The sequence below is a fragment of the Streptomyces sp. NPDC002619 genome (assembly GCF_042889305.1).
In the GTDB taxonomy this organism is placed as follows: Bacteria; Actinomycetota; Actinomycetes; order Streptomycetales; family Streptomycetaceae; genus Streptomyces.
On the sequence record NZ_JBIAQV010000050.1, the window covers coordinates 1 to 46,593 of the forward strand.

The 46,593-nt window shown below is 72.0% G+C and carries 14 protein-coding genes; 13 read left to right on the forward strand and 1 reads right to left on the reverse strand.

All coding sequences use genetic code 11. The annotated features are described in order from the left end of the window. The first annotated feature begins 129 nt into the window (after positions 1-129). The 5 genes from ACFYXB_RS38980 (at position 130) to ACFYXB_RS39000 (ending at position 6,091) form a co-directional block, all read left to right on the forward strand. Complete coding sequence (locus ACFYXB_RS38980; protein ID WP_389589720.1) at positions 130-882, forward strand: thioesterase II family protein; 753 nt, start codon at positions 130-132, stop codon at positions 880-882. A gap of 116 nt (positions 883-998) precedes the next feature. Then, on the forward strand, positions 999-3,134 hold the full coding sequence (locus ACFYXB_RS38985; RefSeq protein ID WP_389589721.1) for an MMPL family transporter: 2,136 nt from the start codon (positions 999-1,001) through the stop codon (positions 3,132-3,134). 196 nt (positions 3,135-3,330) lie between these two features. Further along, the gene (locus ACFYXB_RS38990) at positions 3,331-4,458 is read left to right on the forward strand and encodes an NADH:flavin oxidoreductase (protein ID WP_389589732.1); all 1,128 of its coding nucleotides are present in this window, start codon (positions 3,331-3,333) and stop codon (positions 4,456-4,458) included. Between the two features lie 163 nt (positions 4,459-4,621). Next, positions 4,622-5,887, forward strand: a complete 1,266-nt coding sequence (locus tag ACFYXB_RS38995; protein ID WP_389589722.1) for a cytochrome P450 — start codon at positions 4,622-4,624, stop codon at positions 5,885-5,887. Between the two features lie 12 nt (positions 5,888-5,899). Next, positions 5,900-6,091 (forward strand): ferredoxin, encoded by a 192-nt coding sequence (locus ACFYXB_RS39000; RefSeq protein WP_389589723.1) that lies wholly within the window; start codon positions 5,900-5,902, stop codon positions 6,089-6,091. Between the two features lie 241 nt (positions 6,092-6,332). On the opposite strand, the gene ACFYXB_RS39005 is transcribed toward ACFYXB_RS39000, so the two are convergent. Then, on the reverse strand, positions 6,333-6,791 hold the full coding sequence (locus tag ACFYXB_RS39005; RefSeq protein WP_389589724.1) for an SRPBCC family protein: 459 nt from the start codon (positions 6,789-6,791) through the stop codon (positions 6,333-6,335). Positions 6,792-7,044: 253 nt separating this feature from the next. On the opposite strand from ACFYXB_RS39005, the gene ACFYXB_RS39010 reads away from it, so the two are divergent. From ACFYXB_RS39010 to ACFYXB_RS39045, 8 genes are all read left to right on the forward strand, one after another. After that, entirely contained in the window at positions 7,045-8,235 is a 1,191-nt protein-coding gene (locus ACFYXB_RS39010; protein ID WP_389589725.1) for a DUF993 family protein, read from the forward strand. 69 nt (positions 8,236-8,304) lie between these two features. After that, positions 8,305-9,720: an FAD-dependent oxidoreductase gene (locus ACFYXB_RS39015; protein WP_389589726.1), complete on the forward strand. Its 1,416-nt coding sequence runs from the start codon at positions 8,305-8,307 to the stop codon at positions 9,718-9,720. A gap of 159 nt (positions 9,721-9,879) precedes the next feature. Continuing rightward, positions 9,880-16,986, forward strand: coding sequence for an SDR family NAD(P)-dependent oxidoreductase (locus ACFYXB_RS39020; protein ID WP_389589727.1), 7,107 nt, complete (start codon positions 9,880-9,882; stop codon positions 16,984-16,986). Positions 16,987-16,989: 3 nt separating this feature from the next. Continuing rightward, positions 16,990-21,828 (forward strand): type I polyketide synthase, encoded by a 4,839-nt coding sequence (locus ACFYXB_RS39025; protein ID WP_389589728.1) that lies wholly within the window; start codon positions 16,990-16,992, stop codon positions 21,826-21,828. Positions 21,829-21,910: 82 nt separating this feature from the next. Continuing rightward, a complete protein-coding gene (locus ACFYXB_RS39030) occupies positions 21,911-37,318 on the forward strand; it encodes an SDR family NAD(P)-dependent oxidoreductase (protein ID WP_389589729.1) in 15,408 nt (5,135 codons plus the stop codon). A gap of 47 nt (positions 37,319-37,365) precedes the next feature. Beyond that, complete coding sequence (locus tag ACFYXB_RS39035; protein WP_389589733.1) at positions 37,366-43,314, forward strand: type I polyketide synthase; 5,949 nt, start codon at positions 37,366-37,368, stop codon at positions 43,312-43,314. Positions 43,315-43,328: 14 nt separating this feature from the next. Next, the gene (locus tag ACFYXB_RS39040) at positions 43,329-44,225 is read left to right on the forward strand and encodes a proline iminopeptidase-family hydrolase (RefSeq protein WP_389589730.1); all 897 of its coding nucleotides are present in this window, start codon (positions 43,329-43,331) and stop codon (positions 44,223-44,225) included. Between the two features lie 632 nt (positions 44,226-44,857). Further along, entirely contained in the window at positions 44,858-46,501 is a 1,644-nt protein-coding gene (locus ACFYXB_RS39045) for an MFS transporter (RefSeq protein ID WP_389589731.1), read from the forward strand. Positions 46,502-46,593 lie beyond the last annotated feature (92 nt).

Consider the following 46,593-nt stretch of genomic DNA (forward strand, 5'->3'; position numbering starts at 1 on the left):
TGACTGCCTGACGGGTCGTCGGGAGCGGACGCCGGATCGCCCTGGCGGCGATCCGTCTTTCCCTGCCCTGCCCCGCAGGAGTCCGATTCCTCCCCCGCCCGAAGGCGGGGGTTTCCTCGGAGGTTCCCGATGACGGCGGACACCACCGTGGGGAGCGGTGCCTGGATCCGGCGCTTCCACCCCGGCCCCGACGGCGCGCCCCGCCTGGTGTGCCTGCCGCACGCCGGCGGCTCGGCGTCGTACTTCTTCCCGGTGTCGCGGCAACTGGCCTCCGTGGCCGACGTCCTGGCGGTCCAGTACCCGGGCCGCCAGGACCGCCGGCACGAGCCGTGCGTCGACAGCATCCCCGCCCTGGCGGACGTGCTCGCCGCGGAGCTGCGGCCGTACGGCGACCGGCCGCTGACCCTGTTCGGCCACAGCATGGGCGCCTCCCTCGGCTTCGAGGTGGCACTGCGCCTGGAGGCCACCGGGGTGACAGTGCGTCATCTGTTCGCCTCCGGGCGGCGGGCCCCGTCCACGCCCCGGGACGAGCGGGTGCACCTGCGGGACGACGACGGCCTCATCGCCGACATCAAGCGGCTCAGCGGTACGGACTCACAGGTGCTCGGCGACGACGAGATCATGCGCATGATCCTCCCGGCGATCCGGGCCGACTACCGGGCGGCGGAAACCTACCGCTACACGCCCGGCCCGCCGCTCACCTGCCCGGTCACCGTCCTGACCGGGGACGCCGACCCGCACGTCACCGACGAGGAAGCGCGGGCCTGGGAGCGGCACACCACCGGCCCCTTCGACCTGAAGGTCTTCACCGGCGGCCACTTCTACCTCAACTCCCAGGCCGCTGCGGTCATCTCGGTCATCGAGAAGGCGCTGAGGGGATGAGGCGGGGTCCGCTACAGGGGTGGCGCTCCTGCAGATAGGGGTTGTTGAGCCCATGGGAAAGCCTTGACCTTGTCTTTGACATCGCTTTTCTGAACGCAACCCCCCAGGAGACCCGTATGACCGACGGGAACAGGCGGTTCACCATGGCCCTGTGCGGAAAACGGGCCAAGTGGCTGGTGGTGATCGGCTGGCTCATCGTGGCCGCTGCCCTCGGGCCACTGGCCGGAAAACTCGACGACGTCAAGGACGAGGGCAGCACGGCGGTACTGCCCCGCAACGCGGAGTCGGTGCAGGTCCTGCACGAACTGGAGAAGTTCCGTACCGACCACGACGTGATCGCCGCGGTGACGGTGTACAGCCGCACCGCCGGCATCACGCACGGCGACCGGGCCAAGGCCGACAAGGACCGGGCCGCCTTCCGCGAACACCTCGCCGAGGGCGAGAAGATGCCCGCCACCATGGCCTCGAAGGACGGCAAGGCCCTCATGGTCGTCGTCCCGCTGAACCGGGTGGACGGTGCCGCCACGGCCGACGAGGTCAAGGAGATGCGCACCACCGCACGGTCCGGCGCGCCCGCCGGACTCGACGTGGAGATCGGCGGCCCGGCGGGCCAGCAGAGCGACTACGTGGGGGCGTTCGAGAACCTGGATGCCGCGTTGATGGGCATCACGAGCACCGTCGTGATTGTCCTGCTGCTGCTCATCTACCGCAGCCCGTTCCTGTGGCTGTTCCCCATCCTGTCCGTCGGCTTCTCCCTGGTGGCCACGCAGGGCACCACCTACCTGCTCGCCAAACATGCCGACCTGCCCGTCGACCCGGGCAGCGCCAGCATTCTGATGGTCCTCGCCTTCGGCGTCGGCACCGACTACGCCCTGCTCCTGATCGCCCGTTACCGCGAGGAGCTGCACCAGTACGAGGACCGGCACGTCGCCATGGCCGTGGCCCTGCGCAAGGCCGGGCCCGCCATCATCGCCTCCGGCGCCACCGTGGTCGCCGGGCTGCTCTGCCTCGCCTTCGCCGACGTCAACTCCTCGCGCAGCCTGGGCCTGGTCGGCGCGGTCGGCGTGCTGTGGTCCTTCGTGGCGATGCTGACCGCGCTGCCCGCGCTCCTGGTGATCGCCGGACGCTGGGTCTTCCTGCCGTTCCGGCCCAAGTACGGCACCCCGCCCCGCTCCCACCGCAGCATCTGGGGCAAGGTCGGTGCCGCCGTGGCCCGGCGTCCGCGGCCCGCATGGGTGCTCTCCCTCGGCCTGATCGCCGCCGCCGCGGCAACCGTCCTCGGCATGAACGTGGGCATCGGGCAGGCCGAGGTCTTCCAGGACAAGCCCGAGTCCGTGGTCGCCCAGGAGAAGATCGCCCAGCACTACCCGGCGGGCGCCTCCGGACCGGCCCTGATCGTGGCCCGGGCCGGCAGCGCCGACGCGGTGACCGCGGCGGCCCGCAAGACCGACGGAGTGGCCTCGGTCCTCACCCCCACCCGCTCGCCCGACGGCTCGCTCGTCTCGATCGAAGCCGTCCTCAAGGACGCGCCCGACAGCGACGGCGCCGCCCGGACCGTCGACGCGCTGCGCGACTCCGTGCACGCGGTCGCCGGAGCACACGCGGTCGTCGGCGGTACGGCGGCCGAACGCTCCGACACCGAGCGGGCGTCCGACCAGGACCTGCGGACCGTCATCCCGCTCGTGCTCGGCGTCATCCTGGTCGTCCTCGTCCTCCTGCTGCGGTCCCTCGTGGCCCCGCTGCTGCTCCTGCTGACCGTGGTGGTCTCGTACCTCGCGGCCCTCGGCGCGAGCAACATCGTCTTCGAGCAGGTCCTCGGGCAGAGCGGCGTCGACTGGACGATCCCGCTGGTGGCCTTCGTGTTCCTGGCCGCCCTCGGCATCGACTACAACATCTTCCTGATGACCCGGGTCCGTGAGGAGACGGTGCTGCACGGCCACGACCACGGCGTGGTGCGCGCGCTCGGCGGCACCGGCGGAGTCATCTCCTCCGCCGGCGTCGTCCTCGCCGCCACCTTCGCGGTGTTCGCCGCGATGCCGGTCACCAACATGATCCAGATGGGCATCGTGGTCGCCCTCGGCATCCTCGTGGACACCTTCCTGGTCCGTACGGTCCTGGTGCCCGCCCTCGTCCTCGACGCGGGCCGCGCCACCTGGTGGCCCGGCAGGCTCTTCCGCGACCTGGGCCGCCGGCCGCGCACCGTCCCGGTGGCGGGCAACCAGCCGGGCTCCCGGATCGGCGCGCCGCTCTGAGCGGACCGGGGCCCGGCCCGCGCCGCCGCCCCCTTTTTCTTTAGGGGGGCGGCAGCGCTGTTTAGGGGGTCGAACGCGTGGCTCGAGCGGCCCCCACTTGGTTTCAATCGGTACGTGGCCGAATCGGTGCGGACCAGGACACCGACCCATTCCACGGCCGGCCGATCCAGCTGAAGGGAATGTCTTCCTCATGTCCATCGCGTCCACTGCGCCTGCCTCGACCCGACCGGTCGGCCCTCTGTTCTCACCGGTGACGCTGGGCGGCGTACCGCTCAAGAACCGTTTCGTCATGGCACCGATGACCCGCAGCATGTCTCCGGGGGGAGTACCGGGAGCGGACGTCGCGGCGTACTACGCGCGGCGCGCGCAGCACGGCGTGGGCCTGATTGTCACCGAAGGCACCGTGGTCGACCACCCGGGCTCCTCCTACAACCCGGCCGTGCCCCACTTCTACGGCGAGGAGGCGCTGGCCGGCTGGGCCGAGGTGGTGCGTCAGGTGCACGCCGCCGACGGCAAGATATTCGCCCAGCTGTGGCACGTCGGCCTCGACCCGCTGGCCGGCGAGGCGCTCGGCGAGGGCACGAAGCTGGTCGGCCCCTCCGGGCTCGTCGCCCCCGGCCAGCAGGTGACCGAGCCGATGACCCAGGAGCAGATCGACGCCGTGGTCGAGGCGTTCGCGCAGGCCGCCGCCGACGCCGAGCGGCTCGGCTTCGACGGCGTCGAACTGCACGGCGGGCACGGCTACCTGATCGACCAGTTCTTCTGGGCGGGCACCAACCAGCGCACCGATGGCTACGGCGGCGACATCGTGGCCCGGACCCGGTTCGCCGTGGAGATCATCGACGCCGTACGGTCCCGGGTGAGCCCCGACTACCCGGTGGTGCTGCGCTTCTCGCAGTGGAAGACCGCCGACTTCACCGTCCGCCTCGTCGAGAACCCGCAGGAGCTGGAGGAGTTCCTCACGCCCTTCGCGGAGGCCGGCGTCACCGCCTTCCACTGCTCGACCCGGCGCTTTTGGACACCCGAGTTCGAGGGCTCGGACCTGAACCTGGCGGGCTGGACCAAGAAGCTCACCGGCAAGCCGGTCATCACCGTCGGCTCGGTCGGCCTCGACGGCGACTTCGTCACGATGTTCGCCGAGGGCACCGGGGCGGCCACCGAGGGCATCGGCGGCGTCCTGGACCGGCTCGAACGCGAGGAGTTCGACCTCGTCGCGGTGGGCCGGGCCCTGCTCGGCGACGCGGAGTGGGTCGCCAAGATCCGTGACGGCCGCGCCGACGAGCTGAACTCCTTCAGCCCGGCGGCGCTGGCCACGCTCGACTGACCGTCGGTAGAGCGCGGCCGTGCGGGACTCGCCGGCCGCGTTGGCGGTAACGGCGCCGTGCGCTGGTGCGACTGCCCGCAGCTACGCGGGGCTGCGCAGCCCGTGCGGCCCCCACCCCGTAGCGCTCACGCTCCCAACCCTGCCCGAGAGGACACCGAACGTCATGTCCGACGTCGCCCAGGCCGAGACCAGTCAGTGCCCGGCCCATGCCACCCCTTCCGCCGGCGACGACAGCGCCGCGCTTCCCTTCCCGTTCATCCGCAAGTGCCCCCTGAGCACGCCCGACGAGTACGCCGAACTGCGCTCGCAGAGCCCGGCGACCAAGGTGCAGCTGCGGCTGTCGGGCGCGCCGGCCTGGCTGCTCACCCGGTACGAGGACGTCAAGAAGGTCCTCGGCGACCCGGCGATGAGCTCCAACGCCAAGCTGCCCGGCTACCCGTTGCAGTTTTCGGTGCCGGAAGAGGTCCTGCAGTTCATCAAGTTCCCGTTCTCGGCGCTCGACGCCCCCGAGCACACGACCCAGCGCCGCCTGGTGATCCCCGAGTTCACCGCGCGCCGTATCCAGTCGCTCAAGCCGCGCATCCAGCAGATCGTCGACGAGCGGATCGACGCGATGCTCGCCCAGGGCGGCACCGTGGACCTGGTGAAGGAGCTGGCCGCACCGGTCCCCTCCCTGCTGTTCTGCGAGATGCTGGGCGCCGACCCGGAGGACATCGACTACTTCCGGCGGTACTCCGAGGTCACCATGAACCGGAACTCCACCCAGGAGGAGATCACCGTCCTCTACACCGAGATGGACGGGTTCCTGGGCCGGCTGATCGAGAAGAAGGAGCAGGAGCCCGGGGACGACCTGCTCAGCCGACTGGTCGCCAAGAACCGCGAAGAGGCGGGCCTCGAGCTCGCCGACCTGGTGTCCATCGCCCGGCTGCTGGTCGTGGCGGGCTTCGACACCACCGCCAACATGATCGGCCTGGGCACGCTGGTGCTGATGCAGAACCCGCAGGTGGCCGACGAACTGCGCGCCGACCCGTCGCTGACCCGCAAGGCCGTCGACGAGCTGCTGCGCTTCCTGTCCATCGCGGACTCCGCGACCGTCCGTGTGGCGACGGCGGACATCGAGGTGGGTGGCATCACCATCCGCGCCGGCGAGGGCGTCATCGCCAGCAACGGCGCCGCCAACTGGGACGCGACGGTCTTCGAGAACCCGGACACCCTCGACATCCACCGCGACTCCAAGAACCACCTGGCCTTCAGCTACGGCGCCCACCAGTGCCTCGGCGCGAACCTCGCCCGGGTTCAGCTGGAGATCGTCTTCAGCGCGCTGCTGGCCCGGATCCCCACGCTGCGGCCAGCCGTTCCGGTCGAGGAGCTGTCGTTCATGCACGGCGGTCACATCTACGGTCTGCACGAGCTGCCCGTCACCTGGTGAGGAGGGGTCGACATGCGCGTCTCCGTCAACCGCGGACGCTGCGTAGGCTCCGGCTCCTGCGCGCTCGCCGTCCCGAAGGTCTTCGAGCAGAGCCCCAAGGACGGCCGCGTCGTCCTGGTCACCGAAACCCCGACCCCCGAACTCCACGAGCCCACAGAGGAAGCAGCCGACTTCTGCCCGGTCTCGGCCATCATCATCACCTGACCCCCCGGTTTTGAACCCCACACCGCCGGCCCACGCCCTCCTGCCAGAGGAGCGGCGCGGGCCGGCGGTGTGCGTTCGGCCTCCCGGGGAGCGGGATGCGGAAGTCGCTCTTCTGGAGGGGCGCTCCGGTCGGAGGGGCCGGAGGTGCCGGCCGGCGGCAGGCGCAGGTGTCCGCACATGACGCCGGTCGCCCGCCGGAGGGATGGCGGGCGACCGGAGATCAGGGGGAGGGACGGGAGGATCAGGCGGTTTCGACCACCTTGGCCAGGCGCTTGAGGCCCAGGACGAGGTTCGTGCTGAGGAACTTGCCGATCGCCTCGCCGACTTCGGCGCTCTGCGGACCGTCGAGGATGGCCGAGTGCGTGATCGTCACGCCGCCCTTGCCGTTGTCGACGGCGCGCAGGCTAGTGCGCAGGAACGTCTCGTCCTTCACGCCCGACTCCGAGGTGGGCGCCATGCACTCCAGCGTGAAGCCCTCGTTCTCGACGACGTCGACGAGGGTGAACGGCACCGGCTGCGGGTGGTGACCCTGCTCCGGGTCCTGCTCGATCACGCCCTTGACGCCGGAGACGATCGGCCCCTCGACGCGGATCGTGCTGACGTCGTTGTACCACTCGCGCCAGGACGGCAGGTCGGTGTAACGGGCCCACACCGCCGCCGGAGTGGCCTTGGCCTCCACAGTGTGTTCAAACTTCCACATAGTTACCTTCCACGTCTGACGGCCAGTGAGAACGCGGCGAACCGCAAGCCGGCCGACCGCTATTACATGAAGTCACATACGCGGCCGCGGTATCCAGTGTTCGGACCCCCTAAGCCTCTTCGGCCACACCGCTCCGCGGGAATCTAGGGGGGAGATATCAGGGACTTAGGGGGTCGGCCGTATGGAGTGGCCGAGACTCGGCTGGATTTAATGAATCGCCAGTGCATTCCCGTGAGGTCTCGGAGCTGAAGCGATGATTAAACTGCCGGAGCCGGACGGTACGCTCACCTCGTACCGGCCGAACCCGTCCCCGCGTGAATTCACCGCGGTGGCCACGCCGTTCAGCAAGCGGTCCATCCTTGCGACGGCACACGTCGTCGGTGACCCGCTGGCGCCCAACGAGCCGTTCGGCCCGCCCGTCGGCCCGCCGCCCGAACAGCGCCTGGACTGGGACGCCACCCTGGCCTTCCGCCGCCATCTGTGGTCGTACGGCTACACCGTGGCCGAGGCCCTCGACACCTCGCACCGCGGCATGGGCCTGGACTGGCCGGGCGCCGCGGAGCTGATCCGCCGCTCCGGCGCGGAGGCCCGCGCGGTCGGCGGCCGGCTGGCCGCGGCCATCACCACCGACCAGCTCGACCCGTTCGCCCCGCACTCCCTCAAGGAGGTCGCCGCGGCCTTCGAGCAGCAGCTCGAGGTCGTGGAGGAGGCGGGCGCGCAGGCCATTATCATGTGCAGCCCGCAGCTGGCCGCCGTGGCGCAGGGCCCCGACGACTACGCCGAGGTGTACGGCAACCTCCTGCGGCAGGCCTCCAAGCCGGCTGTCATCCACTGGATCCTGCCGGAGTGGATCCCCTTCCACGCGGGCTACTTCGGCCACCAGGACCTGGACGCCGCCTACGACGCCCTGATCGACCTGGTCAAGCAGCACCGGAACAAGGTCGACGGCGTCAAGCTCGCCCCGGTGACCGTGGAGCGCCAGATCGAGCTGCGCCGCCGCCTGCCCGAGGGCGTGCGCTTCTACACCAGCGACACCGACGCGTACCCCGAGCTGATCCTCGGCGACGGGCAGGGCTTCAGCGACGGCCTGTCCCCGGTGTTCGACCCGGTCGCGCCGCTGGCCGCACAGGCACTGCGGGCCCTGGACGACGGCGACGCCGCCACCGCCCGCACGCTGTTCGACGAGACGCTCGAGCTGAACCGGCACGTCTTCGTCGGCCCGCTGCGCAGCACCCTCTTCTTCAAGACGGGCCTGGTCTTCCTCGGCTGGCTGGCCGGCCACGCGAGCCACTTCCGGATGGTGTGGGGCGAGCAGTCGGCCCGCTCCGTACCGCACCTGGCGACCGCCTACCGGCTCGCGGACTTGCTCGGCCTGTTCCCGGACCCGGCCCTGGCCGAGCGGCGCATGAAGACCTACCTCGCCACGTGCGGGATCGAGAACTGACAGCACGGACCAGCACAGACAGCACTCACAGCACCGAGGACCACCGGCAGTGCAGGAAGGAAGCGCGCAATGACCAGGGCAGTAGTGCTCGGTGGCGGAATGGCGGGGGTGCTCGCCGCGGTTGCGCTGAGCCGATACGCCGACGCCGTCACCATCGTCGAGAGCGACCGTTACCCGGACACCCCGGCCCCCCGCCGCGGGCTGCCGCAGGGGCATCACAACCACATGTTCATGCGCGGTGGTGTCGAGGCGCTGGAGTCCCTGCTGCCGGGCATCACCGAGGAGCTGCACGCGGCCGGCGCCAAGCGTCGCGCGCTGCCCTCGGGCAACCTGACCCGGTCCGGCGAGGGCTGGTTCCGCCGCCAGCCCAGCTCCGCGTACGTGGTGCTGTGCAGCCGCGACCTGACCGACCACGTGGTGCGCGGCAGGGCCCTGGCAGACGAGCGGATCACCGTGCTGCAGGGCACCAGGGTGACCGGCCTGACCGGTAGCGCCGAGCGGGTCACCGGGGTGCGGATCCAGCCGGAGGGCGAGGAGGAGCGGACCCTCACCGCCGATCTGGTCATCGACGCGACCGGACGCCGCTCCAAGGCCCCCGACTGGCTCGGCGCGATCGGCGCGCCCGCGGTGTACGAGGAGGTCGTGGACGGCGGATTCGCCTACGCCAGCCGCGTGTTCGAGGCACCGCCCGGACTGCGCGACGATTTCCCCGGCGTGCTCATCCAGGCGCAGGCCGGCACCGGCAAGCCCGGCCGCGGCGCGGCGCTGCTGCCCAATGAGGGCCGCCGCTGGATCGTCACCCTCTTCGGCACCCGGGGCGCCGTGCCGCCCACCGACGAAGAGGGCTTCGTGGAGTTTGCGCGCGGCACCCGGCACCCGGTCATCGCCGAGCTGATCGACAAGGCCCGGGCGGTGTCCGAGATCCGCCCCTACCGCGGCATGGCCAACCGGCGCCGCTACTACGAGAAGCTGCCGGTCCCCGAGGGCTTCGTTGCCACCGGCGACTCGCTGATGGCGCCCAACCCGAACTACGGCACCGGCATGTCCCAGGCCGCCCGCCAGGCCGTCGCCCTGCGCGAGACGCTGCGCCGCCACCGCGGCCTGCGCCCCGGCCTGGCCCGCAAGGCGCAGAAGGCGCTCGCCCGGATCGCCGTGGCGCCCTGGGTGGCCGCCACCACGCAGGACCACTTCTTCCCGGACGTGCAGTCCAACGCCAAGCGTCGGCCGAGCCCGTCCCAGCAGCGCCTCAACGAGCGGGTCACCAAGGTCGCGGCGGAGAACGGCCGGATCGCGGAGGCGGTGTTCAACGCCGCCGCCCTGTCCGGTTCGCCTTTGGCGATCTTCTCCCTCGCAAACCTGCTGGCCATTCTGCGCGGGCCGCGCTTGCCGGAATTGACCGCGGCTCAAGCAATAGCCCAGTTCCCTGAATTCGGCGACATCCTGGCACACGCCCAGGAAATCGATCACGTCGGTTCCGGAAACTGATTTTCCGTTTCCCGGGTGCCCCGCTCCGGGGTACCCGGGTATTTCGCGAAATCTGGCCCCGATTCAGTAGTAGGGGTGCCGGTGACCACCTCTGGGGTTGGCCCCCGGAGCCCGTATGAGTAGCGTCGTGGCCGTCCACTGCCACAACGGAATGCAAGCATGCGACACGCAGTCGAGGGGGTGGCCCGGGTGGGCGCTGAGGAATTCTCTGGGGTGATTCCGTGGATCGTCTCGGGGAAGAGCGCGAACGCGCTGCGGGCACAGGCCGAGAAGCTGTGGAAACACGTGACGGCCCGGCCCGGGGAACGCCCGGCCGACATCGGTCTGTCGCTCGCCACGACCCGGGCCAGGCTCGGGCACCGGGCGGTCGTGCTCGGTACGGACCGTGAAACCCTGCTCGACTCCCTGTCCGCCTTCGCCGGGAGCGGCACCGGAGCCCCGGTCGTCTCCGGCGCGGCGCCCGGCGGTGAGCCGCGCACCGTCTTCGTCTTCCCCGGCCAGGGCTCGCAGTGGGACGGCATGGCCGTCGAACTGCTCGACCAGTCAGCGGTGTTCGCCGCGCAGATGACCGCCTGCGGCCAGGCCCTGGCCGAGTTCGTCGACTGGGACCTCATCGGCGTGCTGCGCGGCCGAGAGGGCCAGCCGAACCTCGAACCGGTGGACGTCGTCCAGCCGGTGCTGTGGGCCGTCATGGTCTCGCTCGCCGCACTGTGGCGCTCCTACGGCGTCGAGCCCTGCGCGGTCGTCGGACACTCCCAGGGCGAGATCGCCGCGGCCACCGTCGCCGGGGCCCTCTCCCTTAAGGACGGCGCCCGCGTCGTCGCCCTGCGCAGCCAGGTCATCAAGCAGCGGCTGGCCGGCAAGGGCGGCATGATGTCCGTACCGCTGCCCGCGGCCGAGATGTCCACCCGCCTCGCCCGCTGGGACGGCCGGCTCCAGCTGGCCGCCGTCAACGGCACCTCCACCGCCGTCGTGTGCGGCGAGACCGACGCCCTCGACGAGCTGTTCGCCGAGCTGACCGAGGAAGACGTCCGGGTCCGCCGGATCCCGGTGGACTACGCCTCCCACTCGCACTTCGTGGAGGAGATCCAGGACCAGCTCCTCGAGGTCCTCGCACCCGTCGCCCCCCGCTCGGTCCGGCTCCCGTTCTACTCCACGGTGACCGGCGACATCCTGGACACCGCCGGGCTGAACGCCGAGTACTGGTACACCAACCTGCGCCGGACCGTCCGCTTCGACGAGGCCACCCGGGCCCTGCTGCGGGACGGTTTCACCCTGTTCGTGGAGCCGACGGCGCACCACATCCTCAAGAACGGCGTCCAAGAGTCGGTCGACGCCGCCGAGAAGTCGGCCGGTGTGGTCGGCTCGTTGCGCCGCAACGAGGGCGGCCTGCTCAGGTTCGCCACCTCGCTCGCCGAGGCCTGGGTGCGCGGCGCCCCAGTGGACTGGGCAGGCTTCTTCGACGGCACCGGCGCCCGGACGACCGACCTGCCGGGCTATGCCTTCCAGCGCAAGCGCTACTGGCGCAAGGTGCCCACCGTCGGCGGCGGGGTGCCCGACCTCGGTCAGGTCGGCGTCGAACACCCGCTGCTGGCCGCCGCGGTGGAGACCGCCGAGTCCGGCGGCCACGTGTTCACCGGCCGGCTCTCGCTGAGCACCCACCCCTGGCTCGCCGACCACGAGGCGCTCGGCACCGTACTGTTGCCGGGCACCGCCTTCGTGGAGCTGGCGATCCGGGCCGGCGACCAGGCCGGCTGCGGCACGCTGGACGAACTGACCCTGCACGCGCCGCTCGTGCTACCCGAGCGCGGGGGAGTGGCCCTGCAGGTGCTGCTCGGCACCCCCGACGACTTTGGCGCCCGCACCGTCGGCATCCACTCCCGCGCCGACGGCGAGGACCAGCCCTGGATCCGGCACGCCTCCGGCGTACTGACCCCGCAGATCTCCGACGCGGGCTTCGACTTCGCCCAGTGGCCGCCTGCCGGCGCCGAACCGATCGGCCTGGACGGCGCCTACGAGCGGCTGTTCGGCCGCGGCTACGCCTACGGCCCGGTCTTCCAGGGACTGACGGCCGCCTGGCGGCGCGGTGGCGAGCTGTTCGCCGAGGTGACCCTGCCGGAGCAGGCGCACGCCGACGCCCAGGCGTTCGGCCTGCACCCGGCGCTGCTGGACGCGGCCCTGCACGCCGAACTCGTCGGCGCAGAGGGGCAGGACGAGGGGGAAACGGTCCTGCCCTTCGCCTGGACCGGAGTCAGGCTGCACGCCGTCGGCGCGACCGCGCTGCGGGTGCGGATCGTCACCGACGAACAGGGCAACACCCTGCTGGAGGCTGCCGACACCAGCGGCAACCCCGTCGTCAGCGTCGAGTCCATCGTGGCCCGCGCGGTCTTTGCCGGACAGCTGGAGTCCGCGAGCGGCCGCCGTGAACTGCCCTACCGCCTGAACTGGACCGCCGTGCCTGTGGACGGCGCTGCCCAGGACACCGACCTCGTTCACGTCACCGACCTGGACGAGCTCGACCCCGACCAGCCCGTCCCGTCCACCGTGGTCGTCGACTTCGACGCCCCCGGCACCGAGGGCACCCTCGAGGGCGTCCGCCTCACCGCCCACCGCGCCCTGGACCTCGTACAGACCTGGCTCGGCGACGACCGGTACGGCGAGTCGCACCTGGTCGTCCTCACCCACGGCGCCGTCGCCGCCCCCGGCGACCCCGCGCCCTTGCTCACCCTCGCCCCCGCCTGGGGCCTGCTGCGGGCCGCGCAGGCCGAGAACCCCGGCCTGTTCACCCTGGCCGACCTGGACGACACCGAAGCCTCCCGCCGCGCCCTGCCCGCCGCCCTGACCACCGGCGAACCCGAACTCGCGCTGCGCGACGGCACGTTGTGCGCGCCCCGGCTGGCCCGCACCGCCGAGAACGCCGCCCCCGCCGAGCCGGCCGCGCTCGACCCCGAGGGCACCGTCCTCATCACCGGCGGCACCAGCGGCCTCGGCGCCCTCGTCGCCCGCCACCTGGTCGCCGAACACGGCGTACGACACCTGCTGCTGACCAGCCGCCGCGGCGCCGCCGCGCCCGGCGCCACCGCCCTGCGCGACGAACTCGCCGCCGCCGGCGCCACCGTCACCCTCGCCGCCTGCGACGTCTCCGACCGGGCGGCGCTCGCCGACCTGCTCGGCACCGTCCCCGACGAGCACCCCCTCACCGCCGTGATCCACGCGGCGGGCGTCCTCGACGACGGCACCGTCGCCGCCCTCACCCCCGAGCGCCTCGACACCGTCCTCGCCCCGAAGGCCGACGCCGCCTGGCACCTGCACGAACTCACCGCCGGCCACGACTTGGCGTTGTTCGCGCTGTTCTCCTCCGCCGCCGGCACCCTCGGCGCCGCCGGGCAGGCCAACTACGCCACCGCCAACGTCTTCCTCGACGCCCTCGCCGCCCACCGTCGCGCGGCCGGACTGCCGGCCACCTCCATGGCGTGGGGCCTGTGGGCCGAGGCCACCGGCATGACCGGAGACCTCGACGAGGCCGACACCGAACGCCTGCGCCGCCAGGGCTTCCCCGCCATGACCACGGCCGAGGGTCTCGCCCTGTTCGACCAGGCGCTCACCGCCGAAGAGCCGCTCCTGCTGCTGCTCCGCCTGGACCTGGCCGCCCTGCGTGCCCAGGCCGGCGCCGGCAGCCTGCACAGCGTCCTCGGCGACCTGGTGCGCGTCCCCGTCCGCAAGACGGCCCGCACCGGCGGCGCGGACGGCAGCTCGCTGGCCGACCGGCTGGCACGACTGCCGGAGCCCGAGCGCGACACCCTTCTGCTCGACCTCGTCTGCTCGCACGTCGCTGACGTCCTCGGCCACGACTCCGCCGACGCCGTCGAACCCGACCGGGCCTTCAAGGAGCTCGGCTTCGACTCGCTGACCGCAGTCGAACTGCGCAACCGGCTCGGCGCCACCACCGGTCTGCGCCTGCCCGCCACCCTCGTCTTCGACCACCCCAGCGCCCGCGCCGCGGCCCAGTATCTGAAGGAGACGGCGCTCGGCTCCGCCGCGTCCGGGGCGCCCGCGCCCGCCGTCACCGCCGCCGCGGCCGACGAGCCGATCGCGATCGTCGCCATGGCCTGCCGCTTCCCCGGCGGCGTCGAGACCCCCGAGGACCTGTGGCGGCTCGTCGCCGACGGCACCGAGACGGTCTCCGCCTTCCCCACCGACCGTGGCTGGGACATCGAGGGCGTCTATCACCCCGAGCCGGGCACCCCCGGCCGCACCTACACGCGCTCCGGCGGATTCCTGTACGACGCCGCCGAGTTCGACGCCGAGTTCTTCGGCATCTCCCCGAACGAGGCCCTCGGCATGGACCCGCAGCAGCGGCTGCTCCTCGAGACCTCCTGGGAGATCTTCGAGCGGGCCGGCCTCGACCCCGCCACCCTCCGGGGCAGCCGCACCGGCGTGTTCACCGGCGCGATGTACCACGACTACGCCAACTCCCGCGCCACCGGCTCCATCAACTCAGGGCGTCTGTCGTACACATACGGGCTCGAAGGCCCCGCCGTCACCGTGGACACGGCCTGCTCGTCCTCCCTGGTCGCCCTGCACCTGGCGATCCAGGCGCTGCGCTCGGGCGAGTGCACCCTTGCCCTGGCCGGCGGCGTGACCGTGATGGCCACCACCGAGGTCCTCGTCGAGTTCGGCCTCCAGCAGGGGCTGTCCCCCGACGGTCGATGCCGCTCCTTCGCCCAGGACGCCGACGGCACCGGCTTCTCCGAGGGCGTCGGCCTGCTCCTCGTCGAGCGCCTCTCCGACGCCCGCGCCGCCGGCCACCCCGTGCTCGCCGTGGTCAAGGGCTCCGCCGTCAACCAGGACGGCGCCAGCAACGGCATCTCCGCCCCCAACGGCCCCGCCCAGCAGCGCGTCATCCGCCAGGCCCTCGCCAACGCCGGCCTCGGCCCGGCCGACGTCGACGTGGTCGAGGCGCACGGCACGGGCACCACCCTCGGCGACCCGATCGAGGCACAGGCGCTGCTCGCCACCTACGGCCAGGACCGCCCCGAGGACCGGCCGGTCTGGCTCGGCTCCATCAAGTCGAACATCGGCCACACCCAGGCCGCGGCCGGAGTCGCCGGCCTCATCAAGGTGATCGAGGCGATCCGCCACGGCGTCCTGCCGAAGACGCTGCACGCCGACACCCCCTCGACCAAGGTGGACTGGTCGGAGGGCAACCTGCGCCTGCTGGCCGAGACCCAGGAGTGGCCCGCCACCGACGGACCCCGCCGCGCCGCGGTCTCCTCCTTCGGCATCAGCGGCACCAACGCCCACGTCATCGTGGAACAGGCCCCCGAGCAGCCCGACCGGTCCGAGCAGTCCGCCGATGCCGGCGCAGCACCTTCGGGCGTACTGCCCTGGCTCCTGTCCGGCCGCACCCCGCAGGCCCTGCGCGCCCAGGCCGCCAAGCTCGCCGCCTGGCTCGGCACCGGCCCGCAGGCCGACGCGCCGGACATCGCCCAGTCGCTCGCCGTCGAACGCACCGCCTTCGAACACCGCGCCGCGGTGCTCGCCGAGGACCACGACCAGGCCCTGCGCACCCTCATCGCCCTCGCCGAGGGCGACCTCCCCGCCACGGCGGTGAGCGACCGGGCCCGCACCTCCGGCCGCAAGCTCGCCTTCCTCTTCACGGGGCAGGGGGCACAACGGCTAGGCATGGGACGGGAGTTGTACGACACCTTCCCCGAGTTCGCCGAGGCCTTCGACGCCGTCCTCGCCGAGCTGGACCTCCCGCTCAGGGACGTGGTCTGGGGTGAGGACGCCGAACAGCTCAGCCGTACCGAGTTCACGCAGCCCGCGCTGTTCGCGATCGAGGTCGCGCTGTACCGGCTGGTGGAGTCGTGGGGCATCAAGCCCGACTACCTGGCCGGCCACTCCATCGGCGAGTTCGCCGCCGCGCACGTCTCCGGCGTTCTGTCACTCGCCGACGCGGCCCGACTCGTCGCCGCACGCGGCCGGTTGATGCAGGCCCTGCCCGAGGGCGGCGCCATGGCCGCCCTACAGGCCACCGAGGACGAGGTACGTCCGCTGCTCGCCGACGGTGTCGGCATCGCCGCCGTCAACGGCCCCACCGCGGTCGTGGTCTCCGGCGTCGAGGCCGAAGTACTGCGCGTCAAGGCGCACTTCGAGGCCGAGGGCCGTAAGACCGCCCGGCTCAAGGTCTCGCACGCCTTCCACTCGCCGCTGATGGAGCCCATGCTCGACGAATTCCGTTCCGTCGCACAGCAGCTGACGTACGGCGAGCCGTCCATACCCATCGTCTCCACCGTCACCGGCCTCTCCATCGACGCCGACGAGATCGGCACCCCCGAATACTGGGTCCGCCACGTCGGCGCGACCGTCCGCCACGCCGACGCGGTGGCCCGGCTCGAGGCGCTGCAGGTCGGGACGTTCGTCGAGATCGGCCCGGACGCCGCACTGACCGCCACCGGCGCCGAATGCCTGACCGGCGGGGACGAGGCCGACGCCGTGTTCGTGGCCGCGCTGCGCCGGGGCCGCGAGGAGCGGCGGGAGCTGGCGGCGGCTGTCGCGCTGGCCCACTGCCGGGGTGTCGCCGTCGACTGGCGGGCGTACTTCGCCGGACACCCGGGCCACCGGGTCGAGCTGCCGACGTACGCGTTCCAGCGCCGCCCCTACTGGCTCGCCGAGACCGGCGGCGACGGGGTCGTCGTCATCGGCTCTGGGGCCGGTGCCCCAGAGCAGGACGACGTCGACACCGGGCGTTGGCGGGAGATCCTCGCCCTGCCCGACGGCGAACGGGAGCGGGCCGTACTGACCCTGGTCCGCGGCCAGGTCGCCGCGGTGCTCGGCCACGAGTCGGCCGACGCGATCGAGCCCGACCGGGCCTTCACCGAGCTCGGCTTCGACTCGGTGGCGGCGGGCGAACTGCGCAAGCGGCTCACGCGTCTCACCGGGCACGGCCTGCCGGCGACCCTCGCCTTCGACCACCCCAACTCCCAGGCGGTGGCGGCCCTGCTGCTCCAGGAGGACTCGTCAGCCGAGGCCGGAGCGGCCCAGCCGCTCCTCGCGGAACTCGACCGCGTCGAAGCGGTCCTGTCCGCCGCCCCCGAGCTGAACGGCGACACCGACCGGATCACCACCCGGCTCGAGGCCCTGCTGCGCGCCTGGCGCGACGCCCGGGAGAGGGCGGCCGAAGAGCAGACCGACGACGACTTCGCCACGGCCAGCGACGACGAGCTCTTCCAGGCACTGGACAACCTCGAGATTGGTTCATGAGCGATGGGGACTGACGACAAACTTCGTGACTACCTCAGGCGCGCGACGGCCGATCTCCAGCAGACCAGGCGCTGGCTGCGCGAGGCCGAGGCCAAGGACCGCGAGCCGATCGCCATCGTCGCCATGAGCTGCCGGTACCCGGGCGACGTCACCTCGCCCGAGGACCTGTGGGATCTCGTGGACTCCGGCCGGGACGCCATCTCGTACTTCCCGGACAACCGCGGCTGGGACACCGAGGCGCTCTACGACCCCGAGCCCGCCAAGCCCGGCAAGACGTACAGCCGCGAGGGCGGATTCCTGCACGACGCCGGGTACTTCGACGCCGACTTCTTCAAGATGAGCCCCAAGGAGGCCAAGGAGACCGACCCGCAGCAGCGGCTGCTCCTGGAAACCGCCTGGGAGGCCCTGGAGCGGGCGGGCATCGACCCGGTCACCGTCAAGGAGACCAGGACCGGCGTCTTCGCCGGCGTCGTCTACCACGACTACCTCGTCGGCGGCGGCACCGGCAGCCTGGCCAGCGTCGCCTCCGGCCGCATCGCCTACACCCTCGGCCTCGAGGGCCCCGCGGTCACGGTCGACACGGCCTGCTCGTCCTCCCTGGTCGCCCTGCACCTGGCGGTCCAGGCACTGCGCTCGGGCGAGTGCACCCTCGCCTTCGCGGGCGGCGCGACCGTCATGGCCCACCCGCACTCCTTCGTCGGCTTCAGCCAGGACCGCGGACTGTCCCCCGACGGCCGCTGCAAGTCGTTCGCGGACGCCGCCGACGGCACCGGCTGGGGCGAGGGCGTGGGCATGCTCCTCGTCGAGCGTCTCTCGGACGCCCGCGCCAACGGCCACCCCGTGCTCGCGGTCGTCCGCGGCTCCGCCGTCAACCAGGACGGCGCCAGCAACGGCATCTCCGCCCCCAACGGCCCCTCCCAGCGCCGGGTCATCCAGCAGGCCCTGGCCTCGGCGCAGTTGACCGCCGACCAGGTCGACGCGGTGGAGGCACACGGCACGGGCACAGTCCTCGGCGATCCGATCGAGGCACAGGCCCTGCTCGCCACGTACGGACAGGGGCGGCCCGCGGACCGGCCCCTGTGGCTGGGCTCCCTCAAGTCGAACATCGGGCACGCCCAGGCCGCCGCCGGCGTCGGCGGCATCATCAAGGTCGTCGAAGCACTGCGGCACGGCGTACTCCCGCGAACGCTGCACGTGGACGAACCCAGCGCCAAGGTCGACTGGTCCGACGGCGCGGTCCGGCTGCTCACCGAGCCCCGGGAGTGGCCCGCCACCCCGGGCCGCCCGCGCCGCGCCGGCATCTCCTCCTTCGGCTTCAGCGGCACCAACGGCCACGTGATCATCGAGGAGGCGCCGCCGGCCGAGGACACCGAGCCCGGCGGGACGACCTCCGGCGCGGCCACAGTCGTGCCCGTCGTCCTCTCAGGCAAGAGCCCCGACGCCCTGCGCGAACAGGCACGGCGCCTGCTCGCCCGCGCCGAGGCCGACGACGAGCCCACCCTCCTCGACCTCGGCCACTCCCTCGCCACGACCCGCACGGCCCTCCAGGACCGGGCGGCCCTCATCGCCACCGACCGCGCCGAACTGCTCCGCAGGCTCACCACCCTGGCCGAGGACCGCCCGTCACCCGGCGTCGTACAGAGCGGCGCCTCGCGGGACGACGGACTGACGGCGTTCCTGTTCACGGGGCAGGGGGCGCAGCGGCTGGGGATGGGGCGGGAGTTGTATGCCGCGTTCCCGGTGTTCGCGGAGGCCTTCGATGCCGTCCTGGCCGAGCTGGATCTGCCGCTGCGGGATGTGGTCTGGGGTGAGGACGCCGGGCGGCTGGGTCGTACGGAGTTCACGCAGCCTGCGCTGTTTGCGATCGAGGTGGCGCTGTTCAGGCTGGTGGAGTCGTGGGGTATCAAGCCTGACTACCTGGCCGGGCACTCGATCGGTGAGTTCGCCGCCGCGCACGTCTCGGGCATCCTGTCACTCGCGGATGCGGCCAGGCTGGTGGCTGCTCGTGGCCGGTTGATGCAAGCCCTGCCGGACGGCGGCGCGATGGTCGCCGTCCAGGCCTCGGAGGACGAGGTTCGTCCGCTGCTGGCCGACGGCATCGATATAGCCGCCGTCAACGGCCCCACCGCGGTCGTGGTCTCCGGCGTCGAGGCGGAAGCCCTCCGTATCAAGGCGCATTTCGAGGCCGAGGGTCGCAAGACGACCCGCCTGAAGGTCTCGCACGCTTTCCACTCGCCGCTGATGGAGCCGATGCTCGACGAATTCCGTACCGTCGCCCAGGAGTTGTCGTACGGCACCCCGTCCATTCCGCTCGTTTCCACCCTCACCGGCACTGCGGTGAGCGGCGAGCTGTCCGACCCGGAGTACTGGGTCCGTCACGTCCGTGAGGCCGTCCGCTTCGCTGATGCCGTGCGCGTGCTGGCGGACAAGGGCGTCACCACGTACCTCGAGCTCGGCCCGGACGCGGCCCTGACCGCGATGGGCCGGCAGACCGCCGAGGAGGCGGTGTTCGTGCCGTTGCTGCGCCGCGACCGCGACGAGGAGACCGAGCTGGTCACCGGTGTCGCGCTGGCCCACTGCCGGGGCGTCGGCGTCGACTGGCGGGCCTTCTTCGCCGAGCGCGGGGCCGGGCTGGTCGACCTGCCGACGTACGCCTTCCAGCGCCGCTGGTTCTGGCGTGACCCGGAGGCCGCCGCCACCGCCGCCGCGCCCGTCAGCGCGGACGCCGTGGACACGGCCGTGTGGAACGCGCTGGAGCGGACGGACGCCCACTCGCTGGCCGACCGGATCGGCGTGCCGGCGCCCGTGCTGGACGAGGTACTGCCCGCGCTGAAGGACTGGCGCCGCCGGCAGCGCGACGAGGCCCGCACAGACTCCTGGTGCTACCGCGTCGACTGGCAGCCCGCCGCACTGCCGTCCGCCGAGCGCACCACACCGGACGGGACCTGGCTGCTCGCCGTGCCCGAAGGACGTACCGACGACCCGCGCGTGCGTGCCGTCACCGAGGGGCTCGCCGCGCAGGGCGTGTGGACCGTACGGCTCGAGGTCGGCGACCAGGACCGGGAGGCGCTCGCCGGACAGCTGAGCGCCTACACGAACCTGGCCGGAACGCTGTCGCTGCTCGCCCTCGACGACCGCCCCCACCCCCGCCACGGGTCGCTGTCGCGCGGCACCACCGCCACCGTCACCCTGGTGCAGGCCCTCGAGGACGCCGCACTCGACGCCCCGCTGTGGTGCGTCACCGCCCAGGCGGTCGCCGCCGGCCCCGACGACGGGACCGCCGACCCCGCGCAGGCGGCCGTGTGGGGACTGGGCTCCGCCCTCGCACTGGACCTTCCCGAACGCTGGGGCGGCCTGCTCGACCTGCCCGCCGCCGTCGACGCCGAGACCGTGGGCCGGCTGTGCCAGGTGCTCGCCGCGCCCGGCGACGAGGACCAACTCGCCCTGCGCGGCGACCGGGTGCTCGGCCGCCGCATGGTCCGCACCCCGCTCACCGACCGGCCCGCCGCCCGCGACTGGACGCCCCGCGGTACGACCCTGATCACCGGCGGCACCGGAGGACTCGGCGCGCACGTCGCCCGGCTGCTCGCCGACCGGGGAGCCGAACACCTGGTGCTGACCAGCCGCCGCGGACCGGACGCCGACGGAGTCGCGGACCTGGTTGCCGAACTGGCCGCACGCGGCACCCGGGTCACCGTCGAGGCGTGCGACGTCGCCGACCGCGAGGCGGTGCGCCGCCTGCTCGAGGCGATCCCCGAGGACCGGCCGCTGACCGCGGTCGTGCACGCGGCAGGCGTCATGCAGCGCATCGCCCCGCTGTCCGACCTGACCCTGGAGGAATTCGCCGCCGTCGCCGACGCCAAGGCGGGCGGCGCCCGGCACCTCGACGAACTGCTCGGCGACCGCCCGCTGGACGCCTTTGTGCTGTTCTCCTCCGGATCGGCGGTCTGGGGCAGCACCGGACAGGCCGCCTACGGCAGCGCCAACGCCTACCTCGACGCACTCGCCCGCGCCCGCCGGGCCCGCGGCGCCACCGCGACCTCCGTCGCCTGGGGCTCGTGGGACGGCGGCATGGTCGACGCCGAACTCGGCGCGGCCCTCAGCCGGATCGGCACCCCGCCGATGGACCCCGGCCTCGCCGCCGCCGCGCTGGGCCGCATCCTCGACCGCGACCTGACGCACCTCGTCGTCGCCGACATCGACTGGGTGCGCTTCGCCCCCGTCTACACCATGGCCCGCCCCCGCCCGCTGATCGACGCGGTGCCGGAGACCCGGGCCGCCCTCGACCCGGGCGCGGCGCAGGGCGGCGCCGACCAGGAGGGGCCGGGCTTCGCCGCACGGCTGAAGGAGCTGCCCGCGGCCCAGCAGGGCCGGGCGGTCCTCGACCTCGTCCGCACCCACGTGGCGGCGCTGCTCGGCTACGACGACCCCGCCGCCCTCGACCCCGCCCGGCCCTTCACCGACCTGGGCTTCGACTCGGTGGCCGCCACCGACCTCAAGCAGGCGCTGTTCGCCGCGACCGGCCTGCAACTGTCGGCCACGCTCGTCTTCGACCACGCGACCCCGGCCGCGCTCACCGCCCACCTGCGCGACGAGCTGTGCCCCGAGACGGACGGCGGCGGGATCATGGCCGTCCTCGCGGAGCTCGACCGGCTCGAGGAGACCCTGGCGGCCCTGCCGCCCGAGGACGTCGAACGGCACCGCATCCCCGGCCGGCTCCAGACCCTCACGGCCCGGCTCGCCGGGACCGGCACGGGACCGTCGCCGGACGAGCAACTCGCCGACGACGCGAGCGCCGACGACGTCCTCGCCTTCATCGACAAGGAACTCGGCCTCGCCTGAGCGGGCCCGCTGCACCGGCACCACCACAGCACCAACTGAACGTGATCACCCAGGACCACCGGAACCATGCGTATCCCAAAGGATGTTGCGAGGCGGGCAGATGGCTGACGATCAGAAACTCCTCGGGTACCTCAAGCGGGTCACGGCCGATCTGGCCCAGACCCGCCGCAGGCTCCAGGAGTACGAGGCCAGGGAGCAGGACCCGATCGCAATCGTGGCCATGAGCTGCCGCTACCCGGGCGGGGTCGCCTCCCCCGAGGAGCTGTGGCGGCTGGTGGCCGACGGCGTCGACGCGGTCGGCCCCTTCCCGGCCGACCGGGGCTGGAACCTGGACTCCGTCGACGACCTCGAATTCGCGCGGCGCGGCGGATTCATGGACCGGGCGGCCGAGTTCGACCCCGCCTTCTTCGGGATCTCGCCGCGCGAGGCCGTGGCCATGGACCCGCAGCAGCGGCTGATGCTGGAACTGTCCTGGGAGGCGCTGGAGCGGGCCGGCATCCCCGCCGACAAGGTGCGCGGCGGCCAAGTGGCCGTCTTCGCCGGATCCGGCTTCCAGGACTACGGCGACCTGCTCAACGCCGCCCCTGAGGCGGCCGGCCCCTTCATGGGCACGGCCGCCGTCGCCGCCGTCATCGCCGGCCGCGTCTCCTACACGCTGGGCCTCGAGGGCCCCTCGGTGACCGTGGACACCGCCTGCTCCTCCTCGCTGGTGGCCGTCCACCTCGCCGCCCAGGCCCTGCGCGAACGGGAGTGCACCCTCGCGCTGGCCGGCGGCGTGATGGTGATGTCCACCCCGGGCCCCTTCGTCGGCATGGCCCGGCAGGGCGGACTGGCCGCCGACGGCCGCGCCAAGGCCTTCGCGGACGCCGCCGACGGCACCGGCTGGGCCGAGGGCGCCGGCATCCTCGTACTCGAACGCCTCTCGGACGCCCGCGCCGCAGGCCACCCCGTGCTCGCCGTGGTCAAGGGCTCGGCGATCAACCAGGACGGCGCCAGCAACGGCCTCACCGCCCCCAACGGCCCCTCCCAGCAGCGCGTCATCCGCGAGGCCCTCAGCGCCGCCGGTGTCTCCGCCACCCAGCTCGACCTGGTCGAGGGCCACGGCACGGGCACCACGCTGGGCGACCCCATCGAGGCACAGGCACTGCTCGCCACCTACGGGCAGGGCCGCCCGGAGGACCGCCCCCTGTGGCTGGGCTCCCTGAAGTCGAACATCGGGCACGCCCAAGCGGCGGCCGGCGTCGGCGGCATCATCAAGATGGTCATGGCGATGCGGCACGAGACCATGCCGCGCACCCTGCACGTCGACCGGCCCTCCACCCACGTCGACTGGAGCGCAGGCAACGTCCAGCTGCTCACCGACGCCCGCCCCTGGCCCCGCGGCGAGCACCCGCGCCGGGCCGCCGTCTCGGCGTTCGGCGTCAGCGGCACCAACGCCCACCTGATCCTCGAGGAGGCACCCGCACCCGAGCCCGTCGAGGACGAGGCCGAGGCGACCGCACTGGCCCCGGCCACCTGGCCGGCCGGCGCCCCGCTGCCCTGGCTCGTCTCCGCCCGCAGCGCCGACGCCCTGCGCGCCCAGGCCGAGCGGATCGGCACCCACGTCGCAGAGCGCACCGACCTTGGCCCCCTCGACCTGAGCCACTCCCTCGCGACCACCCGTGCCACGCTGGAACACCGCGCGGTCGTCCTGGCCGACGACCGCGAGTCGGCCGTCACGGCCCTCGCTTCCCTCGCCGCCGACGAAACCCGCTCCGAGGTGCTGCGCGGCACCGTCTCCGACGGTCTGACAGCGTTCCTGTTCACGGGGCAGGGGGCGCAGCGCGTCGGTATGGGACGCGAACTCTACGACGCGTTCCCGGTGTTCGCGGAGGCCTTCGACGGCGTGCTCGCCGAGCTGGATCTGCCGCTGCGGGATGTCATCTGGGGTGAGGACGCCGGGCGGCTGGGTCGTACGGAGTTCACGCAGCCTGCGTTGTTCGCGATCGAGGTGGCGCTGTACCGGCTGGTGGAGTCGTGGGGTGTCAAGCCCGACTATCTGGCCGGCCACTCGATCGGTGAGTTCGCGGCCGCGCATGTCTCGGGTGTCCTGTCACTGACGGACGCGGCCAGGCTGGTTTCTGCGCGTGGCCGGTTGATGCAGGCCCTGCCGGAGGGCGGGGCGATGGTCGCCGTACAGGCCACGGAGGACGAGGTTCGTCCGCTGCTGGCCGACGGCATCGGTATCGCGGCCGTCAACGGGCCCACGTCCGTGGTCGTCTCGGGCGTCGAGGCGGAAGCCCTTCGTATCAAGGCGCATTTCGAAGCCGAGGGCCGTAAGACGACCCGCCTGAAGGTCTCCCATGCCTTCCACTCGCCGTTGATGGAGCCGATGCTCGACGAATTCCGTGCCATTGCCCAGGAGTTGTCGTACGGCACCCCGTCCATTCCGATCGTCTCCACCCTCACCGGCACTGCGGTGAGCGGCGAGCTGTCCGACCCGGAGTACTGGGTCCGTCACGTCCGTGAGGCCGTCCGCTTCGCGGATGCCGTCAAGGTGCTGGAGTCCGAGGGCGTCACCCACTTCCTCGAGCTGGGCCCGGACGCCGTACTCACGGCGATGGGCCAGCAGTCCGCCGAGAACGCGGCCTTCGTGCCCGCGCTGCGCCGCGACCGGCCGGAGGCCGCCGCCGTGCTCACGGCCGCCGGACAGCTGCACGTGCGCGGCGTGGCCGTGGACTGGACGGGCGTCTTCGCCGGGCGTGGCGCGGGCCGGGTCGACCTGCCGACGTATGTCTTCCAGCGCGGCCACTACTGGATCACCCCCGAGAACGGCGCCGGCGACGTCGCCTCCGCCGGTCTCGACGCCGCCGACCACCCGCTGCTCGGTGCCGCGGTGACGCTGGCCGACACGGACGGCGTGCTGCTGACCGGCCGGCTGTCGACCTCCGCGCAGCCGTGGCTGGCAGACCACGTGGTGGGCGGCACCGTCCTCTTCCCCGGCACCGGCTTCGTCGAACTGGCCGTACGCGCCGGCGACCAGGTCGGCTGCGACGTCCTGGAGGAACTGACCCTGGAGGCGCCGCTCGCCCTGCCCGAGCGCGGTGCCGTGCAGGTGCAGGTCGCCGTGGGGGCGGCCGACGGCTCCGGCACCCGCACGCTGACCGTGCACTCCCGTCCCTCCCAGGACGCCCCGTGGACCCGGCACGCGGCCGGTGTGCTGGCGCGCGGCGCGGACCAGGGACGCTTCGACCTGACCCAGTGGCCGCCGCCCGGCGCCGAACCCCTCGACGTGACCGGGCTGTACTCGGACCTCACCGGACTCGGCCTCCAGTACGGCCCGGTGTTCCAGGGGCTGAAGGCCGCCTGGCGCGACGGCGAGACGGTGTACGCGGAGGTCGCCCTCCCCGAGCAGGGGCACAAGGACGCGGAGCGGCTGGGCCTGCACCCCGCAGTCCTCGACGCGGCCCTGCACGCCGTCAGCTTCACCGGCGTGACCGGCGGGCAGGCCGCTCTTCCCTTCGCCTGGTCCGGGGTCACCCTCCACGCGGCGGGAGCCGCCGCCGTACGGGTACGGCTGACGCCGACCGGTTCGGGCGTCGCCCTCGCCCTTGCCGACGCCGGCGGGCGCCCGGTGGCCACGATCGAGTCCCTGGTGCTGCGGCCCATCTCCGAGGAGCAGCTGGCCGCCGCCCGGACCGGTTTCCACGACTCCCTCCACCACGTCGAGTGGACCCCCCTCCCGGCGGTCGCGGCCGAGGCGCAGCCGCCCGCCGCTGTCTTCACCAGCACCCGCGGCACGGATGCCGGTGAGGTGCGGTCGGCAGTGCACCGGGCGCTGGCCGAACTGCAGGGTGCCGAGGGGCAGTTGGTGTTCGTCACCCGAGGTGCGGTGGCGCTGCCGGGCGAGGATGTCACCGACCTGGCCGGGGCCGCCGTATGGGGCCTGGTGCGCTCGGCGCAGGCCGAGGACCCGGGCCGGTTCGTGCTGGTCGACGTCGACGAGGACGGTGACGCCGCCGTCTCCCTCGCCCTGGCGACCGGCGAACCACAGGTCGTCGTGCGCGGCACGACCGCCTACGGCGCCCGGCTGGCCCGTACGCCCGTGGCGGTCGACGAGGAGGCCCCGGCCTTCTCGGCCGAGGGCACGGTCCTGCTGACCGGTGCGACCGGCACTCTGGGCGCTCTGTTCGCCCGGCACCTGGTCACCGAGCACGGTGTACGGCGTCTGCTGCTGACCAGCCGCCGTGGTGAACAGGCACCTGGAGCAAGGGAGTTGACGGCGGACCTGACCGCGCTGGGCGCCGAGGTGACGGTGGCCGCCTGCGACGCCGCCGACCGCGAGGCCCTGGCCGCGCTGCTCCAGGACGTCGACCTGTCCGCAGTGGTCCACGTGGCCGGCGTCCTGGACGACGGCATCATCGCCTCCCTCACGCCCGAGCGGGTGGACAAGGTGCTGCGCCCGAAGGTGGACGCGGCCCTCAACCTGCACGAGCTCACGGCCGACAAGAGCCTGACGGCCTTCGTCCTCTTCTCCTCCGGTTCCGGCACCCTGGGCGCTCCCGGCCAGGGCAACTACGCCGCCGCCAACGCCTTCCTCGACGGCCTCGCCGCCCACCGCAAGGCCCACGGTCTGCCCGCCCAGTCTCTGGCCTGGGGCCTGTGGGCCGGAGGCATGGCCGACACCCTCGACGAGGCGGAGCGCGGCCGGATATCCCAGGGCGGCATCCACGCGCTCACCCCCGAGGAGGGGCTCGCGCTCTTCGACGCCGCACGGCGCAGCACCGAACCCACCCTCGTCCCCGTCAAGTTCGACCTTGCCGCGCTGCGTTCCCAGGGCGAGGACGCGCCCGCCCTGCTGCGCGGGCTCGTCCCGGCCGGCACCCGGCGCCGCCGCAGCGCGGGCACCGCCAGGACCGAGACCGGCACGCTGAAGAACCGGCTCGCCGCGCTGCCGGCGGAGGAACGCCGGCAGGCAGTGCTCGACCTGGTCCTCAACCGGGCGGCCGTCGTCCTCGGCTTCGCCGACGCCCGGGCGATCGAGCCCGAGCGCGCCTTCCGGGACCTCGGCGTCGACTCCCTGGCCGCCGTCGAACTCCGCAACGGCCTCAACGACGACACCGGCCTGCGACTGCCCGCCACCCTCGTCTTCGACTACCCGAGCCCGGTCGACGTGGCCCGCCACATCCTGGAGGAACTGTCCGGCCAGGACGCGCCCGCGCCCGCGACCGCACCCGCCAAGGCCACCGCCCTCGACGACGACCCGATCGCGATCGTCGGCATGAGCTGCCGCTATCCGGGTGGGGTGGAGACGCCGGAGGACCTGTGGCGGCTGGTGGCCGGCGGGGTGGACGCGGTGTCGGAGTTCCCGACGAACCGTGGCTGGAACATCGACGAGCTGTACGACCCGAACTCCGAGCGCCCGAACACCAGTTACGTCAAGCACGGTGGTTTCCTGCACGACGCCGCCGACTTCGACCCGGCCTTCTTCGGCATCTCCCCCAACGAGGCCCTGGGCATGGACCCGCAGCAGCGGCTGCTGCTGGAGACGTCGTGGGAGGCGATCGAGCGGGCCGGCATCGACCCCGCCACGCTCAAGGGCACGGCCACCGGCGTCTTCGCCGGGATGATGTACCACGACTACGCCGCGAACAGCGGCACCGGCGCCATCGCCTCCGGCCGCGTCTCGTACGTCTTCGGCCTCGAAGGCCCCGCCGTCACGATCGACACGGCCTGCTCGTCGTCGCTGGTGGCGTTGCATCTGGCGGCGCAGGCGCTGCGGTCGGGCGAGTGCTCGCTGGCGCTGGCCGGTGGTGTCGCGGTGATGGCGACGCCGGAGGCGTTCGTGGAGTTCAGCCGTCAGCGGGGTCTGGCCCCCGACGGCCGCTGCAAGTCCTTCGCCGCGACGACGGACGGTACGGCGTGGGGCGAGGGCGTGGGCATGCTCCTCGTCGAGCGCCTCTCGGACGCCCGCCGCAACGGCCACCCGGTGCTCGCCGTAGTGCGCGGATCCGCCCTCAACCAGGACGGCGCCAGCAACGGCCTGACCGCCCCCAACGGTCCCTCGCAGCGCCGGGTGATCCGGCAGGCGCTGGCCTCGGCGGGCCTGACCACGAACGACGTGGACGCGATCGAGGCGCACGGCACGGGCACCACGCTGGGTGACCCGATCGAGGCGCAGGCACTGCTGGCGACGTACGGCAAGGACCGCCCGGAGGACCAGCCCCTCTGGCTGGGCTCCATCAAGTCGAACATGGGCCACACCCAGGCCGCGGCCGGCGTCTCGGGCATCATCAAGATGGTCGAGGCGATCCGGAACGGCGTCCTGCCCCCCACCCTGCACGTCGACGAACCCACCCACCAGGTCGACTGGTCCGAGGGCAACATCCGCCTGCTGACAGAGTCCCAGCCCTGGCCGGAGACGGGCCGTCCCCGCCGGGCGGGTGTCTCCTCCTTCGGCATCAGCGGCACCAACGCCCACGTCATCATCGAACAGGCCCCCGACCTCGACACCGAGCAGCCCCCGACCGGGTCCGACCTTCCCGCCGTACCGTGGCTGCTCTCCGCGAAGACGGACGAGGCCCTGCGCGGCCAGGCCGAACGCCTGCGGGCGTACGTGGAGAGCGACCCGGCCCTGCGACCCGTGGACGTCGCCTACTCCCTGTCCACCGACCGATCCGCCATGGACCGCCGCCTCGCGGTGGTGGGTGCGGATCGGGAGGAGCTGCTTGCGGGTCTGACTGCGTACGCGGAGGGCCGGTCGGCGGCTGGTGTGGTGCAGGGGAGTGTGCGGGGGGCCGGTCGAACGGCGTTCCTGTTCACGGGGCAGGGGGCGCAGCGCGTCGGTATGGGGCGGGAGTTGTATGCCGCGTTCCCGGTGTTCGCGGAGGCCTTCGACGGCGTGCTCGCCGAGCTGGATCTGCCGCTGCGGGATGTCATCTGGGGTGAGGACGCGGAGCGGCTGAGTCGTACGGAGTTCACCCAGCCTGCGCTGTTCGCGATCGAGGTGGCGCTGTACCGGCTCGTCGAGTCGTGGGGTATCAAGCCCGACTACCTGGCCGGCCACTCGATCGGTGAGTTCGCGGCCGCGCATGTCTCGGGTGTCCTGTCGCTGACGGACGCGGCCAGGCTGGTTTCTGCGCGTGGCCGTTTGATGCAGGCTCTGCCGGAGGGCGGGGCGATGGTCGCTGTGCAGGCAACCGAGGCTGAGGTTCGTCCGCTGCTGGCCGACGGCATCGGTATCGCGGCCGTCAACGGCCCCACTGCGGTGGTCGTCTCGGGCGTCGAATCGGAAGCCCTACGCATCAAGGCGCATTTCGAGGCCGAGGACCGTAAGACGACCCGGCTGAAGGTCTCCCATGCCTTCCACTCGCCGTTGATGGAGCCGATGCTCGACGAATTCCGTGCCATCGCCCAGGAGTTGTCGTACGGCACCCCGTCCATTCCGATCGTCTCCACCCTCACCGGCACTGCGGTGAGCGACGACCTGTCCGACCCGGAGTACTGGGTCCGCCACGTCCGCGAAGCCGTCCGCTTCGCGGATGCCGTCAAGGTGCTGGAGTCCGAGGGCGTCACCCGCTTCCTCGAGCTGGGCCCGGACGCCGTACTCACGGCGATGGGCCGGCAGTCGGCCGAGAACGCGGCCTTCGTGCCCGCGTTGCGCCGCGACCGGCCGGAGGCCGCCGAGGTGGTCTCGGCGGTGGCGCGGATCGCCGTGTGGGGCGGGACGGTCGACTGGACGGCTTTCTACGCGGGCACCGGCGCCCGCCGCGTCGATCTGCCGACGTACGCCTTCCAGCGGCAGCGCTACTGGCTGGACGCGCTGGAGTACTGGGCCGACGCCTGGGCGGGCGCGGACACCGGCGGAGTCACGTCGGCCGGTCTGGACCGGGCGGCCCATCCGCTGCTCGGTGCCGTGCTTGCGTCGCCGGACAGTGACGGTGTGGTGCTGACGGGGCGGCTGTCGACGTCCTCGCAGCCGTGGCTGGCGGATCACGCCGTCGGCGGCACCGTCCTCTTCCCGGGCACGGGCCTGGTGGAGCTGGCGATCGCCGCAGGCGACCGGGTCGGTTGCGGCCGGCTGGAGGAGCTGACGCTTCAGGCGCCGCTGGTACTGCCGGAGCGGGGCGGGGTCGCCGTACAGGTGGTGGTGGGCACCGCCGCCGACGACGGCACGCGTCCGGTGCATGTGTACGCCCGCCCCGACGACGAGGAGCAGGCCTGGACGCGCCACGCGACCGGTCTGCTGTCCGCCGGAGCGCTGGCGCCCTCCTTCGACCTGGCCCAGTGGCCGCCGCGCGGTGCCGAGGCGGTCGACCTGACCGGGATGTACGACACCCTCGCGGAGGCCGGCCTGGAGTACGGGCCGGTGTTCCAGGGCCTGACGGCCGCCTGGCGCTCCGGTGAGGACGTGTACGCCGAGGTCGCCCTGCCCGAGGAGACGAGCGTCGACGGGTTCGGGGTGCACCCGGCCCTGCTGGACGCGTGCCTGCATGCGACCGGGCTGCTGGCGGGCGGCGCCGAGGCCACGCGGCTGCCCTTCGCGTGGACCGGCGTCTCCCTGCACGCCACCGGTGCCGCCCGGCTCCGGGTACGGCTCTCCCGTCAGGGCGCCGAGGGCGTCTCCCTGGAGGTCGCCGACGAGCAGGGCCGTCCGGTCGCCACGGTCGGTTCGCTGGTCCTCCGGGCGGTGTCGGCGGACCAGCAGGCGGCGGCCCGGCCGGCGTTCCACGAGTCCTTGTTCCAGCTGGACTGGGTACGGCTGCCGGAGGTGCGGGCCGATGGAACGACGCCAGGTGATGTGGTGGTGCTCCGCACTGAAGCGGGTGCGGATGCGGACGCCGTGCGGACGGCGGTGCATCGGGCGCTCGCCGAGCTGCGGTCGGCTGCCGGGCGGCTGGCGGTCGTAACGCGCCGCGCAGTGGCACTCCCGGGCGAGGACGTCAACGACCTGGCGGGTGCCGCCGTTTGGGGTCTGGTGCGCTCGGCTCAATCGGAGGACCCGGACCGCTTCGTCCTGGTCGACGTCGACGAGGACGGCGCCGCCGCCGTGTCCCTGGCGCTCGCGTCGGGGGAGTCGCAGGTCGTCGTCCGGGACGGTGCCGCGTACGGCGCCCGGCTCGTGCGCACCCCGGTGGCGCAGGACGACGAGACACGGCCCGCGTCGGTCTTCTCGGCCGAGGGCACGGTTCTGCTCACTGGTGCGACCGGCACTCTGGGGGGGCTGTTTGCCCGGCACCTGGTCGCTGAGCACGGTGTACGTCGTCTGCTGCTGACCAGCCGACGTGGTGAACAGGCCCCGGGTATGCCAGAGTTGGCGGCGGAGCTGACCGCGCTGGGTGCGGAGGTGACGGTGGCCGCCTGCGACGCGGCCGACCGTGAGGCGCTGGCGGCGCTCATCGAGGACGTCGACCTGTCCGGCGTGGTGCACGTGGCGGGTGTCCTGGACGACGGCGTGATCGCGTCGCTCACTTCGGAGCGGGTGGACAAGGTGCTGCGTCCGAAGGTGGACGCGGCCCTCAACCTGCACGACCTGACCGCCGGCAAGAACCTGACCGCCTTCGTGCTGTTCTCGTCGGCCGCCGGAACGCTGGGCAACCCGGGACAGGGCAACTACGCCGCCGCCAACACGTTCCTGGACGCCCTGGCCGCCCACCGGCAGGCGCAGGGTCTGCCCGCGCAGTCCCTGGCCTGGGGTCTGTGGGGCGGGGGCATGGCGGGTGAACTGAGCCAGGCCGACATCGACCGGATGAACAGCACCGGTGTGCACGCGCTCTCACCGGAGCAGGGCCTGGAGCTGTTCGACACGGCGGGCGCGCTCCCCGCGCCCGCCGTGGTCCCCATCCGGCTGGACGTCAAGGCACTCGGCGCGAGTGACGGCGAACTGCCCGAGCTCTTCCGCAGCCTGGTCCGCCGCCCGGCCCGCCGGGTCGTCAGCGGTACGACGGGCACCGCGACCGCGTCGGCCCTGGCCCAGCGGCTCGCCGGGATGTCCCCCGAGGCGCAGGAGGCCGAGATCCTCGGCCTCGTCCGGGCCACGGCCGCGGCGACCCTCGGGCACGCGGGACCGGAGGCCATCGACCCGGAACAGGCCTTCAGCGAGCTGGGCTTCGACTCGCTCAGCGCGGTCGAGTTCCGCAACGGCCTCGGCGAGGCCGTCGGCCGGCGCCTGCCCGCCACCCTCGTCTTCGACTACCCCAGCCCGGCCGTGCTCGCCCGGCACCTGGCCCAGGAGGTCACGGGCACCGGCGCCGACACCACGGGCGCCGCCACCACCGTGGCCGTGACCGACGGCGACCCGATCGTGATCGTCGGCATGAGCTGCCGCTATCCGGGTGGGGTGGAGACGCCGGAGGATCTGTGGCGGCTGGTGGCCGGTGGGGTGGACGCGGTGTCGGAGTTCCCGACGAACCGTGGCTGGAACATCGACGAGCTGTACGACCCGAACTCCGAGCGCCCGGACACGAGTTACGTCAAGCACGGTGGTTTCCTGCACGACGCGGGCGACTTCGACCCCGACTTCTTCGGCATCAGCCCCAACGAGGCGCTGGCCATCGACCCGCAGCAGCGACTGCTGCTGGAGACGTCGTGGGAGGCGATCGAGCGGGCGGGCATCGACCCGGCCACGCTGAAGGGTTCGGCCACCGGTGTCTTCGCCGGGATGATGTACCACGACTACCAGGACAACACGAACACCGGCTCCGTCGCGTCGGGCCGCGTGTCCTACACCTTCGGCCTCGAGGGCCCCTCGGTGACCGTGGACACGGCCTGCTCGTCGTCGCTGGTGGCGTTGCATCTGGCGGCGCAGGCGCTGCGGTCGGGTGAGTGCTCGCTGGCGCTGGCGGGTGGTGTCGCGGTGATGGCGACGCCGGAGGCGTTCGTGGAGTTCAGCCGTCAGCGGGGTCTGGCCCCCGACGGCCGCTGCAAGTCCTTCGCCGCGTCGACGGACGGTACGGCGTGGGGCGAGGGCGTGGGCATGCTCCTCGTCGAGCGCCTCTCGGACGCCCGGGCCAACGGCCACCCCGTCCTCGCGATCGTCAAGGGCTCGGCGGTGAACCAGGACGGCGCGAGCAACGGCCTGACCGCGCCGAACGGTCCCTCGCAGCGCCGGGTGATCCGGCAGGCGCTGGCCTCGGCGGGTCTGACCACGAACGACGTGGACGCGATCGAGGCGCACGGCACGGGCACCACGCTGGGTGACCCGATCGAGGCGCAGGCGCTGTTGGCGACGTACGGCAAGGACCGCCCGGAGGACCAGCCCCTCTGGCTGGGCTCCATCAAGTCGAACATGGGCCACACCCAGGCCGCGGCCGGCGTCTCGGGCATCATCAAGATGGTCGAGGCGATCCGGAACGGTGTGTTGCCGCCGACTCTGCACGTGGACGAGCCGACGCCGCAGGTGGACTGGTCGGAGGGCAATGTCCGGCTGCTGACCGAGTCCCGTGCCTGGCCGGAGACGGGTCGTCCGCGCCGGGCGGGTGTCTCCTCGTTCGGTATCAGCGGCACCAACGCCCACGTCATCATCGAACAGGCCCCGGCAGAAGACCGGGCCGAGGCCGAGGGGACGGCTCCCGACACGATCGTCTGGCCGCTGTCCGGCAAGACCCCGGAAGCCCTCCGCGCCCAGGCCGAACGCCTGCGGACCTACGTCGACGGCGACCCCGCCATGCGCCTGCAGGACGTCGCCTACTCCCTCGCCACCCGCCGCACTGCGCTGGACTTCCGGGCGGCGGTGGTGGGCGCGGACCGGGAGGAACTGCTTGCGGGTCTGACCGCGTACGTGGAGGGCCGGTCGGCGGCTGGTGTGGTGCAGGGGAGTGTGCGGGGGGCTGGTCGTACGGCGTTCCTGTTCACGGGGCAGGGGGCGCAGCGCGTCGGTATGGGACGCGAACTCTACGACGCGTTCCCGGTGTTCGCGGAGGCCTTCGACGGCGTGCTCGCCGAGCTGGATCTGCCGCTGCGGGATGTCATCTGGGGTGAGGACGCCGGGCGGCTGAGTCGTACGGAGTTCACCCAGCCTGCGCTGTTCGCGATCGAGGTCGCTCTCTACCGGCTCGTCGAGTCGTGGGGTATCAAGCCCGACTACCTGGCCGGCCACTCGATCGGTGAGTTCGCGGCCGCGCATGTCTCGGGTGTCCTGTCACTGGTGGACGCGGCCAGGCTGGTTTCTGCGCGTGGCCGGTTGATGCAGGCCCTGCCGGAGGGCGGGGCGATGGTCGCCGTGCAGGCCACCGAGGACGAGGTACGTCCGCTGCTGGCCGACGGCATCGGTATCGCGGCCGTCAACGGCCCCACTGCGGTGGTCGTCTCGGGCGTCGAGGCGGAAGCCCTTCGTATCAAGGCGCACTTCGAGGCCGAGGGCCGTAAGACGACCCGGCTGAAGGTCTCCCATGCCTTCCACTCGCCGTTGATGGAGCCGATGCTCGACGAATTCCGTGCCATTGCACAGGAGTTGTCGTACGGCACCCCGTCCATTCCGATCGTCTCCACCCTCACCGGCACTGCGGTGGGCGACGACCTGTCCGACCCGGAGTACTGGGTCCGCCACGTCCGCGAAGCCGTCCGCTTCGCCGATGCCGTCAAGGTGCTGGAGTCCGAGGGCGTCACCCGCTTCCTCGAGCTGGGCCCCGACGCCGTACTGACCGCGATGGCGCAGCAGTCGGTGGAGTCGGAGTCGGCGGTGCTGGCGGCCGCGCTCCGCCAGGGCCGGGCCGAGGTGCCCACGCTCCTGGGCACCGTCGCCCGGCTGCACGTCTCCGGGACCACCCCCGACTGGGCGGCGTTCTACGCCGGCACCGGAGCCCGAGCAGTCGACGGACTGCCGACGTACGCCTTCCAGCGCAGCACGTACTGGCTGGACAGCATCGTCGAGACGGGTACCGCCCTGTCCGAGATGGGCATCGGCTCCTCCGGACACGCGCTGCTCGGCGCGGCCGTGACGCTGGCCGACAGCGACGGTGTGGTGCTGACCGGTAGGTTGTCGACGTCCTCCCAGCCGTGGCTGGCGGATCACGCCGTCGGCGGCACCGTCCTCTTCCCGGGCACCGGCCTGGTGGAGCTGGCGATCCGCGCCGGCGACGAGGTCGGCAGCGACCAGCTGGAGGAGCTGACGCTTCAGGCGCCGCTGATACTGCCCGAGCGGGGCGGAATCCAGGTCCAGGTGTCCGTCGGGGCACCTGGGGAGAGCGGCGCCCGGCCGGTCGGCATCCACTCGCGTGCCGAAGGGGACGACGAGCCGTGGGTGCGCCACGCCGTGGGCCTGCTCACCTCAGTGGCCCGGCAGCCGTCGTTCGACCTGGTGCAGTGGCCGCCGGCGGGTGCGGAGTCGGTGGATGTGGAGGGTCTGTACGAGGGGTTGGCGGAGGCCGGTCTGGAGTACGGGCCGGTGTTCCAGGGCCTGACGGCTGCCTGGCGTTCCGGTGAGGAGATTTACGCAGAGATCGCACTGCCCGAGGACACAGCCGTCGACGGCTTCGGGGTGCACCCGGCGCTGCTGGACGCGTGCCTGCACGCGATCGGGTTGCGGGCGCGTGGCGATGACCGTTCGGCGCGGTTGCCGTTCGCGTGGACGGGTGTGTCCTTCCACGCCTCGGGTGCCGCCCGGGTACGGCTGAAGCTCACCTTCGCGGGAGAAGCGGTCTCGCTCACTGTCGCCGACGGCGCGGGCCGCCCGGTGGCGAGCGTCGAGGCTCTTGCTCTGCGGGAGATCTCCGCCGATCAGTTGGCGGCTGCGGGCTCGGCGTTCCACGAGTCGCTGTTCCAGCTGGACTGGGTGACGCTGCCCGGGACGACGCAGACCGGGCCGGTGCCGGCTGACGTGGCGGTGCTGCGCTACGCCTCCGGCACGGATGCCGAGGCGGTGCGGTCGGCGGTGCACCATGCGCTGGCCGAACTGCAGGCTGCCGAGGGGAAGTTGGTCTTCGTCACCCGGGGTGCGGTGGCGCTGCCGGGTGAGGATGTCACCGACCTGGCCGGCGCCGCCGTATGGGGCCTCGTCCGCTCGGCCCAGTCCGAGTCACCCGACCGCTTCGTGCTGGTCGACACCGACGAGGACGGCGAGGACACCGCCGTGTCCCTGGCACTCGCGTCGGGCGAACCGCAGGTCGTCGTGCGTGGCACGACCGCCTACGGTGCCCGGCTGGCCCGTACGCCCGCGGCGGTCGACGAGCAGACCCCGGCCTTCTCCTCCGAGGGCACGGTCCTGCTGACCGGTGCGACCGGCACTCTGGGTGGGCTGTTTGCCCGGCATCTGGTCGCTGAGTACGGTGTACGGCGTCTGCTGCTGACCAGCCGTCGCGGTGAACAGGCCCCGGGTATACGGGAGTTGGCGGCGGAGCTGACCGCGCTGGGTGCGGAGGTGACGGTGGCCGCCTGTGACGCGGCCGACCGTGAGGCGCTGGCGGCGCTCATCGAGGGCGTCGACCTGTCGGGCGTGGTGCACGTGGCGGGTGTCCTGGACGACGGCGTGATCGCGTCGCTCACTCCGGAGCGGGTGGACAAGGTGCTGCGTCCGAAGGTGGACGCGGCCCTCAACCTGCACGACCTGACCGCCGACAAGAACCTGACCGCCTTCGTCCTCTTCTCCTCCGCGGCCGGTGTCTTCGGCAACCCGGGCCAGGGCAACTACGCCGCCGCCAACACATTCCTGGACGCCCTGGCCGCCCACCGGCAGGCGCAGGGTCTGCCCGCCCAGTCCCTAGCCTGGGGTCTGTGGGGCGACGACGCCGAGGGCATGGCGGGTGAGCTGAGCCAGGCGGACCTGGAGCGCATGCAGCGCACCGGCGTGCACGCGATCTCGGCCCGGGAAGGCCTGGAGCTGTTCGACGCGGCGGGGACGCTGCCCGCGCCTGCCCTGGTGCCCATCCGCCTCGACCTGAAGGCGCTGCGCTCGGCGGGCGAGGACCTGCCCACCCTGTTCAAGGGCCTGGTCCGCACGCCCGCCCGGCGTACCGCGGCGGCGGGTGGTGGCGGGGCCTTTGCGACCGCGCTCAAGCAACAGCTCACCGGCCTCTCCGTGGAGGAGCAGGAAGCCCTGCTGCTGGACACCGTCCGCACGCATGCGGCGACCATCCTCGGCCACGCGGGCGCCGACGCCGTCGACCCGGACCGGGCCTTCAGCGAGCTGGGCTTCGACTCGCTCAGCGCGGTCGAGTTCCGCAACGTGCTCAACGGACTCAGCGGACTGCGGCTGCCGCCCACGCTCGTCTTCGACTACCCCAACGCCAGGGCGCTGGCCGACCACATACGAGTGGAGCTCGTCCCGGACTCGGGCGGCGACGGCAACGCTGGGGGGTCGGGCGAGGCCGAGATCCGCGAGGTCCTGCAGACCATTCCGCTCAGCAGGTTGCGGGACGCGGGTCTGCTGGACGCCCTGCTCGAACTCGGCGGCGTCAGCGACGCAGGAACCGAACCGGACGAGGCCGACGAGGCCTGGGAGGGCTCGATCGACGACATGGACGCCGAAAGCCTCATCAGCCTCGCGCTCAGCAGCGGGGAAACGGGAGATGTGTAATGGCCGGCTCTGACCAGAACAAACTCGTCGACGCGCTCCGGTCGGCGCTGAAGGAGACCGAGCGGCTGCGCGCACAGAACAAGAAGCTCACCGCCACGCTCCGCGAACCCATCGCCATCATCGGCATGAGCTGCCGTTACCCGGGTGGGGTGGAGACGCCGGAGGACCTGTGGAGGCTGGTCGCCGACGGCGTGGACGCGGTCACGGAGTTCCCGGCCGACCGCGGCTGGGACGCCGACCAGCTCTTCGACCCCGAGGCACAGCGCCCCAGCACGACGTACGTCCGTGAGGGCGGCTTCCTGCACGACGCCGCCCACTTCGACCCGTCCCTCTTCGGCATTGCGCCGAACGAGGCGCTGATCATGGACCCGCAGCAGCGGCTGCTGCTGGAGACGTCGTGGGAGGCGATCGAACGGGCCGGTATCGACCCGGCCACGCTGAAAGGCTCGGCCACCGGTGTCTTCGCCGGGATGATGTACCACGACTACGCCGCCAACGCGAACACCGGCTCCATCGCCTCCGGCCGCGTCTCCTACGCCCTCGGCCTCGAAGGCCCGTCGGTGACCATGGACACGGCCTGCTCCTCGTCCCTCGTCGCGCTCAACTCAGCTGCGCACGCGCTGCGTTCGGGCGACTGCTCGCTCGCCCTGGTCGGCGGCGTCTGTGTGATGGCGACGCCGGAGACCTTCGTGGAGTTCAGCCGGCAGCGGGGCCTGTCCCGCAGCGGCCGCTGCAAGTCCTTCGCCGCCGCGGCGGACGGTACGGCCTGGGGCGAGGGCGCAGGCATGCTCCTCGTCGAACGTCTGTCCGATGCCCGCGCCAACGGCCACCCGGTCCTCGCGATCGTCCGCGGCATCGCCGTCAACCAGGACGGCGCCAGCAACGGCCTCACCGCACCCAACGGCCCCTCCCAGGTCCGCGTCATCCGCCAGGCCCTCGCCAACGCCCAGCTCGCCCCCGACCACATCGACGCGGTTGAGGCGCACGGTACGGGTACCACGTTGGGTGACCCGATCGAGGCGCAGGCGCTGTTGGCGACGTACGGCAAGGATCGTCCGGAGGATCAGCCGTTGTGGCTGGGGTCGATCAAGTCGAACATGGGTCACACGCAGGCCGCGGCGGGTGTCTCGGGCATCATCAAGATGGTCGAGGCGATCCGGAACGGTGTGTTGCCGCCGACCCTGCACGTGGACGAGCCGACGCCGCAGGTCGACTGGTCGGAGGGCAACATCCGCCTGCTGACCGAGTCCCAGCCCTGGCCGGAGACGGGCCGTCCGCGCCGGGCGGGTGTCTCCTCGTTCGGTATCAGCGGCACCAACGCCCACGTCATCATCGAACAGGCCCCGGAACCCGACCCCGAGGAGAACACGGCCGAGCACAGCTCCCTCCCTGTCGTCCCCCTCCTCATCTCCGGCAAGACGGAACAGGCCCTACACGGCCAGGCCCAGCGCCTGAAGTCCCACCTCGAAACACACCCCGCACTGCGTCCGCTCGATGTCGCCCACTCCCTCGCCACCCGCCGCACTGCGCTGGACTTCCGGGCGGCTGTGGTGGGTGCGGACCGGGAGGAACTGCTGGCGGGTCTGGCGGCTGTGGCCGAGGGGCGGTCGGCTGCTGGTGTGGTGCAGGGGAGTGTGCGGGGGGCTGGTCGTACGGCGTTCCTGTTCACGGGGCAGGGGGCGCAGCGCGTCGGTATGGGGCGGGAGTTGTATGCCGCGTTCCCGGTGTTCGCGGAGGCCTTCGACGGCGTGCTCGCCGAGCTGGATCTGCCGCTGCGGGATGTCATCTGGGGTGAGGACGCCGGGCGGCTGGGTCGTACGGAGTTCACGCAGCCTGCGTTGTTCGCGATCGAGGTGGCGCTGTACCGGCTGGTGGAGTCGTGGGGTGTCAAGCCGGACTATCTGGCCGGCCACTCGATCGGTGAGTTCGCGGCCGCGCATGTCTCGGGTGTCCTGTCGCTGACGGACGCGGCCAGGCTGGTTTCTGCGCGTGGCCGGTTGATGCAGGCTCTGCCGGAGGGCGGGGCGATGGTCGCCGTACAGGCCACGGAGGACGAGGTTCGTCCGCTGCTGGCCGACGGCATCGGTATCGCGGCGGTCAACGGGCCCAGCTCTGTTGTGGTTTCCGGTCTCGAGGCCGAGGCTTTGCGGATCAAGGCGCATTTCGAGGCCGAGGGCCGTAAGACGACCCGCCTGAAGGTCTCGCACGCTTTCCACTCGCCGTTGATGGAGCCGATGCTCGACGAGTTCCGTTCTGTGGCACGGGAGTTGTCGTACGGTGCTCCGTCCGTCCCGATCGTCTCCACCCTCACCGGCACTGCGGTGAGCGGCGAGCTGTCCGACCCGGAGTACTGGGTCCGCCACGTCCGCGAAGCCGTCCGCTTCGCGGATGCCGTCAAGGTGCTGGCGGACAAGGGTGTCACCCGCTTCCTCGAGCTCGGTCCGGACGCGGTCCTGACCGCGATGGGTCAGCAGACCGCCGAAGGCGCCTTCGTCCCCGCGCTGCGCCGCGACCGCGACGAGAGCCGCGAGGCGGTGTCCGCAGTCGCAAGGATCGCGGTACTGGGCGGGACGGTCGACTGGACGGCGTTCTACGCGGGCACCGGTGCCCATCGTGTCGATCTGCCGACGTACGCCTTCCAGCGGCAGCGTTACTGGTTCCACACCCTGGACTACCTGGCCGAATCCTGGGTCGCCGCCGAACTGGGCGGAGTGTCCGGGGCCGGTCTGGAACCCGCTGGACACGCGCTGCTCGGTGCAGCGGTGACCCCGGCCGACAGTGACAGCGTGCTGATGACAGGCCGCTTGTCGCTGGCGGCCCAGCCGTGGCTGGCCGATCACGCCGTCGGCGGCACCGTCCTCCTGCCCGGCACGGGCCTGGTGGACCTGGCGATCGCCGCCGGCGACCGGGTCGGTCACGACCGGCTCGAAGAGCTGACGCTCCAGGCGCCGCTGGTGCTGCCGGAGAGCGGGGGCGTCGTCGTCCACGTCGTCGTGGACGAGCCGGACGACTCCGGTGCGCGCCGGCCGGTACGCCTGTACACCCGTGCGGACGACACCGACGACGTCCAGTGGACCCTGCACGCCACCGGGACCCTGTCCGCCGCCGCGCCCGAGGCCCCCTTCGACCTGGCGCAGTGGCCGCCGGTGGGTGCGGAGTCGGTGGATGTGGAGGGTCTGTACGAGGGGTTGGCGGAGGCCGGTCTGGAGTACGGGCCGGTGTTCCAGGGCCTGACGGCTGCCTGGCGCTCGGGTGAGGAGATTTACGCAGAGATCGCACTGCCCGAGGACACAGCCGTCGACGGCTTCGGGGTGCACCCGGCGCTGCTGGATGCGTGCCTGCATGCGATCGGCCTGCGTGAGGGCGGCGATGACCGTTTTGCTCGGCTGCCGTTCGCGTGGACGGGTGTGTCCTTCCATGCTTCGGGTGCCACCCGGGTACGACTGAAACTCACCTCCGCCGGTACGGACGGCGTTGCCCTGCAGGTGGCCGACGAGCAGGGCTCTTTGGTGGCGAGCGTCGACGCCCTTGTCCTGCGGGAGGTCTCCGCCGATCAGTTGGCGGCTGCGGGCTCGGCGTTCCACGAGTCGCTGTTCCAGCTGGACTGGGTGACGCTGCCCGGGACGACGCAGAACGGGCCGGTACCCGACGACGTGACCGTGCTGCACACGGCCCCTGGTACGGATGCCGGTGAGGTGCGGTCGGCAGTGCACCGGGCGCTGGCCGAACTGCAGGGTGCCGAGGGGCAGTTGGTGTTCGTCACCCGGGGTGCGGTGGCGCTGCCGGGTGAGGATGTCACGGACCTGGCCGGGGCCGCCGTATGGGGCCTGGTCCGCTCGGCCCAGTCGGAGGACCCGGGCCGCTTCTTCCTCGTCGATGTCGGCGAGGACGGCGAGGACGGCGAGGACACCGCAGTCTCCCTCGCCCTGGCAACCGGCGAACCGCAGGTCGTCGTACGCGACGAAACCGCCTACGGCGCCCGCCTCGCCCGTACGCCCGCCCCCACGGAACCCGCGACCGAGCCCCGCTTCTCGGCCGAGGGCACGGTCCTGCTGACCGGTGCGACCGGCACTCTGGGTGGGCTGTTTGCCCGGCATCTGGTCGCTGAGTACGGTGTACGGCGTCTGTTGCTGACCAGCCGCCGTGGTGAACAGGCCCCGGGTATACGGGAGTTGGCGGCGGAGCTGACCGCGCTGGGTGCGGAGGTGACGGTGGCCGCCTGTGACGCGGCCGACCGTGAGGCGCTGGCGGCGCTCATCGAGGGCGTCGACCTGTCGGGCGTGGTGCACGTGGCGGGTGTCCTGGACGACGGCGTGATCGCGTCGCTCACTCCGGAGCGGGTGGACAAGGTGCTGCGTCCGAAGGTGGACGCGGCCCTCAACCTGCACGACCTGACCGCCGGCAAGAACCTGACCGCCTTCGTCCTCTTCTCCTCCGCGGCCGGTGTCTTCGGCAACCCGGGACAGGGCAACTACGCCGCCGCCAACACATTCCTGGACGCCCTGGCCGCCCACCGGCAGGCGCAGGGTCTGCCCGCCCAGTCCCTGGCCTGGGGTCTGTGGGGCGACGACGCCGAGGGCATGGCGGGTGAGCTGAGCCAGGCCGACATCGACCGGATGAACAGCACCGGTGTGCACGCGCTCTCGCCGGAGCAGGGCCTGGAGCTGTTCGACATGGCGGGGACGCTGCCCGCGCCTGCCCTGGTGCCCATCCGCCTCGACCTGAAGGCGCTGCGCTCGGCGGGCGAGGACCTGCCCACCCTGTTCAAGGGCCTGGTCCGGGTCACCAGGCGCCGTACCGCCCGGGCCAAGACGGACCCCTCGGTCCTGCGCGGACAGCTCGCCGCCCTCGAGCCGGCCGCGCGGGAGAGCGCCCTGCTGACGTTGGTGCTGGAGCACACCGCCCGGGTGCTGGGACACAGTTCCGTGGACGCCATCGCACCCGAGCGGGACTTCCTGGAGGCGGGAGTCGACTCGCTGAGCGCCATGGAGCTGCGCGGCGCGCTCAACACCGTCCTCGGGCTCGGCCTGCCGCCCATGGCCGTCTTCGACAGCAAGACCCCCGCGGGGCTGGCACGTGAACTGGCCGAGACGCTGAACCGGTTCGACGAAACGCAGGTGGCGCCGGGCGGCCGGGCGGCGCAGGACGACGGGGACACCGTGACCGGGCTCTTCCGCCGGACCGTTCTGGCCGGTGAGACCACCAAGGCGTTCGGTCTGCTGCGCGCGGTCGCCGATCTGCGGCCGACATTCGACTCGTACGAGGGCCTGGCCGTCCCGCTGCGCCCGGTGCGGCTCGCGGACGGTCCCGCCCGGCCGCGGCTGATCTGCCTCGGCACGCCCATGGCCACCGGCGGCACGCACCAGCATGCCCGGCTGGCCTCGCACTTCCGTGACGTGCGCTATCTGGCCACCCTGCCGTCGCCCGGCTTCGAGCGCGGCGAGAACCTGCCCGGCTCCGTCGGCGCGCTCACCTCGGCGCTGGCGCACGCCGTACTGGACGCGGCGGAGGGCGAGCCGTTCGTCCTGCTCGGCTACTCCTCCGGCGGGCTCCTCGCCTACGGGACCGCGGCCTGCCTGGAGCGCGACCTGGGCACGCCCGCGGCCGGCGTGGTCCTCGTGGACACCTACGTGGTGACGCAGGAGGCGGGCGGCGGCATGCAGGCCCAGGTGTTCGAGCAGATGTCCGCCGCGCTGGTCGAACGGGACTCGCACTACGGCCTGTTCGACGCGGCGGGCCTGTCCGCCATGCGCGCCTACTTCGACCTGCTGCCGCTGTTCCCGCTCGACGGCATCGAGACCCCGGTGCTGTTCGTCGGCGCCGAACGCAGCTTCCTGACCGACGGCCCTGACGGGGACGACTCCTGGAAGGCCCGGCCGTGGCACATCGGCCACACCTACCGCTCCGTTCCCGCCGACCACTTCACCATCGTGGAGGAGGAGGCGGAGCACACCGCGAAGACGGTGGAGGAGTGGATCTCAGCCCAGAACACGTGAAAAAGGTGAGGGACATGTCGCAGGCCCCCAGCGCCAAGGGAACCGTTGCGTTCGGCGAGTACAAGACCTGGTACCGGGTCACCGGAGACCCCGACTCGGGCCTCGCGCCGGTCGTCGTGGTGCACGGTGGCCCGGGTTCCACGCACGACTACCTGCTGCCGCTCGCCCGGCTCGCGGAGGAGGGCCGGCCGGTCGTGCACTACGACCAGATCGGCAACGGCGGCTCCACCCATCTGCCCGGCCGCGGCGCGGACTTCTGGACCGTGGAGCTGTTCCTCGCCGAACTCGACAACCTCCTCACCGCCCTCGGCATCGCCGACAACTACGTGCTGTTCGGGCAGTCCTGGGGCGGCCTCCTGGCCGCCAAGCACGCCGCCGCACGCCCCGCGGGGCTGCGCGGACTCGTCATCGCCAACTCGCCCGCCTCGTACCCGCTGTGGCTGGAGGAGATGACGGTGCTGCGCGCCCAGCTGCCGCCCGGCGTCAACGAGACGCTGCTGCGCCACGAGGCCGCCGGGACGACGGACAACGAGGAGTACCACGAGGCGATGACGCCCTTCTACGAGAAGCACGTCTGCCGTCTCAAGCCGTGGCCGCGCGAGTACCGGGCCTCGTTCTACGAGGTCTACAACGACCCGACGGTGTACTACTCCATGAACGGCCCCAGCGAGTTCCACGTCATCGGCACGCTGAAGGACTGGGGCGTCGAGGACTGCCTGCCGGACATCGCCGTGCCGACGCTGGTGCTCTCCGGCCGCCACGACGAGGCCACGCCGAAGACCGTGCGGCCGTACCGGGAGCTGATCCCCGACGCGCGCTGGGTGATCTTCGAGGACTCCAGCCACCTGCCGCACCTCGAGGAGCCGGAGACCTTCCACGAGGTCATGACGGAGTACCTCAAGAGCCTGTGACGAGGCCTGCTGGATCCGTTCGCAAAGGCAGCGTAAATTCCGCTGGAGAGCCGCTCGAATTTCACTTGAGTGGAGCTCGAATTCCGCTGGATAATGCCGGTGTTCGGATATGGCGGGATGCCGACCATGATTGCTTGCGGTGTGTCCGTTCTTCCCGCGTCCGTGCGGCCGGGTGTTTCCGGCCGCACGGACGCGGTACGCCCTCACCCTCACGACCTGCTTGGACGTGCCCGTTGGCTGGGTTCACGGGCCGTCCCGAGCGGCTCGGAAAGAGCCCTTTCAAGCCATCCGGAAAGCGCTTCGATCGGAGCTCGTCTCGAGTTCCGCTTGAGCGGTGGAATTGCCCTCACCCGGCCAGTACGCGACGCCGCTATGGTTTCGGATAAGGCCCTGCGTCACACCTGGCGAAGGGTCTGCCCGGGGAAGGGCTAGCCGCGAAACCGCCGCAGAGGACGGCACGAGACTGACCACCTCTCGTCCCCTGACGGCCCATCAGAAAATGTGCGATGCCGTCAACTCCGCATCTCTCCCGATCCGATTGACCCTCCCCCCACGTTCTGCGTATGGTCTACACAGTGCCGCGTGCGCCGCACGCAGTAAAAGGCTCGATCCGATCACGGGAGGCATCGAACATGCCTGAAGTCACTCGCAAGGCCGGCCGGAAGGAGTGGACCGCACTAGGTGTGCTCATGCTGGCCCTGCTGCTCGTGTCGATGGACATGTCGGTGGTGTACTTCGCCGTTCCGAACATCACCGAACAACTCGAGCCGACCGCAACCCAGCAACTGTGGATGTTCGACGCCTACAGCTTCGTGCTGGCGAGCCTCTACATCACGATGGGCTCCATCGGTGACCGGATCGGCCGCCGCAAGCTCCTGATGCTGGGTGCGCTCGTCTTCGGTGTCGGCTCGGTCCTCGCGGCCTACAGCCAGAGCTCGGAGATGCTCATCTTCGCCCGCATCTTCCAGGCCGTCGGCGGTGCGACCCTCGAACCCACCGCCATGGCGCTGCTGCGGGTGATGTTCCACGACCCGAAGGAGCGCACCAAGGCCGTCGCCATCTTCGTCGGCACGCTCGGCACGGGTGTGACCGCCGGCCCGGTGCTCAGCGGTCTGCTCCTCGCGCACTTCTGGTGGGGCTCGATCTTCCTGATCAACGTGCCGTTCATGGTGATGCTGCTGATCACGGCCCCGATCCTGCTGCCGGAATCCAAGATCCCGCGACTCGGCAAGTTCGATGTGCTGGGATCGCTGCTCACCATCGTCGGTCTGTTCCCGCTCATCTACGGCATCAAGGAGATCGCGGCCAACGGCACCAACCCGCTGCGTCTGGCCTGTGTCGGCGTCGGCGTGGCCAGCCTGATCGCCTTCGCCATCCGGCAGCGCGCCTCCGACCACCCGATGCTGGACATGGCGCTGCTGCGCCGGCGTGCGGTCAGCGGTGCGGTGATCACCAAGCTCATCGGTTCCTTCGCCCTGATCGGCTTCACCGTCTTCACCGCGCAGTACCTGCAGTCGGTGCAGGACCGCACTCCGCTGAACGCGGCGCTGTGGAGCCTGGTGCCCTCGGTGGGTGTCGCCGTCATCCAGCCGGCCACGGTCGGGTTCCTGGAGAAGGGCGTGCGGCGCTCCTCGATCACCGCGGGCTGCTTCGCGATGGCGCTGGGCGGCTTCGCAATCATGACGCAGCTCGACGCCGGCTCGCCGCTGTGGCTGATGCTGGTGGCGATGAGCCTGCAGGCCGGTGGTCTGGTCTCGGTCCTGGGCCAGTGCACCGACATGTTGGTCGCCAACGTCAGTGAGAAGGAGGCCGGTTCGGGTACCTCGGTGCTCGAGACGGGCTCGCTGCTCGGCGGTTCGCTCGGTATGGCCCTGCTCGGCAGCGTCGGCGCCTACGTCTACGGCAACGACGTCAAGGACAAGCTGCCCAGAGGCCTGCCCAAGGAGGCCTACAGTGCGGCTCCCGACACTCTGGGCGGAGCCATCGTCGCGGCGCAGAAGCTGCCCGGCGCGACCGGTCAGACCGTCCTCAAGGTGGCCCGCGACGCCTTCACGCACGGCCTCAACCTGGCGGCCGTCGTGGCCGGTGCCGTGGTCATCCTGGGCATGCTCTTCGTGACCATCGCCCTGCGGAAGGTGCCCAACGCCCCGCAGGCCGACCGGGAGTCGGAGTCCACGGTCGTCGCCCAGCAGACGCCGGCGTCCTGGCAGCCCGAGGCCTCCAGCCCCGCGCAGGCCGCGATGCGGGAAAACCAGAGCCAGCCGCAGAGGTACTGACCGGACATCTTGAGCGCAGGCCCCTCCCTTCAGGGAGGGGTTAGCTCATCTTTCAACTGCTCTGACCTGCACTGATGGTGTTAGAATTGGTC

Coding starts and splice junctions, on each gene's coding strand:
- ACFYXB_RS39025 (WP_389589728.1), top strand. CDS start 16,990: ATGGGGACTGACGACAAACTTCGTGACTACCTCAGGCGCGCGACGGCC.
- ACFYXB_RS39015 (WP_389589726.1), top strand. CDS start 8,305: ATGACCAGGGCAGTAGTGCTCGGTGGCGGAATGGCGGGGGTGCTCGCC.
- ACFYXB_RS39010 (WP_389589725.1), top strand. CDS start 7,045: ATGATTAAACTGCCGGAGCCGGACGGTACGCTCACCTCGTACCGGCCG.
- ACFYXB_RS39000 (WP_389589723.1), top strand. CDS start 5,900: ATGCGCGTCTCCGTCAACCGCGGACGCTGCGTAGGCTCCGGCTCCTGC.
- ACFYXB_RS39030 (WP_389589729.1), top strand. CDS start 21,911: ATGTTGCGAGGCGGGCAGATGGCTGACGATCAGAAACTCCTCGGGTAC.
- ACFYXB_RS38995 (WP_389589722.1), top strand. CDS start 4,622: ATGTCCGACGTCGCCCAGGCCGAGACCAGTCAGTGCCCGGCCCATGCC.
- ACFYXB_RS39020 (WP_389589727.1), top strand. CDS start 9,880: ATGCGACACGCAGTCGAGGGGGTGGCCCGGGTGGGCGCTGAGGAATTC.
- ACFYXB_RS39045 (WP_389589731.1), top strand. CDS start 44,858: ATGCCTGAAGTCACTCGCAAGGCCGGCCGGAAGGAGTGGACCGCACTA.
- ACFYXB_RS38985 (WP_389589721.1), top strand. CDS start 999: ATGACCGACGGGAACAGGCGGTTCACCATGGCCCTGTGCGGAAAACGG.
- ACFYXB_RS39005 (WP_389589724.1), bottom strand. CDS start 6,791: ATGTGGAAGTTTGAACACACTGTGGAGGCCAAGGCCACTCCGGCGGCG.
- ACFYXB_RS39040 (WP_389589730.1), top strand. CDS start 43,329: ATGTCGCAGGCCCCCAGCGCCAAGGGAACCGTTGCGTTCGGCGAGTAC.
- ACFYXB_RS38980 (WP_389589720.1), top strand. CDS start 130: ATGACGGCGGACACCACCGTGGGGAGCGGTGCCTGGATCCGGCGCTTC.